This window comes from Streptomyces sp. NPDC014734 (assembly GCF_043083325.1).
In the GTDB taxonomy this organism is placed as follows: domain Bacteria; phylum Actinomycetota; class Actinomycetes; order Streptomycetales; family Streptomycetaceae; genus Streptomyces.
The window spans coordinates 155433-211712 of sequence record NZ_JBIBYN010000012.1 but is presented as its reverse complement, the minus strand read 5'-3'; the positions used below and the strand labels follow the sequence as shown (position 1 = coordinate 211712).

General features: G+C 71.3%; 52 protein-coding genes and 1 pseudogene (1 of these 53 cut by a window edge). 26 read left to right on the top strand and 27 right to left on the bottom strand.

Going from position 1 to position 56280, the window contains the following annotated elements:
• The 3 genes from ACF1CT_RS20940 to ACF1CT_RS20930 form a co-directional block, all read left to right on the top strand.
• On the top strand, nt 1-241 hold the 3' portion of the coding sequence (locus tag ACF1CT_RS20940; protein ID WP_391785386.1) for a cysteine dioxygenase. 296 nt of this gene lie to the left of the window's left edge; the window shows 241 of its 537 coding nt (coding positions 297-537); its start codon lies beyond the left edge, outside the window; it ends in the stop codon at nt 239-241.
• A 174-nt stretch (nt 242-415) separates the two neighbouring features.
• Nucleotides 416-1372, top strand: coding sequence for a 2-phospho-L-lactate transferase (cofD, locus tag ACF1CT_RS20935; RefSeq protein WP_391785385.1), 957 nt, complete (start codon nt 416-418; stop codon nt 1370-1372).
• Nucleotides 1369-2691: a coenzyme F420-0:L-glutamate ligase gene (locus tag ACF1CT_RS20930; RefSeq protein WP_391785384.1), complete on the top strand. Its 1323-nt coding sequence runs from the start codon at nt 1369-1371 to the stop codon at nt 2689-2691. Before cofD ends, ACF1CT_RS20930 begins: the two co-directional genes overlap by 4 nt.
• A 43-nt stretch (nt 2692-2734) precedes the next feature.
• Here the strand turns inward: ACF1CT_RS20930 and ACF1CT_RS20925 are convergent, their stop codons facing one another.
• The 3 genes from ACF1CT_RS20925 to ACF1CT_RS20915 all read right to left on the bottom strand — a co-directional run bounded on the left by ACF1CT_RS20925 (nt 2735) and on the right by ACF1CT_RS20915 (nt 6971).
• Nucleotides 2735-3817, bottom strand: a complete 1083-nt coding sequence (locus ACF1CT_RS20925; RefSeq protein WP_391785383.1) for a DNA-3-methyladenine glycosylase family protein — start codon at nt 3815-3817, stop codon at nt 2735-2737.
• Nucleotides 3818-3995: 178 nt separating this feature from the next.
• Nucleotides 3996-5087: a sugar phosphate nucleotidyltransferase gene (locus tag ACF1CT_RS20920; RefSeq protein WP_391785382.1), complete on the bottom strand. Its 1092-nt coding sequence runs from the start codon at nt 5085-5087 to the stop codon at nt 3996-3998.
• A gap of 138 nt (nt 5088-5225) precedes the next feature.
• Nucleotides 5226-6971: an N-acetylmuramoyl-L-alanine amidase gene (locus ACF1CT_RS20915; RefSeq protein ID WP_391785381.1), complete on the bottom strand. Its 1746-nt coding sequence runs from the start codon at nt 6969-6971 to the stop codon at nt 5226-5228.
• Between the two features lie 137 nt (nt 6972-7108).
• Between ACF1CT_RS20915 and ACF1CT_RS20910 the strand changes: the two genes are divergently transcribed.
• The 4 genes from ACF1CT_RS20910 (at nt 7109) to ACF1CT_RS20895 (ending at nt 13080) form a co-directional block, all read left to right on the top strand.
• The gene (locus ACF1CT_RS20910; RefSeq protein ID WP_391785380.1) at nt 7109-7861 is read left to right on the top strand and encodes a TIGR03089 family protein; all 753 of its coding nucleotides are present in this window, start codon (nt 7109-7111) and stop codon (nt 7859-7861) included.
• Between the two features lie 169 nt (nt 7862-8030).
• Nucleotides 8031-9332 carry an LCP family protein gene (locus tag ACF1CT_RS20905; RefSeq protein ID WP_391785379.1) on the top strand — a complete coding sequence of 434 codons (1302 nt, stop codon included), beginning with the start codon at nt 8031-8033 and terminating at the stop codon, nt 9330-9332.
• Between the two features lie 224 nt (nt 9333-9556).
• On the top strand, nt 9557-11359 hold the full coding sequence (locus tag ACF1CT_RS20900; protein ID WP_391785378.1) for an LCP family protein: 1803 nt from the start codon (nt 9557-9559) through the stop codon (nt 11357-11359).
• A 50-nt stretch (nt 11360-11409) separates the two neighbouring features.
• Entirely contained in the window at nt 11410-13080 is a 1671-nt protein-coding gene (locus ACF1CT_RS20895) for an LCP family protein (RefSeq protein WP_391785377.1), read from the top strand.
• A 133-nt stretch (nt 13081-13213) separates the two neighbouring features.
• Here the strand turns inward: ACF1CT_RS20895 and ACF1CT_RS20890 are convergent, their stop codons facing one another.
• The gene (locus ACF1CT_RS20890; protein ID WP_391785376.1) at nt 13214-14227 is read right to left on the bottom strand and encodes a glycosyltransferase family 2 protein; all 1014 of its coding nucleotides are present in this window, start codon (nt 14225-14227) and stop codon (nt 13214-13216) included.
• Between the two features lie 274 nt (nt 14228-14501).
• Between ACF1CT_RS20890 and ACF1CT_RS20885 the strand changes: the two genes are divergently transcribed.
• Complete coding sequence (locus ACF1CT_RS20885) at nt 14502-15872, top strand: LCP family protein (protein WP_391785411.1); 1371 nt, start codon at nt 14502-14504, stop codon at nt 15870-15872.
• 69 nt (nt 15873-15941) lie between these two features.
• Here the strand turns inward: ACF1CT_RS20885 and ACF1CT_RS20880 are convergent, their stop codons facing one another.
• The gene (locus ACF1CT_RS20880; protein ID WP_391785375.1) at nt 15942-16490 is read right to left on the bottom strand and encodes an acyl-CoA thioesterase; all 549 of its coding nucleotides are present in this window, start codon (nt 16488-16490) and stop codon (nt 15942-15944) included.
• A 119-nt stretch (nt 16491-16609) separates the two neighbouring features.
• On the opposite strand from ACF1CT_RS20880, the gene ACF1CT_RS20875 reads away from it, so the two are divergent.
• A complete protein-coding gene (locus tag ACF1CT_RS20875) occupies nt 16610-17917 on the top strand; it encodes an LCP family protein (RefSeq protein WP_391785374.1) in 1308 nt (435 codons plus the stop codon).
• 194 nt (nt 17918-18111) lie between these two features.
• Here ACF1CT_RS20875 and ACF1CT_RS20870 read toward each other — a convergent pair whose 3' ends face one another.
• Together ACF1CT_RS20870 and ACF1CT_RS20865 are read right to left on the bottom strand one after the other, a co-directional pair.
• Nucleotides 18112-18321 (bottom strand): DUF397 domain-containing protein, encoded by a 210-nt coding sequence (locus ACF1CT_RS20870; RefSeq protein ID WP_391785373.1) that lies wholly within the window; start codon nt 18319-18321, stop codon nt 18112-18114.
• A complete protein-coding gene (locus ACF1CT_RS20865) occupies nt 18318-19196 on the bottom strand; it encodes a helix-turn-helix domain-containing protein (RefSeq protein ID WP_391785410.1) in 879 nt (292 codons plus the stop codon). Before ACF1CT_RS20865 ends, ACF1CT_RS20870 begins: the two co-directional genes overlap by 4 nt.
• Before the next feature lie 229 nt (nt 19197-19425).
• Here ACF1CT_RS20865 and ACF1CT_RS20860 point away from each other — a divergent pair.
• The 9 genes and pseudogenes from ACF1CT_RS20860 to ACF1CT_RS20820 all read left to right on the top strand — a co-directional run.
• Nucleotides 19426-19608, top strand: a pseudogene (locus ACF1CT_RS20860) (hypothetical protein); the annotation flags it as partial.
• A 217-nt stretch (nt 19609-19825) separates the two neighbouring features.
• Nucleotides 19826-20806: a helix-turn-helix domain-containing protein gene (locus ACF1CT_RS20855; protein ID WP_391785372.1), complete on the top strand. Its 981-nt coding sequence runs from the start codon at nt 19826-19828 to the stop codon at nt 20804-20806.
• Nucleotides 20807-20871: 65 nt separating this feature from the next.
• Nucleotides 20872-21138: a hypothetical protein gene (locus ACF1CT_RS20850; RefSeq protein ID WP_391785371.1), complete on the top strand. Its 267-nt coding sequence runs from the start codon at nt 20872-20874 to the stop codon at nt 21136-21138.
• A 221-nt stretch (nt 21139-21359) separates the two neighbouring features.
• The gene (locus ACF1CT_RS20845; protein WP_391785370.1) at nt 21360-21569 is read left to right on the top strand and encodes a hypothetical protein; all 210 of its coding nucleotides are present in this window, start codon (nt 21360-21362) and stop codon (nt 21567-21569) included.
• Nucleotides 21550-22071 carry a DUF6879 family protein gene (locus ACF1CT_RS20840; protein WP_391785369.1) on the top strand — a complete coding sequence of 174 codons (522 nt, stop codon included), beginning with the start codon at nt 21550-21552 and terminating at the stop codon, nt 22069-22071. The genes ACF1CT_RS20845 and ACF1CT_RS20840 overlap by 20 nt, the downstream gene beginning before the upstream one ends.
• Nucleotides 22044-22898 (top strand): helix-turn-helix domain-containing protein, encoded by an 855-nt coding sequence (locus ACF1CT_RS20835; RefSeq protein ID WP_391785368.1) that lies wholly within the window; start codon nt 22044-22046, stop codon nt 22896-22898. Before ACF1CT_RS20840 ends, ACF1CT_RS20835 begins: the two co-directional genes overlap by 28 nt.
• 65 nt (nt 22899-22963) lie before the next feature.
• Nucleotides 22964-23233 carry a hypothetical protein gene (locus ACF1CT_RS20830; RefSeq protein WP_391785367.1) on the top strand — a complete coding sequence of 90 codons (270 nt, stop codon included), beginning with the start codon at nt 22964-22966 and terminating at the stop codon, nt 23231-23233.
• Between the two features lie 134 nt (nt 23234-23367).
• Entirely contained in the window at nt 23368-23808 is a 441-nt protein-coding gene (locus tag ACF1CT_RS20825; RefSeq protein ID WP_391785366.1) for a glycine-rich domain-containing protein, read from the top strand.
• 138 nt (nt 23809-23946) lie between these two features.
• Nucleotides 23947-24339 carry a hypothetical protein gene (locus tag ACF1CT_RS20820; protein WP_391785365.1) on the top strand — a complete coding sequence of 131 codons (393 nt, stop codon included), beginning with the start codon at nt 23947-23949 and terminating at the stop codon, nt 24337-24339.
• Between the two features lie 199 nt (nt 24340-24538).
• Here the strand turns inward: ACF1CT_RS20820 and ACF1CT_RS20815 are convergent, their stop codons facing one another.
• Nucleotides 24539-25699 carry an acyl-CoA dehydrogenase gene (locus ACF1CT_RS20815; RefSeq protein WP_391785364.1) on the bottom strand — a complete coding sequence of 387 codons (1161 nt, stop codon included), beginning with the start codon at nt 25697-25699 and terminating at the stop codon, nt 24539-24541.
• 199 nt (nt 25700-25898) lie between these two features.
• On the opposite strand from ACF1CT_RS20815, the gene ACF1CT_RS20810 reads away from it, so the two are divergent.
• Entirely contained in the window at nt 25899-27242 is a 1344-nt protein-coding gene (locus tag ACF1CT_RS20810; protein WP_391785363.1) for a UDP-glucose dehydrogenase family protein, read from the top strand.
• Nucleotides 27243-27317: 75 nt separating this feature from the next.
• On the opposite strand, the gene ACF1CT_RS20805 is transcribed toward ACF1CT_RS20810, so the two are convergent.
• Nucleotides 27318-27830 carry a CGNR zinc finger domain-containing protein gene (locus ACF1CT_RS20805; protein WP_391785362.1) on the bottom strand — a complete coding sequence of 171 codons (513 nt, stop codon included), beginning with the start codon at nt 27828-27830 and terminating at the stop codon, nt 27318-27320.
• A 121-nt stretch (nt 27831-27951) separates the two neighbouring features.
• Between ACF1CT_RS20805 and ACF1CT_RS20800 the strand changes: the two genes are divergently transcribed.
• Complete coding sequence (locus ACF1CT_RS20800; protein ID WP_391785361.1) at nt 27952-28308, top strand: VOC family protein; 357 nt, start codon at nt 27952-27954, stop codon at nt 28306-28308.
• Between the two features lie 101 nt (nt 28309-28409).
• Here the strand turns inward: ACF1CT_RS20800 and ACF1CT_RS20795 are convergent, their stop codons facing one another.
• From ACF1CT_RS20795 to ACF1CT_RS20785, 3 genes are read right to left on the bottom strand one after another with little or no spacing between them, the layout of a single operon-like run.
• Complete coding sequence (locus tag ACF1CT_RS20795) at nt 28410-29603, bottom strand: dipeptidase (protein WP_391785360.1); 1194 nt, start codon at nt 29601-29603, stop codon at nt 28410-28412.
• A gap of 6 nt (nt 29604-29609) precedes the next feature.
• Entirely contained in the window at nt 29610-30149 is a 540-nt protein-coding gene (gene purE / locus ACF1CT_RS20790) for a 5-(carboxyamino)imidazole ribonucleotide mutase (RefSeq protein ID WP_391785359.1), read from the bottom strand.
• Complete coding sequence (locus tag ACF1CT_RS20785; protein ID WP_391785358.1) at nt 30146-31285, bottom strand: 5-(carboxyamino)imidazole ribonucleotide synthase; 1140 nt, start codon at nt 31283-31285, stop codon at nt 30146-30148. The genes purE and ACF1CT_RS20785 overlap by 4 nt, the downstream gene beginning before the upstream one ends.
• 207 nt (nt 31286-31492) lie before the next feature.
• Here ACF1CT_RS20785 and ACF1CT_RS20780 point away from each other — a divergent pair, with 207 nt between their 5' ends.
• A complete protein-coding gene (locus tag ACF1CT_RS20780) occupies nt 31493-32026 on the top strand; it encodes a GtrA family protein (protein ID WP_391785357.1) in 534 nt (177 codons plus the stop codon).
• A gap of 7 nt (nt 32027-32033) precedes the next feature.
• Here the strand turns inward: ACF1CT_RS20780 and ACF1CT_RS20775 are convergent, their stop codons facing one another.
• Together ACF1CT_RS20775 and ACF1CT_RS20770 are read right to left on the bottom strand one after the other, a co-directional pair.
• Nucleotides 32034-33299 carry an ATP-binding protein gene (locus ACF1CT_RS20775; protein ID WP_391785356.1) on the bottom strand — a complete coding sequence of 422 codons (1266 nt, stop codon included), beginning with the start codon at nt 33297-33299 and terminating at the stop codon, nt 32034-32036.
• A 14-nt stretch (nt 33300-33313) separates the two neighbouring features.
• Complete coding sequence (locus ACF1CT_RS20770; RefSeq protein WP_391785355.1) at nt 33314-33991, bottom strand: response regulator transcription factor; 678 nt, start codon at nt 33989-33991, stop codon at nt 33314-33316.
• A gap of 492 nt (nt 33992-34483) precedes the next feature.
• Here ACF1CT_RS20770 and ACF1CT_RS20765 point away from each other — a divergent pair, with 492 nt between their 5' ends.
• Entirely contained in the window at nt 34484-36019 is a 1536-nt protein-coding gene (locus ACF1CT_RS20765; protein WP_391785354.1) for a peptide MFS transporter, read from the top strand.
• 73 nt (nt 36020-36092) lie between these two features.
• On the opposite strand, the gene ACF1CT_RS20760 is transcribed toward ACF1CT_RS20765, so the two are convergent.
• The 6 genes from ACF1CT_RS20760 to ACF1CT_RS20735 all read right to left on the bottom strand — a co-directional run bounded on the left by ACF1CT_RS20760 (nt 36093) and on the right by ACF1CT_RS20735 (nt 41918).
• Nucleotides 36093-37490, bottom strand: coding sequence for a hypothetical protein (locus ACF1CT_RS20760; RefSeq protein ID WP_391785409.1), 1398 nt, complete (start codon nt 37488-37490; stop codon nt 36093-36095).
• Between the two features lie 38 nt (nt 37491-37528).
• On the bottom strand, nt 37529-38677 hold the full coding sequence (locus tag ACF1CT_RS20755; RefSeq protein WP_391785353.1) for a hypothetical protein: 1149 nt from the start codon (nt 38675-38677) through the stop codon (nt 37529-37531).
• Nucleotides 38678-38778: 101 nt separating this feature from the next.
• Entirely contained in the window at nt 38779-39801 is a 1023-nt protein-coding gene (locus ACF1CT_RS20750; RefSeq protein WP_391785352.1) for a hypothetical protein, read from the bottom strand.
• Between the two features lie 66 nt (nt 39802-39867).
• Nucleotides 39868-40536 carry a peptidase gene (locus ACF1CT_RS20745; RefSeq protein WP_391785351.1) on the bottom strand — a complete coding sequence of 223 codons (669 nt, stop codon included), beginning with the start codon at nt 40534-40536 and terminating at the stop codon, nt 39868-39870.
• Nucleotides 40537-40717: 181 nt separating this feature from the next.
• Nucleotides 40718-41233, bottom strand: coding sequence for an ATP-binding protein (locus ACF1CT_RS20740; RefSeq protein ID WP_391785350.1), 516 nt, complete (start codon nt 41231-41233; stop codon nt 40718-40720).
• Nucleotides 41234-41549: 316 nt separating this feature from the next.
• Nucleotides 41550-41918, bottom strand: coding sequence for an STAS domain-containing protein (locus tag ACF1CT_RS20735; protein ID WP_391785349.1), 369 nt, complete (start codon nt 41916-41918; stop codon nt 41550-41552).
• A 296-nt stretch (nt 41919-42214) separates the two neighbouring features.
• Here ACF1CT_RS20735 and ACF1CT_RS20730 point away from each other — a divergent pair, with 296 nt between their 5' ends.
• Nucleotides 42215-43234 carry an RNA polymerase sigma factor SigF gene (locus tag ACF1CT_RS20730; protein ID WP_391785408.1) on the top strand — a complete coding sequence of 340 codons (1020 nt, stop codon included), beginning with the start codon at nt 42215-42217 and terminating at the stop codon, nt 43232-43234.
• A gap of 133 nt (nt 43235-43367) precedes the next feature.
• Here the strand turns inward: ACF1CT_RS20730 and hutI are convergent, their stop codons facing one another.
• The 6 genes from hutI to ACF1CT_RS20700 form a co-directional block, all read right to left on the bottom strand.
• The gene (hutI, locus tag ACF1CT_RS20725; protein WP_391785348.1) at nt 43368-44540 is read right to left on the bottom strand and encodes an imidazolonepropionase; all 1173 of its coding nucleotides are present in this window, start codon (nt 44538-44540) and stop codon (nt 43368-43370) included.
• Nucleotides 44541-44614: 74 nt separating this feature from the next.
• Nucleotides 44615-46003, bottom strand: a complete 1389-nt coding sequence (locus ACF1CT_RS20720; RefSeq protein WP_391785347.1) for a formimidoylglutamate deiminase — start codon at nt 46001-46003, stop codon at nt 44615-44617.
• On the bottom strand, nt 45994-47202 hold the full coding sequence (locus ACF1CT_RS20715) for an allantoate amidohydrolase (protein WP_391785407.1): 1209 nt from the start codon (nt 47200-47202) through the stop codon (nt 45994-45996). Before ACF1CT_RS20715 ends, ACF1CT_RS20720 begins: the two co-directional genes overlap by 10 nt.
• A 110-nt stretch (nt 47203-47312) precedes the next feature.
• Complete coding sequence (gene hutU / locus ACF1CT_RS20710; protein WP_391785346.1) at nt 47313-48974, bottom strand: urocanate hydratase; 1662 nt, start codon at nt 48972-48974, stop codon at nt 47313-47315.
• A gap of 170 nt (nt 48975-49144) precedes the next feature.
• Nucleotides 49145-49681: a hypothetical protein gene (locus ACF1CT_RS20705; protein WP_391785345.1), complete on the bottom strand. Its 537-nt coding sequence runs from the start codon at nt 49679-49681 to the stop codon at nt 49145-49147.
• A 340-nt stretch (nt 49682-50021) separates the two neighbouring features.
• Complete coding sequence (locus ACF1CT_RS20700) at nt 50022-50867, bottom strand: MurR/RpiR family transcriptional regulator (RefSeq protein WP_391785344.1); 846 nt, start codon at nt 50865-50867, stop codon at nt 50022-50024.
• Between the two features lie 229 nt (nt 50868-51096).
• On the opposite strand from ACF1CT_RS20700, the gene ACF1CT_RS20695 reads away from it, so the two are divergent.
• Nucleotides 51097-51516 carry a hypothetical protein gene (locus tag ACF1CT_RS20695; protein WP_391785343.1) on the top strand — a complete coding sequence of 140 codons (420 nt, stop codon included), beginning with the start codon at nt 51097-51099 and terminating at the stop codon, nt 51514-51516.
• Nucleotides 51517-52089: 573 nt separating this feature from the next.
• Here the strand turns inward: ACF1CT_RS20695 and ACF1CT_RS20690 are convergent.
• Nucleotides 52090-53496: a cystathionine beta-synthase gene (locus ACF1CT_RS20690; protein WP_391785342.1), complete on the bottom strand. Its 1407-nt coding sequence runs from the start codon at nt 53494-53496 to the stop codon at nt 52090-52092.
• Between the two features lie 154 nt (nt 53497-53650).
• On the opposite strand from ACF1CT_RS20690, the gene ACF1CT_RS20685 reads away from it, so the two are divergent.
• Both ACF1CT_RS20685 and ACF1CT_RS20680 read left to right on the top strand, forming a co-directional pair.
• Nucleotides 53651-54784: an SGNH/GDSL hydrolase family protein gene (locus ACF1CT_RS20685; protein WP_391785406.1), complete on the top strand. Its 1134-nt coding sequence runs from the start codon at nt 53651-53653 to the stop codon at nt 54782-54784.
• A 184-nt stretch (nt 54785-54968) separates the two neighbouring features.
• Nucleotides 54969-56189, top strand: a complete 1221-nt coding sequence (locus ACF1CT_RS20680) for an acetyl-CoA C-acetyltransferase (protein ID WP_391785341.1) — start codon at nt 54969-54971, stop codon at nt 56187-56189.
• Nucleotides 56190-56280 lie beyond the last annotated feature (91 nt).

The following is a 56280-nucleotide window of genomic DNA, read 5'->3' as shown; positions in this document are numbered from 1 at the left end:
CGACCACGGCCCGTCCTCCGGGCTGCTGACCGTCCTGGACGGCCGGCTGACCGAGCACTCCGCACGCGGCACGCGGATACTGGCCCCCGGAGCGCAGCGCGTGTTCGCGCCCGGCTACACGCACGAAGTGGTCAACGACTCCCTCGAACCGGCCGTCAGCCTGCACATCTACTACCCGGGCCTGACCGAGATGCCGATGCACCCGGCACAGTGCGCCGCCCTGGACGGCGTACCCGCCTGACCTCCCGCCCGTCGCTCGCCACCACCCCGTACCAAGGACCAGGCTCCGCCTGACAGTCCCGCCCGTCGCCCACCACCACCCCGTACCAAGGACCAGGCTCCGCCTGACAGTCCCCCCCGTCGCCCACCACCACCCCGTACTAAGGACCAGGCTCCGCCTGACAGACTGTTGGGCATGCGCATTGTGGTTCTGGCCGGTGGTATCGGTGGTGCTCGTTTTCTGCGTGGCCTCAAACGGGCCGCACCGGACGCGGACATCACGGTGATCGGCAACACCGGTGACGACATCCATCTGTTCGGGCTGAAGGTCTGCCCCGACCTCGACACCGTGATGTACACCCTCGGCGGTGGCATCAACGAGGAGCAGGGCTGGGGACGTACGGACGAGAGCTTCCACGTCAAGGAGGAACTCGCCGCGTACGGCGTGGGGCCCGAGTGGTTCGGGCTCGGCGACCGCGACTTCGCGACGCACATCGTCCGCACCCAGATGCTGGCCGCCGGCTATCCGCTGAGCGCCGTCACCGAGGCGCTCTGCGCGCGGTGGCAGCCGGGCGTGCGGCTGCTGCCGATGTCCGACGACCGGGTCGAGACGCATGTCGCGGTCGATCTGGACGGCGAGCGCAGGGCGATCCACTTCCAGGAGTACTGGGTGAAGCTGCGCGCCTCGGTCGAGGCGCAGGCGATCGTGCCGGTCGGCGCCGAACAGGCCGAACCGGCACCGGGCGTACTGGAGGCCCTCGGCGAGGCCGACGTCATCCTCTTCCCGCCGTCCAACCCCGTCGTGTCGGTGGGGACGATCCTCGCCGTCCCCGGCATCCGGGAAGCGATCGCCGAGGCCGGGGTACCGGTCGTCGGCCTCTCCCCCATCGTCGGGGACGCGCCCGTACGCGGCATGGCGGACAAGGTGCTCGCCGCGGTGGGCGTCGAGTCGACGGCGTCGGCCGTGGCCCGGCACTACGGCTCCGGGCTGCTCGACGGGTGGCTCGTCGACACGGTGGACGCCGGGGCGGTCGACGAGGTCGAGGCGGCGGGCATCCGCTGCCGTTCCGTGCCGCTGATGATGACCGACGTCGACGCGACGGCGGAGATGGCCCGGCAGGCCCTGACGCTGGCCGAGGAGGTACGGGCATGAGCGGCGAGCCCACCGGGCTTCCCCCCTCCTACCGGGTCTGGGCACTGCCCGGTATGCCCGAGGTGCGGGCCGGGGACGACCTGGCGAAGCTGATCGCCGCCGCCGAGCCGGGACTCGTCGACGGCGATGTCCTGCTGGTGACGTCGAAGATCGTCTCCAAGGCGGAGGGCCGGATCATGGAGGCCACCGACCGGGAGGCCGCGATCGACGCCGAGACGGTACGGGTGGTGGCCCGGCGCGGCACCCTGCGGATCGTCGAGAACCGGCAGGGACTCGTCATGGCCGCGGCCGGTGTCGACGCCTCGAACACCCCGGCCGGAACGGTGCTGCTGCTGCCCGAGGACCCGGACGGCTCGGCGCGCGCGATCCGGGACGGGCTGCGGGACGCACTGGGCGTCGAGATCGGCGTCGTCGTCACGGACACCTTCGGCCGTCCCTGGCGCAGTGGGCTGACCGACGTCGCCATCGGGGCGGCCGGGGTCCGGGTGCTGGACGACCTGCGCGGCGGAACGGACGCGTACGGAAATCCGCTGAGCGCGACCGTGGTCGCCACCGCCGACGAGCTGGCCTCGGCCGGTGACCTGGTCAAGGGCAAGGCCGCGGGGCTGCCGGTCGCGGTGGTGCGGGGCCTCGGCCACGTCGTGGACCCGGCGGACTCCGCCGGTGGAGCCCGGGCGATGGTGCGGGGCGCGGCCGACGACATGTTCCGGCTGGGCACGTCCGAGGCGGTGCGGGAGGCGGTGACCCAGCGGCGCACGGTGCGCGAGTTCACCGACGACCCGGTGGACCCGGGAGCGGTGCGCCGGGCCGTGGCCGCCGCGGTGACGGCGCCCGCGCCGCATCACACGACGCCGTGGCGGTTCGTCCTGCTGGAGTCCGAGGAATCGCGCACCCGGCTGCTCGACGCGATGCGCGAGGCGTGGATCGCCGACCTGCGCCGGGACGGGAGGAGCGAGGAGTCGATCGCGAAGCGGGTACGGCGGGGCGAAGTACTGCGCCGGGCCCCGTACCTGGTGGTGCCGTGCATGGTGATGGACGGCTCCCACACGTACGGGGACGAGCGTCGGGACACCGCGGAGCGCGAGATGTTCGTCGTCGCGGCCGGGGCCGGGATCCAGAACTTCCTGGTGGCACTGGCGGGCGAACGGCTCGGCTCGGCCTGGGTGTCCTCGACGATGTTCTGCCGCGACGTGGTGCGCGAAGTGCTGGAACTGCCGGAGTCGTGGGATCCGCTGGGCGCGGTCGCGGTCGGGCGTCCGGCGGTGCCGCCCGCGGCGCGGGGTGCGCGGGACGCGGAGGCGTTCGTCACGGTGCGGTGAGGCGCGGTGCGGTGAGGTGTGCGTCCCGTGTGCCGGGCGCGGCTCACAGACGGGCGATGTCGCCGCGGGTCATACGCGGAGCCCGACGTTCCGGGATTCGGCCCGAGAGCAGGATGAGGCGGGTGGCCCGGTGGCGCTGCCCCTCGTAGGGGGCGAGGAGGGTCAGCATCTCCGCGTCGTCGGCGTGCCGGTTGTCCGCCAGGGCGTGGCCGACGATCCCGGGGAGGTGGAAGTCGCCGACCGTGACCGCGTCCGGCGCGCCGTTCGACCGCTGGAGCGTCTCGGCCGAGGTCCAGGGGCCGATGCCGGGGACGAGTTGCAGGCGGGCCATGGCGTCCGGGAGATTCATGGCGGCGGCCTCCTCCAGACGGCGCGCCACCCGCACCGCCCGCAGGATCGTGGCCGAGCGTTTCGCGTCGACGCCCGCGCGGTGCCACTCCCAGGACGGGATCAGCGACCAGGTACGGGCATCTGGCATGACGGACAGGCCGAGGGCGGTGAACGCGGCGTCCCCCTCGGGGCCGGGTGCCGCGGTGCCGTGCGCCCGGACGAGATACCGCCAGGCCCGGTACGCCTCGTCCGTGGTGACCTTCTGTTCGAGGATCGACGGGATCAGGGACTCCATGACCAGGCCGGTGCGCAGCAGGCGCAGACCGGGGAGCCGGTGCCGGGTCAGGGCGAGCAGCCGGTGGCGGGGGCGGAAGGCCTCCGGCTCGTCCTCGGCGCCGAGCAGTACGGGGAGCCGGTCCAGCAGCCAGGGCGCGCCCGGACCCCAGGCCGTCGCCCCGATCCGGTCGCCGCGTGCCACCAGGCGCAGCGTGCCGGGGCCGGCCGGTGTGCGGCTGGTGCGCCAGACCGTGCCGTCCCGGGTGATCCGGAAGGTGGGGTCCGCGGGGCCGCGCCGCAACGGGCCGAGGACGAGGCGCAGGTCGAGCGGGCCGGACGGGGTCCAGTCACGGGTCGGGGCGTCCCCTGCCGCCTGTGCCCGTGCCCCCGCCCGGTGCGGAACGGCCGCGTGCGGAACGGCCGCGTGCGGAACGGCCGCGTGCGGAACGGCCGCGTGCGGAACGGCCGCGTGCGGAACGGCCGCGTGCGGGGTGCTGCGGGGGGCGAATCGTCCTGCCACGGGTGATGTCCTCGGTCGTCGGGCCCCCGTTCGGCGGGGTGCCTGTCGAGGGTAGACGTAGCGGCGGGAACGTGGCGGTCGGGCAGTCGCCCGGTGGTTCGCCGAGGTGCCCCGCCCCGGGCTCACCACCGGGGCGTGCGCCGGGCTCGCCGGGCTGCTCTCCGGGGCGTGCGCCGGGCTACTCGCCGGAGGAGAAGCGGACGGACGCGTCCGGCAGGACCGCTCCGCACCAGACACGGATGCCGCCCAGCAGCTCGTTGTCGGCGCCGACCCGCGCCCCGTCCCCGATGACCGCGTCCTCCACCACCGTACGCGGGCCGATCCTGGCACCGGCTCCGACCAGCGAGTCCGTGATCACGGCTCCGGGCTCGACGACCGCGCCGGCCAGCACGGCGGAGCCGGCTATCCGGGCCCCCGCCCCGATCAGCGCACCCTCGCCGACGACCGTGCCGCCGGTGAGCTTGGCGTCGGCGGCGACGGAGGCCGTCGGCAGGACGAGTCGCTCGCCGCACCGGCCGGGGACGGCCGGGGACGGGGCGCGGCCCAGCACCAGATCGGCGGAGCCGCGTACGAAGGCGCGCGGGGTGCCGAGGTCCAGCCAGTACGTGGAGTCGACCATGCCCTGGAGGTGGGCTCCGGAGCCGAGCAGTCCGGGGAAGGTCTCGCGCTCGACGGAGACCGGCCGGCCTGCCGGGATGGTGTCGATGACCGAGCGGCGGAAGATGTACGCCCCCGCGTTGATCTGGTCGGTGACGATCTCCTCGGGCGTCTCGGGCTTCTCCAGGAACGCGGTGACCCGCCCGCTGTCGTCCGTCGGCACGAGACCGAAGGCCCGTGGGTCCTCGACGCGGGTGAGGTGGAGGGAGACGTCCGCCCCGGAGGTGGTGTGCGTGGCGACCAGGGCCCGGATGTCCAGGCCGGTGAGGATGTCGCCGTTGAAGACGAGCACCGGTTCGTCGGGTCCCGAGTCGAGCCGGGACGCGACGTTCCGTATCGCGCCGCCGGTGCCCAGCGGGTCGTGCTCGGTGACGTACTCGATGTGCAGGCCGAGCCCGGAACCGTCCCCGAAGTACGGTTCGAAGACCTCCGCCAGGTACGACGTCGCGAGCACGATGTGCTCGACACCCGCGGCCCGGGCCCGCGCCAACTGGTGTGTGAGGAAGGGGACGCCCGCCGCCGGGACCATGGGCTTGGGGGTGTGCACCGTGAGCGGACGCAGCCGGGTGCCCTTGCCGCCCACCAGAAGGATCGCTTCTTTTGCCTCTGTCACAGCGCTGACTCTGCTTCCTGGTGGGGCCCTGCTCGTTTCGGCTGGCCAGTTTATGCAGACCGGTTCGGTCGTCACCGGTCGGTGGCCCGCCGCGGTCCGCAGCGCCCCGCGGCAGTGGTTCGCGCCGTTTCGTTCCCTTCAGCGCCCCTGCAGCCGGGCGGAGCTGGTGCGGGCCGGGCCGAGCTTCTTGTAAAGACGCGTTCCGGGGCATTCGGTTGCGAAGCCGTCCCGATGACCCGAGATGACGTTGAGGCTGACCTTCGCGCCCTTCTTGAACTTGTTGCCGCCGCCCGAGACGAGCGTGGTCTTCCCCCGCGGGTCGGCTCCGAACAGGCCGAGCTTCCAGGCGGTGAGCTTCGCGACGGCGTTCACCGCGGCTTCGGACGGCTCCGCGTTGCTGAAGGTGCCGAGCACCGCGATGCCCATGCTGTCGGTGTTGAAGCCGAGCGTGTGCGCCCCCAGGACGGGCTTCGTCACCCCGCCCGCACGCCCTTCGTAGATGTTGCCGCACTTGTCGACCGCGAAGTTGTAACCGAAGTCGCGCCAGCCGCTGCTCTTCACGTGGTACCGGTAGATGCCGCGCAGGACCGAGGGTGCCTGGGCACATGTGTAGTTGTTGCCCGTGGCGCTGTGGTGGATGAACGCTGCCTTGACGGTCTTGGTGTACACGAAGGCACGCTCCCTGAGCTTCTCGTCGGCGCCCCAGCCCTTGCGGGTGATGATGCGCGGTCGGGGCCCGATGTACGGCTGGGCGCCGGGCGCGAGTCCGGCCTCCACCTCGCTGCGTGCCTCGGTCCCCGCCTTGGTGAGGGCGGGGAGCACGCTCGCGTCGAGCGAGGCGGTGTCACGCGATGCGGTGTCCGGTGCCGATGTATCGGGGGGCGCGGTGTCGGGGGCCGCGGTATCGGGGGCCGCGGTGCCGGAGGCCGCGGTGCCGGAGGGCGGCTTGTCGGAGGGCGGCTTGTCGGGGGTCGCCGTGACGCCTTCTCCGTGACCCCACTTGTCCCACATGTCCCGGACGGCCTCGACAGCCGCGGCGGACGCGTCCGACACGGCGGATGCGACGGCGTCCGCGGCGGCATCCGTGGCGGCTGCGGTCCCTGCGGTACCCGTGGCTCCTGTGACACCCGCGTTCCCGGAGGTTCCGGAGGTTCCGGAGGTTCCGGAAGTCTCGGAGGTCCCGGTGCCACCGTGAGCCCCGGAGCTCACGGCCCCCTCGGCCCCGTCGGCCCCGTCGGCTTCCCCGGCCTCTCCGGTGGGCAGTTGCCGCGGGTCCGTGCCGGGATCGACGAGTTCGAGGCGCAGGCCGGCGGGCAGCGGGGCGGCGGCCGTCCGGCCCTCGCGATCGGTGGCCCCCGGGGCGACGGCCTCGGGACCGGACCCCTCGGGGCGTACGCGTGCCGCGACACCGTCCGAGTCGCCGACCCACAGCGGGGCGGTGGAGCCGCGGACCCCGCCGGACTCGCGCTCGGTGCTCCCCGGGTCGGCGGCGTGCTCGGTGTTGTGCGCCTCCAGGTCCTGCCAGTCCGACCAACGACCGGAGCCCACGGCGCGGGTACGGACCTGGACGGTCCCGCGGAGTTCGGCGTCCGGGTCGTCCCAGACGACACCGACCAGGGAGAACGGGCGGACCTCGCGCTCGGTCAGCCCCTGCTCGACGGCACCGGCGGTCCTGGAGGGGTCGCCGGTGGCCGGACCGGACGGCTCCGCGAGGGGTGCCATCGGCAGGGACTGCGTCGAGCCCGGCACGGCGGGCGGCCCGGCGGCCCGGGCGGAGGAGGTGACCGTGGCGGTGCCGGAGGCGGCGGAGGCGGGCACTGCCGAAGGCAGCGCGAGAACCGCCGCGCAGGTGACACCGATCGAGGATGCAAGGAAGGCGCGCATGCACATCATCGTTGACATACTCGGGTGAGTCCGGCTACACGGACTTTCCGGCGCAATTGACGGCCCGTCTGCCGAACCGGTGTACCCACCGCCCGCGGCCGGCCTCCGGCACGGCGTCGCCGCGTACTCTTGCGCGGATGAACGCCACCGACCGTACCCCCGCCGACCTGCTGCGTTCCGCGCTCGCCACGGACCCGGCCCGCCCCTTGGTCACTTTCTACGACGACGCCACCGGAGAACGCGTGGAACTGTCGGTGGCCACCTTCGCCAATTGGGTGGCCAAGACCGCCAACCTGCTCCAGGGCGACCTCGCCGCCGAGCCCGGCGACCGGCTCGCCCTGCTGCTGCCCGCGCACTGGCAGTCCGCGGTGTGGCTGCTCGCCTGTTCCTCGGTCGGCGTACTCGTCGACGTGCAGGGCGACCCGGCCGGCGCCGACCTCGTCGTCAGCGGTCCGGACACGCTGGAGGCCGCACGCGGCTGCTCCGGCGAGCGGGTCGCCCTGGCGCTGCGCCCGCTGGGCGGCAGGTTCCCCGAGGCACCGGCGGGGTTCGCGGACTACGCGGTCGAGGTGCCGGGCCAGGGCGACCGGTTCGCCCCGTTCGCCCCGGTGGACCCGGACGCCCCCGCGCTGGCGGTGGGCGGCGTCGAGCTGACGGCGTCGCACCTGGTGGCGCGGGCTCGTGAGGACGCGGCCGGACTCGGCCTGAGCGCCGGGTCGCGGCTGTTGACCGGGCGCGCGTACGACAGCTGGGAGGGCCTGAGCGCGGGGCTGTTCGCGCCGCTGGCCGCCGGGGGGTCCGTGGTTCTCTGCCGCCACCTGGACCGGCTGGACGAGGACGCCCTGGCGAAGCGCCTGGAGAGCGAACGGGTCACCAGCACCGTTGTATGACAAGCGCTCTGAGGGCCACTCATCCGGCCCATACCGGGCCGAGTCCTCAGGACTGGACGTCGGCTCCGGTACATGATCGGCGGTACGGACCCCCCGGAACACAACCAAGCGTGAGGTTCAGCCGTCTACTTCTGCGACCGGCGGCCCAGCGCGCCGCCGAACGTGAAGGATGGACGCAGACGTGAGCGAAAGCGCCGGCCCTCCGGGCGACTCCGACGACTCGGCCCCGGACGCGGCTGCGTCGCGGACCGGGGGCGACTCCGACACCGGTCCGGCCCCCCACGAGGGCCGGAACCGCCACTGGATGCGCTGGACGGCGCTCGGCGCCTCGTTCCTCGTACTGGTTGCCGCGGGCGTCGGCGCCTGGCTGTACCGCAAGCTCGACGGCAACATCAGGACGGACACCTCCGCCGCCGCCGAACTCCGCGTGTACGAGCGGGAGCGACCCGCCACCGTGGTGCGCGACGCGGAGAACATCCTGCTCATCGGCTCGGACAGCCGGGCCGGTGACAACCGCGCGTACGGCCGCGACGACGGCGGCAGCCAGCGCTCGGACACCACGATCCTGCTGCACCTCGCCGCGGACCGGAAGAGCGCCACGGCGATGTCCCTGCCGCGCGACCTGATGGTGGAGATCCCCTCCTGCCACAAAGCGGACGGGACGGTCACGAAGAAACAATTCGCCCAGTTCAACTGGGCCTTCGAGTTCGGCGGGACCGCCTGCACGATCCGCACGGTCGAGAAGCTGACCGGCATCCGGATCGACCACCAGATGGTCGTCGACTTCAACGGCTTCAAGGACATGGTCGACGCCGTCGGCGGCGTCGACGTCTGCCTCAAGAAGCCGGTCGACGACCCCGACGCCCACCTGAAGCTCCCGTCCGGGCGCCAGAAGCTCGACGGCGAACAGGCGCTGGGGTACGTACGGGCCCGCAAGTCCATCGGCAACGGCAGCGACACGGAACGGATGGACCGCCAGCAACAGTTCCTGGGCGCCCTGGTGAACAAGGTGCAGAGCAACGGCGTCCTGCTCAATCCGACGCGGCTGTACCCGGTGCTGGACGCGGCCACCAAGTCGCTGACCACGGACCCGGGCCTGGACAGCCTCAAGGACCTGTACGACCTGGTGCGCGGGCTGCGCGACGTGCCGACCGACCGGGTGCAGTTCCTGACCGTGCCCCGGAAGCCGTACACCGCCGACCCGAACCGGGACGAACTCGTCCAACCCGATGCGAAGAAGCTCTTCGAGCGACTGCGCGCGGACGCGCCGGTCGCGGTGGTCCCGGCGGACCGCAACAAGGGCGACGACGGGAAGAACAGCGGGCAGGCCGAGGGGGCGGACGCGGGAACGAACACGGGGGCGGACGCGGGGGAAAACAACGCCTCCACCGACACTCCGGACGCCGCCGGCCCGAACCCGACACCCACCTATTCGGGCAACAACGCGGCAGCCGATCCGTGCACGCAGTAAAGCAATTCTCAAACAGGAGCCGGTGATCGGCGTGTAATGACCAGAATGACCAGTTGTAAGGACCGTGGAATTTGTCACGCTCGTCGCTCGATAGCGAACTGGGCCGATAGTGTGACGCGATCCGGTGCTTCCGGCCGTCAGGCCGTGCACTTCTGGAGCGAAAGAACAGGCGCCTGACCGGGGGGAGGCGCCTCGCGTGGCACCGACGGAGGACTCAAACAACCGTGGATGCGCAAAGCCGTGGGCGTGCGGATGAATTCGATCCCGCAGACCAGTGGGTCCTCAACCCGGACACCGGCGATTACGAACTGCGACTGAACAATTCCGGAGGGGATTCGGCGGGCACTCGGCAGGTGCCGGAACCGCGCGTCCCCCGTCGCAGAGAAGCCACGCACGACGGCGAGCGCGAAGGCGCGGCCCGGAAGGGCGGCGACGAGCGGAGGAGCGCGGCCGACGGCGGGCACGTACGCGAGTCCGAGCGCCGCGAGGTGCCCGGACAGCGCGGTCGCCGTTCGGCCAACGGCTCGCGCGGCAAGGAGGGTTCCGGCCCGGACGGGACGGCCGGCAGGCGCAGCCGCAAGGCTCCCAAGGCGCGCCGCAAGAAGGTGCTGCTGTGGACGGGCGGCACGATGGCCTTCGTCCTGGTCGCCCTGGCGGCGGGCGGGTACGCGCTGTACCAGCACTTCAACGGGAACCTGAACACGGTCGACGTCGGCACCGCCGGCAACAAGAACGTCTTCGACTCCGGCGCCCCGATCAACATATTGATCATCGGGACGGACAAGCGCACCGGCAAGGGCAACGAGGGGTACGGCGACAAGGGCAGCGAGGGCCACGCCGACACCAACATCCTCTTCCACGTCTCCGCGGACCGCACCAACGCGACGGCGCTCAGCATCCCGCGCGACCTGATCACCGACATCCCGGACTGCAACACCAAGCAGCCGGACGGCTCGGAGAAGGTCGTCCCGGGGACGCAGAACATCCGCTTCAACGTCAGCCTCGGCCAGGACGGCCGCGACCCGGGCTGCACCATGCGCACGGTCGAGCAGATCACCGGACTGAAGACCGACCACTTCATGATGGTCGACTTCAACGCGGTGAAGGAGCTGTCGACCGCCGTCGGCGGCGTCAAGATCTGCCTGGCCAAGCCGGTCAAGGACCCGAAGTCGCACCTGGATCTTTCGGAGGGCGAGCACCGCATCCAGGGCGAGGACGCCCTGGCGTTCGTCCGGACCCGGCACAGCTTCGGCAACGAGAGCGACCTGGACCGGATCAAGGTCCAGCAGCAGTTCATCGGCTCGATGATCCGGCAGATGAAGTCGGACGACACGCTGACCAGCCCGACCAAGCTGTACGGCCTCGCCGACGCGGCGACCAAGGCGCTCACCGTCGACAGCGGCATCGGGTCCGTGAAGAAGCTGACCGCGCTGGCCCAGGAGCTCGGCAAGGTCGACACCAAGAACATCACCTTCGTGACGGTGCCGGTGCTGGACAACCCGGCCGAGAAGGTCAAGGCCACCGTCGTGCTGAACGAGGCCCAGGCCGACCCGCTGTTCGCCATGATGCGCGAGGACACCTCGCTGACCGAGGTGAACGCGCAGAAGAAGAAGGCGAAGGGCAAGCAGGACGCCCTCCTCAAGGGGCCCAAGGCCGCCGCGGCCGACGTACGGGTCGACGTCTACAACGGCGGCGAGATCCCCGGGGCCGCGCAGTCCACCGTCGCCTGGCTCCAGAACGACAAGGGCGTGCTCAAGTCCACCAACAAGGCCAACGCGGCGAAGATCGACAAGACGACCCTGGAGTTCGCGCCGAACCAGGCGGACCAGGCCCGCGCCCTCGCCGACATGATGGGCCTGCCCGCATCCGCCCTGAAGCAGGGGACCACGGACGCCGAGGGGCTCCAGGCGATGGTCCTCACCCTGGGCCGTGACTTCAAGGGGGCGGGTATTCCCGTCGCCGCACCGGCAAAGGCGCCGAAGGACGTTCCGTTGGCGAACGCCGCCAAGGCAGAGTGCGCCAAGTGACACCCGGTCACCGCGCCACATCACGCGATTTAGACAGCAGGGGGGTCCCGGTGGGACGGAGAAGCACATCCGGCGAGGGGACACGACCACACGTCCGCGATCCCGGCCAGCTCGGCTGGGACGACGCGCTCTACGAGGACGAGCCGCCGAAGGGCAAGGACTCCGGCGCGGACGCCCCGCCGCCCGCCCCCGAGAACGGCGGCCACCGGCGGGGCGGGTCGAAGCGGCGTGGTGGGAAGAGCAGGCGCCGGGTGCTGCGCTGGAGCGCCTCGGTGCTCGCGCTGCTCATAATCGGCGGCGCGGGGGCCGGATACCTCTACTACGAGCACCTCAACGCGAACCTCAAAAAAGAGGATCTGATGCTCGGCGACAAGAAGATGGCCGACCACAAGGCCAACTCCGCCGGTCAGACCCCGATGAACATCCTGCTCATCGGCTCGGACGCGCGGGACTCCAAGGAGAACCAGAAGCTCGGCGGGGCCAAGGACACCTTCGGCGCGCCGCCGCTCGCGGACGTGCAGATGCTGGTGCACCTCTCCGCGGACCGCAGCAACATGTCGGTGATCAGCATGCCGCGCGACACGCTGCTGAAGATCCCGAAGTGCACCGACCCGAAGACCAAGCACGTCTACCCCGCCACCACGAAGCTGACGATGACCAACGAGACGCTCAGCCGGGGCGGTCCGGGATGCACCGTGGCCGCCTGGTACGAACTCACCGGCATCACCATCGACCACTTCATGATGATCGACTTCGCCGGTGTGGTGTCGATGGCCGACGCGATCGGCGGCGTGCCGGTCTGCGTCAAGGGCAACGTCTACTCCCGCAACAGCAAGGGCCAGGGTTCCGGGCTGAAGCTGAAGAAGGGCACCACCAAGATCAAGGGGGAGCAGGCCCTCCAGTGGCTGCGGACCCGCTACGGCTTCGAGGACGGCACCGACCTCGGCCGCACCCACGCCCAGCACATGTACATGAACTCGATGGTCCGCGAGCTGCGCAACGGAACCAAGCTCACCGACCCGGGCAAGCTGATGGACCTCGCCGATTCGGCGGTGAACGCGCTGACGGTCGACAAGGGCCTCGAAACGGTCAAGAAGCTGTACGACCTCGCGGAGGAGTTCAAGAAGGCTCCCACCGAACGCATCACCATGACGACGATGCCGAACGTCTACGGCACCGGGGTGAACAAGGAACGGGTGCTCCCCAAGCCCGGCGAGGCCGACCAGCTGTTCCAGATGGTCCGCGACGACATTCCGCTGGACGGCAAGGCGTCCAAGCGCAAGCCCGCGGCGGCCAAGGAGCCCACGGCGCCCATCGGCGAGATCCCGGTCACCGTCCGCAACGGGTCCGGCACCGACACCCAGGCCCCGGCCAAGGGCCGCGCCTCGGCCGTCAAGGAACTGCTGGCCGGCAAGGGCTTCACCGGGACGGAGATCGACACGCAGAACCCCGGTCCCACGGCCCGGACCGGGCTGCTCTTCCCCAGCGTGGACATGCAGGGCAACGCCCAGGCCGTCGCCAAGGCGCTCGGCATCCCGCTGACGGCGGTGAAGAGGTCGACCGACGTCACGGGCATCACCCTGACCGTGGGGGCCGACTGGCGCGAGGACGGGGACTACGCCCCGCCGGCCGCCGAGGAGAAGACCCCGGAGAGCGCCCGCGCCCTGAAGGGCGACGACGAGGGGGCCTGCATGGACATCCAGCCGGGCTTCGGCTGGTAGTGCTGTGACTGGGAAGGTTCACCGGCCCGCGAACCTTCCCCATCACAGCACCAGCAGTCTCTGACGTGCGAGGGGCCCTCCGGCTTCGGCCGGAGGGCCCCTCGGCGTTCCCGTCGGGCCGGGGCGGCGCCCCCTACGCGGTGGCGGCCGGGCGGCGGGCGGCGATGACCTTCCTCGCCAGCGAACGCGGGCTGGTCAGGAAGCCGTACCCCCAGGACATGTGCATGGTCGCGAGCGCCACCGGGATCCGGGCCCGCGCCTTCAGGGACAGGCCCTTGCCCGCGGGGACGGACCCGGCGACGATCGCCGCGACGTACCCGCCGGGGACGACGAACGCCCACGGGGTGACGGCCGCGCCGGCCACCAGGCCCGCCGCGATCGCCAGGACGGCGGTGGGCGGCGCCAGGTAACGCAGGTTGATCGAGCCGGAGTGGTAGCGGGCGACGACGTGCCGCCAGCGGCCGTAGTCCTTGTACTGCTTGGCGAGCGCCCGGACCGAGGGCCGCGGCCGGTACTGCACCCTCAGCTCGGGCGAGAACCAGATCAGACCGCCCGCCTCGCGGATGCGGAAGTTCAGCTCCCAGTCCTGGGCGCGGATGAACTCCACGTTGTAGCCGTCGGCCTTCTCCAGGGCCTCGCGGCGGAAGACACCGAGGTACACGGTCTCCGCCGGGCCGGCCTGGCCGCCGGTGTGGAAGGCCGCGTTCCCGACCCCGATCCTCGACGTCATGGCCGCGGCCACGGCGTCCTCCCAGGCGTTCTCGCCCTCGGCGTGCATGATGCCGCCGACGTTCTGCGCGCCGGTCTCCTCCAGCAGACGGACGGCCGTCGCTATGTAGTCCGGCGAGAGCATTCCGTGGCCGTCGACCCGCACGACTATCGGGTGGCGGGACGCCTCGATCGCGGCGTTGAGGGCGGCCGGGGTGCGGCCGGTCGGGTTCGGGACGGTGTGGACCCGGGGGTCCTCGCGCACCAGTTCCGCGGCGATCTCGTCGGTACGGTCGGTGGAGGGGCCCAGCGCGATCACCACCTCCATCTCGCCCGCGTACTCCTGTTCCAGGATGTGCCGGACGGAGTTCCTGAGATGGCGTTCCTCATTGAGCACCGGCATGATCACGGAGACGGCGGGGTGCTGCGCGGCAGACATGGTGGTCCTCGGATGGTCCTCGGGAGCGCGGGGGTTCGTACCCACCGGGCGGCGGTATTCGGCCGCCACGTTACCGCTAATGGGGGACACGGACGCGCGCCACCGGGTGGCTTCGCGGGCCGCAGATCATATGGACCTACTGTGCGAACGGTCCCCTCGCACCGCGGAGGTTCCCCCCGTGCCCACGACGCGTCCCTCCCCCCGTTCGCCGCAGTACCACGCGGTGCCGCCGCCCCCCAGGTCCAGGAAGCAGGACGAACGGCCGCGCTGGGGCATGCGCGTGGTCACCGGCCTCTCCGTGCTCGTTCTCGGCGCCGGCGGGATCGGCCACGCGGTGGTGACCGGCCTGGAGACCGGCATCGACCGGGTCGACCCGTTCAAGGACATGAAGAACCGGCCCCGGGCCGGGCACGGCATGAACCTGCTGCTCGTCGGCACCGACGGCAGGGACCGGATCACCCCGGAGGAAAAGGAGAAGTACCGGCTGGGCGGTGCGCCCTGCAACTGCACCGACACCCTGATGCTGGTCCATCTGTCGGCGGACAAGGAACGGGCGAGCGTCGTCTCGCTCCCCCGCGACAGCTACGCCGAGGTCCCCGAGCACAAGGACCTGACCACCGGCCGGACGCACTCGGCGCACCCGGTGAAGCTGAACGCCGCCTACGCCGAGGGCGGCCCGGGCCTGACCGTGCGGACCGTCGAGCACATGACGGGCGTCAAGATCGACCACTATCTGGAGGTGGACTTCACCAGCTTCATGCGGACGGTGGACACGCTGGGCGGGGTGGAGATCTGCACCGCCCAGCCGCTGAAGGACTCCTACACCGGCCTCGATCTCGCCGCGGGCAGCCACGAGCTGAACGGCGGGCAGGCGCTCCAGTTCGTGCGTTCCCGGCATGTCGACGGGGCCTCCGACCTGGGCCGGATGCAGCGCCAGCAGAAGTTCCTCGCCTCGTTGATCAAGCAGGTGACCAGCAGCGGCGTGCTGCTGAATCCGGTGCGGTTCCGGGACGTCGCCTCGACGATGCTGGGCTCGGTCCGGGCCGACAAGGGATTCGGCACGGAACAGATGCTGGAGCTGGGGCGGGCCATGCGCGGCTTCACCCCTGCCTCGTCCGAGTTCGCCTCGGTGCCGCTGCAGGACGTCGCCCACCCCGTCAAGGGCATCGGCTCCACGGTGAAGTGGGACGAGAGGAAGGCGGAGAAGCTCTTCCGGGCCCTGCGCGACGACGAACCGCTGGCCCCGCGGCGACCTGCCGCGCAGCATCCGGAGGCCGTACCGGTCGCGGTAGCGCCGCAGCGGATCCGGGTGCAGGTCTACAACGGGACCTCGAAGGAAGGGCTCGGCAGGAGGGTCGACGACGCGCTGCACGCCACCGGTTTCGACACCACACGCACCCCGCTGAACGGCGAGCCGGGCGAGCGGGGACGCACCCTGATCAGCTACGACCCGCGCTGGGACCGGTCCGCGAAGTCCCTGGCCGAGGCGCTGTCCGGGGCCGAGCTGCGGGCGGTGACCGGGCAGGGGGCCACGATGCGGGTGACGGTCGGCACGGATTTCGGGAAGGTGCGCCCGGTGCGGGCCGAGGACACGGCACAGGGCGAGTTCGGCACCGTCACCGGCGACCAGGTCACCTGTCGTTGACCGTGCGTGACACCCGACGCCCACGGCCGTGCCCGACGCGGGTGGCCCTCGCCGTCACCCGGCAGGCTCTCAGTCCTCGATGCCGTCCGCCGCGCGCTTCTCGCGCAGCTCCTTGATGGCGCGGCGCCTGGCCAGCCGGTGGGTCCGCCGGATCTGTGCCTCCTGGTAGCGCCGCTTGTCCCGCCCGGTCTCCGGGATCACCGGCGGTACGGGGCGCGGTCTGCCGTCCGCGTCCACGGCGGCGAACACCAGATACGCGCTGCCGACCTGCTGGGCGGGGGTGGATTCGTTCCACCGCTCGGCCATGACCCGCACGCCGACCTCCATCGAGGAGCGGCCGGTCCAGTTCACCTGGGCCCGGACGTGCACGAGGTCGCCCACGCGGACCGGCTCCAGGAAGACCATCTCGTCCATCGACGCCGTCACCGCGGGCCCGCCGGAGTGCCGCCCGGCCACGGCCCCCGCCGCGTCGTCGACGAGTTTCATGATCACGCCACCGTGCACCGTGCCCAGCAGGTTGGTGTCGCTGCCGGTCATGATGTGGCTGAGGGTGGTCCGGGACGCCGCGGTCGGCTTGCCCGGAATGTCACCCTCCGGGCGTGTGGCCTGATCTGTCATACCGTCCACCTTATGCGGGGCGGCCCGCCCGACGGCAATGCATCAGCTTCGCAACAGGCCCGGTGCGATTTCGCCCGCCCTCTGTAAGAGCGAGGCACCCGGCCTGCACACTGGTCCACATGAACGATGGGCCCGAGGGCTGGAGCGACGACAACCGCAGCGGCGACCGCTACGGGCGGGGCGGCAGAAACGACCAGCCCGAGGGTGCCCGGGTGATGCGGCACGTCCAGCGGCCCGGCACACCGCCGCAGCAGCGCCCCGCACCGCCCCGGCCGCGGCGCCCGGCGGGCCCCCCGCAGAACGCCGCGGGCCACGGCGCCGATGCCGGATACGACAGCGGCTACAACACGGGCCAGGTCTACGGTGGCGGCGGCCGGGGCCAGGGCGGCGACGGCGGCCGGGGGGACGGCGGATACGTCCGGGGGAACCCGGCGCAGGGAGGCCCGGCGCCGGACTGGGGCCGCCGAATAAAGATCGGCGCGCTGTCCCTGGTCGTCGTGGTGCTCGTGGTCTCCATCGGCACGTACTTCTGGGCCGACTCCAAGCTCAAGCGCGAGGTGGACCTCTCCAAGGTCATCGAGCGGCCGAAGGAGGGCGACGGCACCAACTACCTGATCGTCGGTTCCGACAGCCGTGAGGGCATGACCGACGAGGACAAGAAGAAGCTGCACACCGGTTCCGCCGAGGGCAAGCGGACCGACTCGATGATGATCCTGCACGACGGGTCGAACGGGCCGACGCTGATCTCCCTCCCCCGCGACTCGAACGTCGAGATCCCCTCGTTCAAGGGCTCCGACTCCGGCAAGCTCTACCCGGGCCGCGGCCGCTCCACCAAGCTGAACGCCGCGTACGCCATGGACGGCCCCGAACTCCTCGTCCGCACGATCGAGTTCAACACCGGACTGCGCATCGACCACTACGTCGAGATCGGCTTCGGCGGCTTCGCCCAGATCGTGGACGCGATCGGCGGCGTGGAGCTGGACATCCCCAAGGCGTTCAAGGACAAGAAGTCCGGCGCCGACTTCCAGGCCGGCAAGCAGACGCTGAACGGCGAACAGTCGCTGGCCTTCGTCCGCACCCGGTACGCGTTCGCCGAGGCGGACCTGGCCCGGACCAAGAACCAGCAGAAGTTCCTCGCCGCGCTGGCGAGCCAGACGGCGACGCCGTCCACCATCCTCAACCCGTTCAAGCTGTACCCGACGATGGGCGCCGGCCTGGACACCCTGATCGTGGACGAGGACATGTCGCTCTGGGACCTGGGGCAGATGTTCTTCGCCATGAAGGGCGTCACGGGCGGCGACGGCACGTCGATGAACATGCCGATGTCGGGCTTCTCGGGCGGCAATGTGGTCTGGGACAAGGCCAAGGTCAAGCAGCTGGTGGAGCAGCTCAACAAGGACGAGAAGATCACCGTCTCCGAGAACTGACGACGCCCGACCACGGGGCCCGGACGGTTCGCCGTCCGGGCTCTTCCGTTCGCCCGCCACTCGGGCACCGGGTCGTCCCGGCGCCGCGCATTGATGGCGAGGTGGCCCGGCGGCACCCGTCGGCGATCGCTCACGCGCCCAGTGCTCCGAGCCCGCGAACGGACGGTACGGGAGGGCGCCCGGAACGTGCGGGATCAGCGCTCGACGGCGTAGGAGACGAAGCCCGCCCAGGCGTCGGGGCCGAAGGCCAGGCGAGGCCCTTCGGCGTTCTTGGAGTCCCGGACGTGCACCGCGCCGGGGGAGGCGGCGATCTCGACGCAGGAGTCTCCTTCACTGCCGCTGCTGTAGCTGCTCTTGAACCACTCCGGTTCGGAAGCGTCCCCGGCAGAGGTCTTGCGGATCATGTCTCCCCCAGCAGTTTTTCGATGAAAGCCAATGACTCCCGTGGCGTGAGAGCCTGGGCCCGGATCATCCCATAGCGCAGCTCAAGGATCCTGAGCTGCTTCGGATCGTAGACCGGCCGCCCGGCGAAGGCTCCGCCCGACCGCCCCACCGCGGTACCGTCCCCGAACTTCAGCACCTCAATTCCGCCGTCCATCCCCGCGTGATCCTCGCGATCGGTCGGCATCACCTGAATCTCGACGTTCCGCAACTGACCGATCTCCAGTAGCCGTTCGAGCTGTCGACGCAGCACCATTGTGCCCCCGATGGGGCGGCACAGCGTCACCTCTTCCTGTACGAAGCTGAGCGCAGGCGCGGGTGACTTCTCGAAGACCGTCTGCCTGGCCATACGCGCGGCCAGCACTCGCTCCACTTCGTCCTGCGAGTACGCGGGCCGCCTCATCTCGAACAGCGCCCGCGCATACTCCGGCGTCTGTAGCAGGCCATGGATGCTGTGGTTGCTGTACAACCCCATCTCGACCGCCCGCTTCTCCATCTTCTTCAGATCCCGGATCTTCTTCGGGTACCGGACCTCCGCCACGTCCTGCTTCATAGCGGTGATCTTCCCGCCCGCACCCAGTACCTCGTCCGCCTTGTCCAGGAACTCGGGCCGGGGGATGCGACGGCCGCCCTCCACCTTGTAGACCTGATCCTCCCCGTACCCGATCGCGGCCCCGAACTCGCCGGCCCGCATCCCCGCGGCCTCCCGCCACGCCTTGATCTGACGGCCCACCGTCGCGACCACGGCCGCTCCCGACTCGTCGTCCGGGTCGATGTCCCAGCCCGGCTCGTCCGCCCCGGAGTCGCCGCGTTCCGCACCCGCTTCATCCACGCTCATCCGTGCCCCACTTCCGACGCGCTTGCCGTACTCGCTCAACCTCCGTGTCCCCCGCACGTCACGCCGGACAGCCAGGACAGCACCGGACAAGCGCGGGACAACGACCGTACGCAGAGGCCTTGTTGCGGTTCACGGTACGCGGGCACGGCCACGCTGGGCGGCGTGAAGCAACACATCACCCGAACCGAACATTCCGCCCCCAACCGGCAGTTCACCGTGCTGTTCTCCCCCAGCGGAATCCGGACGCGGCCTGCTCATCGTCGAGGCACTCGCCGACCGTTGGGGCACCGTCGTCGGCCCCGTCCCCCGCAAGACGATCTGGGCCGAGATCGACCTCGTACCGCGACCGCTCCACCGGGTCGCGGAAAGCCGCGACCCGGTGAGCCGCGACCCCGCGCCCCACGACGCATAAAGCTTTGAAGAACCCGGGGAAATCACCCTCCCCAACCCAACCCGGCCCCCGTCCCGCACACGTCACTCACTCGGGTGACATGGGGCAACCGGGCTGGATTTCGGGTGGGTTGACCGGCCTATGCTCGCCGCGACAACTCCAGACATGCGACGGCCCCCGACGAGATGTCAGAGTCTCAACCGGGGGCCTGACCACCGAGGAAGTAAAGGGCTTCCCGATGGATACCCCGCAGATTAGCGTGCCCTCGCGCGCCTCGTCCCCCGTATCGGGAGACACCACACCGTCGCCCGGCATCATCCACGTCAACTTCCGGCATGCCGCGGGCTTCACCGTCATCGGCAACCACCTCGCCCAGCACCGCGGCCTCTCCCTCACCGCGATCGGGCTCGCCGCCCACATCCAGTCGCTCCCCGCCGGAGCCAGGATCGGCATCAAACGCCTCGCCGAACGCTTCCCCGAGAGCGAGACCCGCATCGCCGCCGCCCTCCGCGAACTCGCAGCCCACGGCTACCTCCACCGCAGCCGCGTACGCCTCACCAACGGCCGCATCGTCACCCGCACCATCTCGTACAACCAACCCGGCGCCACCACCCACCCCGTCACAACACCCCCTCGGACACGTACCACTGCCCCCAAGCCGGCCTCGCCGCCCGCATCATCACCACTGCCGTCATCACCACCCGCGACCGCTCCCGGACCGCGCCCCGTCCCGGTCGCCGCACCACCCCCGACGCCCGCACCGCAGCCGCAACCGACCCCCACCACACGCACGGCACCACCACCGCCCCCGCTCCCCCAGCCGCAACAACTCACCCCGGAGCTCCTGCGCACGGCCACCGCACTCCTCGCCGACCTGCGCCGCCACGCACCCCAACTCGCCCTCTCCGAGCACGACATCCACACCCTCACCCCCGGCCTCGCCACCTGGCTCGAACGCGGCACCCACCCCGACACCATCCGCCACACCCTCACCACCAACCTCCCCAGCCCCCTCAAACACCCGGCCGGACTCCTGCGCCACCGGATCACCACCCTCCTGCCACCACCCCTGCCAGGAACCCACGACGTCACACCCACCCGCCACCCCGATGCCACCGTCCCCCCGCTCCAGAACTGCGACCACTGCGACCGCGCCTTCCGCTCCCACCACCCCGGCCACTGCCGCACCTGCCGCACCGAACAGCTCACGGCCGCCTGACGGGAAGCACCACACAGCACCCGGGCAACTGCCCGGTCATACGACAACAGAGGAACCCTGCAGCCATGAGCCTCTCCTTCCACAAGCCCTCCGTGCCGGAAGAAATCCGGAACAAAAGCCGAGCCGAGGTCCTCTCCGAAGCTCTCCTCGTCGTCCTCGAAGCACGCGGAATCGCCATCGCCGACGAGGTCCGCGAGCAAATTGACACCTGCTACGACCTCCCCCTCCTGCGCCAGTGGCTCATCCGTGCCGCCACCGCCACCACCGCCGAGAAAGTCTTCACCACTGGCCGGTGCCCCACCTGTGGAGCGGTCGGTCAAGTCGCCTTCTGACGTGGCTCGCCCTCACGGGCAAGGAGTGTTTCCGCGGCAGCGCAGTCTCGCAAAGAGCGTCAGGCCGTAGCCCCAGGACCGGAGGCAGGCGTCGGCTACCGACGCGATTCGGCCGACTGCCCTGGTTTCCTGTTCTCTCAACTGTGGTGCCTTGACCCTGCTGTTACAGAGCCAGGAGCATCGAACAAGACACAACCGAAGACCTCACAGCAGGGGGCGGCATGGCAGTGACACGGCTGGTCGGGGAGTGCGAGAAAGGGACGTGCGCCACGCTGTACCGCGTAGCGGAAACCGGGGACCTCCTTGTGCAGGGCTACGACGTAGAGGATGCGGAGGCCATGGTCGGCGTCGAGATCCCTGCCGGTGAGTCCGTGGTCCGTATCCCCGCTGGAATCATCGAGAGGTACGCGCATGAGCATCTCGCCCGCTGAGTTCGAGAAGCTTTTCTCCAACTTCCACCGGGAAGCTTTCCGGCTTGAGGCCCTGGACGACTACAGCGGATCATCTGACCCGGAAATGATCCGCGCATTCCTGGCTGGTGAGCCTCAGCCGGACGACTACAACCAGGAATGGGCCGAGGAGGTACGCGGGAACGTTGAGAATGGAAGGCGCATGTACCGCGTTCACATCCTCTCACGCCCCATGACGGACTACCTCCGATTCGAACTCGGCTGGGGCTACCGCAAGAACGCGAAATCTGGAGAAGAGTTCTTCATCCTGGACATCACAGCTCAGCCGAACCCGCTGGAAGGGGTTCCAGATTTCTGGATGTTTGACGAATCCTCCACAGTCTCGATGAACTACGGAGAAGGCGGAAAATTCCTGGGGGCCGAGCTCCATTCGGACCCTGCGGAATGGATGAACCACCGCGATCTGGCCCTGAGCCGCTCCGTACCATTCGCTGAATGGTGGGAGCAGTACGGGGAAACGTGAACAGAACCGACCTGGGCAAAGCGCTGCGGGAATTGCGAGTGGCCAGCGGGAAGCAGGCGAAAGCAGTTGCCCGCAGCGCAGCCATGTCTCCAAGCAAACTGAGCAAGATTGAGAACGGGTCACTACCCCCTTCCGTTCTTGATGTCGAGCGCGTCCTGGAGGCTCTGGACGTTCCCGCCGAGATAAAAGGGGATCTGACCGAGGCGGCCCGCAGGGTAGCCACAGAGGCTACGGCGTGGCGCATATACCGACGCACCGGCCTGTACAAGCACCAGAGAGAGATCCAGGCCATCGAGGCTCGAACAACCCTGCTCAGGGTGTTCCAACCCTCCTGCATTCCCGGGCTTCTCCAGACTCCCGAATACATCCGGGGAGTTCAGCGGAGTTCAGAGCTGACCAACGATGCCCTGGAGAAAATGATCGGCGCACGCCTACGCCGTCAAGAAATCCTCTACGCCAGAGCCCGGGAATTTCGTTTTCTAATCCTTGAACCGGTACTCAGGTGGCAACTGATTCCGAAACTCATGATGGCTGCACAACTCGACAAGCTCATCGCCATGTCACGGATGCCGAACGTCAAAATTGACATCGTTCCATTGAGTGCACCCGCACCCGCTCCACCCACATCCTCGTTTGTACTCTTCGACAGTCGGCTCGCAATCATCGAAATCCCTCACGCTGAAATCACGACCGGCGAAATACGGGACATCGAGCTGTACGAAGACAAGTTTGACACCTTCGGCAGAGTCGCCCTTTCGGGCGACAACATGCGGAACCTCGTCGCAGGTATCCGGGATGACTTCTTGAGGGAACAGGAAATCGACTAGAACCACGCACCGCACCTGTCCATCATTGGCTGTCGATCCCCGAAAACAGCTGTGAAGGGTGCGCGATGTCGACCAGGACGGGCGAATTCGAGCACGCCGCCCACACGCAGAGGTGTGAGACGTGCCGCGCATGCCTGAAACGCATCCGGTCCGATCTGCCCGCCCTGCGAGGAACGCTCGGGCGCCGGGACGGGAACCCGATCGTTGCCCACTGGCACGCCGGCTACGTGGCCGAGGTGGACCGTCGGTGCATGGCCCACACCGGACTGACCGGGCACGACATATTTGCCCGGAGATTCACGGACGTGGCACTCGTCCTGCGGGTGGCCGAGTGAGCGGCGACAGCGCGCAGCAAGGTATGCCGCAGCCGAAGAAGACGGACCTCCACGACAAGTCCGGTGGTACTGGCGGGTACCGCTTCCCACTCCGTCCACTGCCTGATCTCCCCAACCACAGAAGGAGTCACACGATGACGACCATGCTGGAAACGCCTGTCGCCTTGCGGCACGGGCGGGACCTTGTCAGTCCCGAACTATTCGAGCGCCTGACTGCGTTCTGTGCAGACGAGTACGGCCTTGAGCCGGTTGTGGCCGATCGCGTGATGGACCAGGCCATCGCGTTCGTGTATGTCCTGGGCAGCCAGAAGGCGTACGACATGGCACCCAGTCAGCGGGTGGACCCCGGCTGGCACACGTTCATGCTCCACACGCAGGAGTACGCCGACTGGTGCCACGAGCAGTTCGGCTTCTTCGTCCACCACGCCCCGAAATCCAAGGTGCGGACGTGCGGACTGATGGTGTCCGTGGCCGACCGGATCAAGCTCGCCGGGTTCGACGTCGACGCCCGGCTGTGGGGCACTGCGGCCGAGTGCAACCAGCCCGCGTGCTGCGGCGACGGCCCGTGCTGCTGAGCCGCTGACAGGCACGGGGATCGCGGCGTGATCCCCTCGTACGAAGCAGGACCCGGGCACGTCAAAGGTACCCGGGTCCTGCCCCGAGCAAAGGTACCGCCCATGGCATCCGACGAGGACCTGTCAGGGAGTAGCAGGGTGACCGTATTCGCCATGTTCGGCGTGGTCTTCGGGTATGCCACGCACCATCTTGACGAGCGGCGTATCGGGGACGTGGCCGTCGTCGGCCCGCTGACCCCGGGAGTCGAGTGGGGGCGTCTATGGCAGATGGCCCGCAACTGCGGACGGCCCACGGCCGGAGAGAAGGAACTGGCCCAGTGGGTGCTCACGCAGGCGACCCGGGCATTCGTGTGTGGCAGCGACCGCGTAGCGCAGTTCCAGAAGCAGAAGTGGAAGCTGAAGCCGGGCGGCAAGCGCGTCCGGTTCGATGCGACCTACGCCAACCGCGACCAGCTCTGGACGGGCAACCTGACCGTGGAAGGACTCACCTCCGACCAGGTGGCGCAGCGCCCCACGATCTACACCGCCTGACCACCGCCCAGGATCCCGCCGAACGGAACATGGCCCCGGCACGCCGGGGCCATGTCGTTCATGCAGGTCAGCGGCACTTCCTAGCCCGGTCTCCGCCCAGGATCTCCTCAGCACGGTACCCAAGGCCGACCTGGAAGCAGGACCGGAAACCGATCACAGCCCGGGAGCCATCGAAAATAGCCGCCGACCTGCGAAAACCCTACTTCGGCAGGTTCCTCGCCATCACGATGCGCTGGACCTGGTTCGTGCCTTCATAGATCTGGGTGATCTTCGCGTCGCGCATCATCCGCTCCACCGGGTAGTCCCGCGTGTAGCCGTAGCCGCCGAGGAGCTGGACCGCGTCCGTGGTGACCTCCATCGCGACGTCGGAGGCGAAGCACTTGGCCGCGGCGCCGAAGAAGGTCAGGTCGCCGTCGACGCGCTCGGACTTCGCGGCGGCCGAGTACGTGAGCTGGCGGGCCGCCTCCAGCTTCATGGCCATGTCGGCGAGCATGAACTGGATGCCCTGGAAGTCGGCGATCGGCTTGCCGAACTGCTTGCGCTCCTGGACGTAGCCCTTGGCGTAGTCGAGGGCGCCCTGGGCGATGCCGAGGGCCTGGGCCGCGATGGTGATGCGGGTGTGGTCCAGGGTCTTCATCGCGGTGGCGAAGCCGGTGCCCTCCTCGCCGATCATGCGGTCGGCGGGGATGCGGACGTTGTCGAAGTAGACCTCGCGGGTCGGCGAGCCCTTGATGCCGAGCTTCTTCTCCGGGGCGCCGAAGGAGACGCCCTCGTCCGACTTCTCGACGACGAAGGCCGAGATGCCCTTGGAGCGCTTGGTCGGGTCGGTGACGGCCATGACCGTGTAGTACTCGGAGACGCCCGCGTTGGTGATCCAGCGCTTCACGCCGTTCAGCACCCAGAAGTCGCCGTCGCGCACGGCGCGGGTCTTCATGCCCGCGGCGTCGGAACCGGCGTCGGGCTCGGAGAGGCAGTACGAGAACATGCCGTCGCCCTTGGCGAGCGGGCCCAGGTACTTCTTCTTCAGGGCCTCGGAGCCGGAGAGGATCACCGGGAGCGAACCCAGCTTGTTCACGGCCGGGATGAGGGAGGAGGAGGCGCAGACCCGGGCCACCTCCTCGATCACGATGACCGTGGCGAGGGCGTCGGCGCCCGCGCCGCCGTACTCCTCGGGCACGTGCACGGCGTGCAGGTCGGCGGCGGTCAGGGCGTCGAGCGCCTCCTGCGGGAAGCGCGCCTCCTCGTCGACCGCGGCCGCGTGGGGGGCGATCTTCGCCTCGGCGAGCGCACGCACCGTCTCACGGAGCAGGTCGTGCTCCTCCGCCGGACGGTACAGGTCGAAATCGGTCGAACCCGCCAAGACGCTCACTCCCCAATAAAGCTAACTACCGTTAAGTAACCCAATTTTAGAGCGAGCCTCCCGCGTTGTCCTATGCCACGCGCGCGTGAGCTTCGCGACAGGGGTGTCACAAGCCGTGCAGGCGGCCGGAAACCGGGCCTTCGGGGGCAGGACTATGCTCGTTCACCGCACGTCTGTCCGCATCTTCCAGGAGCACTGCATGGCCCTCAGGATCACTGTGATCGGCACCGGCTACCTCGGCGCCACCCACGCCGCGGCCATGGCGGAACTGGGCTTCGAGGTGCTCGGCCTCGACGTGGTGCCCGAGAAGATCGAGATGCTGGGCGCCGGCCGGGTCCCGATGTACGAGCCGGGGCTGGAGGAGCTGCTGCGCAAGCACGTGGCGGGCATCGAGGGGTCCTCGGGGCGGTTGCGGTTCACCACCTCCTGGGAGGACGTGGCGGCCTTCGGCGATGTGCACTTCGTGTGTGTGAACACGCCGCAGAAGCACGGCGAGTACGCCTGCGACATGAGCTACGTGGACAGCGCGTTCGAGTCGCTGGCACCGCATCTGACCCGGCCCGCCCTGGTCGTCGGCAAGTCGACCGTGCCGGTGGGGTCGGCGGCCCGGCTCGCGGCCCGGCTCGCGGAGCTGGCCCCGGCGGGCGCGGACGCCGAACTCGCCTGGAACCCCGAGTTCCTGCGCGAGGGCTTCGCCGTCGAGGACACCCTGCACCCGGACCGCGTCGTCGTCGGCGTGGCGAGCGAGCGGGCCGAGAAACTGCTGCGCGAGGTGTACGCGGTGCCGCTCGCCGAGGGCTCGCCGTTCGTGGTGACGGACTTCCCGACCGCCGAACTGGTGAAGACCGCGGCCAACTCCTTCCTGGCCACCAAGATCTCGTTCATCAACGCCATGGCGGAGGTCTGCGAGGCCGCCGACGGCGACGTGAAGAAGCTGGCCGAGGCGATCGGGCACGACGAGCGGATCGGGTCGAAGTTCCTGCGGGCCGGAATCGGCTTCGGCGGCGGCTGCCTGCCCAAGGACATCCGGGCCTTCATGGCGCGCGCCGGTGAGCTGGGCGCCGACCAGGCGCTGACCTTCCTGCGCGAGGTCGACTCGATCAACATGCGGCGCCGGGGACACATGGTGGAACTGGCCCGCGAGGCGGTGGGCGGGGACTCGTTCCTCGGCAGGCGGGTGGCGGTGCTGGGCGCGGCGTTCAAGCCCGACTCGGACGACGTGCGGGACTCGCCGGCGCTGAACGTGGCCGGGCAGATCCATCTCCAGGGCGGCCAGGTCACCGTCTTCGACCCGAAGGGGATGGAGAACGCCCGGCGGATCTTCCCCACCCTCGGCTACGCGGACTCGGCGCTGGACGCGGTGCGCGGCGCGGACGTGGTGCTGCACCTGACGGAGTGGCGCGAGTTCCGCGAGCTGGACCCGGCGGCGCTCGGCGCGGTCGTGTCCCGCCGGATCGTCCTGGACGGCCGCAACGCGCTCGACGGCGCACTGTGGCGCGACGCCGGCTGGACGTACCGCGCGATGGGACGCCCCACGGCCTGACCCGCCCGGCCGACTCCCGACGGCCCCCGTGCCCACCGGCCCCGCCGGTGGGCACGGGGGCCGTCGCGTGCGCCGTCAGCCGCGCTTCGCGCGATAGGTGCGCATCTTGGCCCGGGCCCCGCAGACCGCCATGGAGCACCAGCGGCGGCGCCCCGCCGGGCTGCGGTCGTAGTACACCCACCGGCAGTCCTCCGCCTCGCACGCCTTGAGCCGGGCCCAGGTGCCGTCGGCCACCGCCGCGGCGATGGCCACCGCGACCCGGGCGGTCAGGCCGGCCGGTTCCGTGACGGGCCGCAGCGAGGCGGCGCCCGCCGCGTCCACGGTGACCCGCAGCGGCGCCCCGGCGAGGAGCCGGTCCAGCGGGGAGGGCGCGGCATCGTCCGCCGGGCGGTGGCCGGCGTGGGCGAGGCAGGCGGCGCGGAGCGCCTCGCGCAGCGCACGGGCGTCCGGCAGATCGGTTTCGGCGAGCCCGAAGGCCGCGCGTCCGTCCGCCGTGTCGAGGGTGTCCGCGCCGGTCTCGATGTCCAGGGTGTTGACCAGGGACTCGATCAGCGCGAGTGCGCCGGGCGCGGAATCCTTCTCGCTCATGGTCGCGACGTTACTCCCTTGCGGTGCCACCCCCCGTGGGGCAGCATGCAGTAGCGGTTACCTGTTGAGGAGCTCAAGCGGTAACCGTTGCCGATGAAGGATCTCCGGAGGAGGAAGTGTCATGGCTGTCGCCACACTGGGTGCTGTCGTCCTGGACTGCCCCGACCCCGTCGCGCTCGCCGGTTTCTACGCCGGGCTGCTCGGCGGAGAGGTGAAGGGGGAGGACGGCTGGGTGGAGCTGACCGGGGGTGCGGCCACGCTCGCCTTCCAGGAGGCGCCCGGGTACGTGCCCCCGACATGGCCGCGCTCGGACGGGTCGCAGCAGTTCCACCTGGATCTGGTCGTCGCGGACCTGGACGCGGCGGAGCGCGAGACGCTCGCGCTGGGCGCGACGGTGCTGGACGCGGAGGACCGGAAGCGGACGTTCCGGGTCTACGCCGATCCGGCGGGGCACCCGTTCTGTCTGTGCGCGAGCTGAGAACCGTTCCCGGGCAGTCGCCCGCACGGCCCGGAGAACGGCAGGGGCGCCCCTTCGTGAAGGGGCGCCCCTGCCTTCGGCGCGTGTTCGGGCGTCCGGCGTCAGCCGGTCGGGCCGTCCAGTTGCTCGATGGTGGCGTGCGACGGGCCCCGGCGGGCACCGAGGTCGCGGGCGACGGCCTCCGCGTCGCCCAGCACCCGTACGGCGTTGCGCCAGGTGAGCTTCGCCAGGTCGTCGGCGGACCAGCCGCGGCCGAGCAGTTCGGCGACCAGGTTCGGGTAGCCGGAGACGTCCTGGAGGCCGTCGGGGAGGAAGGCGGTGCCGTCGTAGTCGCCGCCGATGCCGATGTGGTCGATCCCTGCGACCTCGCGCATGTGGTCGAGGTGGTCGGCGATGGTGGCCGCGGTGGCCTTCGGACGCGGGTGGGCCGCCTCGAAGTCGGCGTGGATCCGCATGGCCCGCTCGGTGGTGTCGAGGTGGTGCAGGCCGTGGGCGCGCATGTTCTCGTCCGCGGCCCGGGTCCAGGCGACGGCGGCCGGGAGGACGAACTTCGGCACGAAGGTGGCCATGGCGATGCCGCCGTTGGCCGGGAGGCGGCCGAGGACGTCGTCGGGGATGTTGCGCGGGTGGTCGCAGATCGCGCGCGAGGAGGAGTGCGAGAAGATCACCGGCGCGACCGAGGTGTCGAGCGCGTCGCGCATCGTGGTGGCCGCCACGTGCGACAGGTCGACGAGCATGCCGGTGCGGTTCATCTCGCGCACGACCTCGTGGCCGAACGGGGAGAGGCCGCCGACGCCCGGCTCGTCGGTCGCCGAGTCCGCCCACGCGATGTTGTCGTTGTGGGTGAGCGTCATGTACCGGACACCGAGCGCGTGCAGGGCGCGCAGGGTGCCCAGCGAGTTGTTGATGGAGTGGCCGCCCTCGGCGCCCATCAGGGAGGCGATGCGGCCCTCGGCGCGGGCCGCCTCCATGTCGTCGGCGGTCAGCGCGCGGCGCAGGTCGGCGGGGTACCGGGCCAGCAGCTCGGTGACGACGTCGATCTGTTCGAGGGTGGCGCTGACGGCCTCGTCGCCCGCCATGTCGGACCGCACGTAGACGGACCAGAACTGCGCGCCGACGCCCCCGGCGCGCAGCCGGGGGATGTCCGTGTGCAGGTGGGCGGATTGATCGGCGGCGATGTCGCGGGCGTCCAGGTCGTAGCCGACCTGCTCGCGCAGCGCCCACGGCAGGTCGTTGTGCCCGTCGACGACGGGATGCTCGGCGAGGAGCTGCCTCGCCCGCTCCAGCTGCTCCACGGCCGCCTACTTCCCGAAGCCGAAGGAGTCGGCGCCCTGGACCTTGGCGCGCAGCCGTCGGCCCTTCTCCGTCGCCTGGTCGTTCAGCTCCTGCTGGAACTCGCGCATGCGGGCCAGCAGCTCCTCGTCGTGGGCGGCCAGCATCCGGGCGGCCAGCAGGCCCGCGTTGCGCGCGCCGCCGACCGAGACGGTCGCGACCGGCACCCCGGCGGGCATCTGGACGATGGAGAGCAGGCTGTCCATGCCGTCGAGGTACTTCAGCGGGACCGGGACGCCGATGACCGGCAGCGGGGTCACGGAGGCCAGCATGCCGGGCAGGTGGGCGGCGCCGCCCGCGCCCGCGATGATCGCCCTGAGACCGCGTCCGGCCGCCCGCTCGCCGTACGTGATCATCTCGTGCGGCATGCGGTGGGCGGAGACGACGTCGACCTCGTAACGGATCTCGAACTCGTCGAGGGCCTTGGCGGCGGCCTCCATGACGGGCCAGTCGGAGTCCGAGCCCATGACGATGCCGACGACCGGTGCGGCGGTGGCGGTGGAGGTCATTCGGTGATCGTTCCTCGCAGGTAGTCGGCCGCGTGCCGGGCGCGCTCGCGCACGTCCGCCAGGTCGTCGCCGTAGGTGTTGACGTGTCCGACCTTGCGGCCGGGCTTCACGTCCTTGCCGTACATGTGGATCTTGAGCTGCGGGTCACGGGCCATGCAGTGCAGGTAACCCTGGTACATGTCCGGGTAGTCGCCACCGAGGACGTTGCACATGACCGTCCAGGGGGCGCGCGGGCGCGGGTCGCCGAGCGGGAGGTCCAGGACGGCCCGGACGTGGTTGGCGAACTGCGAGGTGATCGCGCCGTCCTGGGTCCAGTGCCCGGAGTTGTGCGGGCGCATCGCGAGCTCGTTGACCAGGACGAGTCCGTCACGCGTCTCGAAGAGCTCGACGGCGAGGTGGCCGACGACGCCGAGTTCGGCGGCGATCCGGAGGGCGAGCTGCTGGGCCTCGCCGGCCAGGCGTTCGTCCAGCTCCGGCGCGGGTGCGATGACCGTGTCGCAGACCCCGTCGACCTGGATCGACTCGACGACCGGGTAGGCGACGGCCTGGCCGTGCGGCGAGCGGACGATGTTGGCCGCCAGCTCCCGTACGAAGTCGACCTTCTCCTCGGCGAGGACCGGGACGCCGGCCCGGAAGGGCTCGGCGGCGTCGGCCGCGGAGCGGACCACCCAGACGCCCTTGCCGTCGTAGCCGCCGCGGACCGTCTTCAGGATGACGGGGAAGCCCCCGACCTCCTCGGCGAAAGCCGCGGCGTCCGCCGGGTCCGCCACGATGCGGTGGCGGGGGCAGGGCGCGCCGATCTCGGTGAGCCTGGCGCGCATCACCCCCTTGTCCTGGGCGTGCACCAGCGCGTCGGGTCCCGGGCGCACGGGGATGCCGTCCGCCTCCAGGGCCCGCAGGTGTTCGGTGGGTACGTGCTCGTGATCGAAGGTGATCACGTCGCAGCCGCGCGCGAAGGCGCGCAGGGTGTCCAGGTCGCGATAGTCGCCGACGACGACTTCGTTCACCACCTGGGCCGCCGAGTCCTGGGGGGTGTCACTGAGGAGCTTGAACTTGATGCCGAGGGGGATGCCCGCCTCGTGGGTCATACGGGCGAGCTGACCGCCGCCGACCATGCCGACTACCGGGAACGTCACCCGTCCAGGGTATCGGTCGCCCCGGCGGTCGTCCGACGACGGCCGTCCGCCGCCCGCCCCGGACATCCCGGGAAGCCCGCCGCGCCTGCCCGGTCGCCCCTCCGCGTCGGCCCGTCCGACGCCGTCCCGGCATCGTCGGGCACCCCGTGGGAGGGGTCGATAGCATTGCCGGGTTGACGTAACCGACAGACGGGCTGAGCCATCACCATGAGCGAACGGGGCGGATTGCGAGCCCGGCTGGATCGGCTGGCCCGGGAGGTCGCCAAGTTCGGGGCGGTCGGCGCGCTGGGGCTGGTGGTCAACATCGCGGTGTCCAACCTGCTCTGGCGCACCACGGACCTCCAGGTGGTGCGGGCGGGCCTGCTGGCCACCTTCGTCGCCATCCTCTTCAACTACGTCGGATTCCGCTACTGGACGTACCGGGACCGCGACAAGAGCGGCCGGACCCGGGAGCTGACGCTGTTCCTGCTGTTCAGCGCGGCGGGCGCGGTCATCGAGACCGGTGTGCTGTACGCGGCGACGTACGGGTTCGGCTGGAACACCCCGGTCCAGAGCAACGTCTTCAAGATCCTCGGCATCGGGATAGCGACGCTGTTCCGTTTCTGGTCCTACCGGACGTGGGTCTTCAAGGCGCTGCCCGCCGAGGAGGCCGAACCCGGCCCCGAGGCGCTGGACGGGCTGCTGAGGCAGGGACGTACGGAGCAGGCCCCGCGGATCGAGGCGGACCCGGTTCGCCGTTGAGAGCCCGTCACCTCACCGGGCGTTCCGGTTCCTGCCTGGTGCGGGCCACCCGGCTGAGGAAGAGGGCGAAGACCGGCGGCTGCTGCTGGAGCAGTTCGAGCCTGCCGCCGTCCGCCTCCGCGAGGTCCCGCGCGACCGCGAGGCCGATCCCGGTCGAATTGCGGCCGCTGATCGTCCGCTCGAAGATCCGGGCACCGAGGTCGGGGCGCACGCCCGGGCCCTCGTCCGTGACCTCGACGACCACCTGGTTCCCGGTGACCCGGGTGCGCAGCGCGACCGTGCCGCCACCGTGCATGAGCGAGTTCTCGATAAGCGCGGCCAGCACCTGGGCGACCGCGCCGGGCGTGCCGACGGCCCGCAGCCCCTGCTTCCCGGAGCAGACGATGGCGCGGCCCTCGCCCCGGTAGGCCGGGCGCCACTCCTCGATCTGCTGCTTGACGACCTCGTCGAGGTCGAAGACGACGGCGGAGCCGGTACGCGGGTCGCGGGCGTTGGTCAGCAGCCGCTCCACCACGTCGGTGAGCCGCTCGACCTGGGTGAGGGCGATGTTCGCCTCCTCCTTCACCGTGTCCGGGTCGTCGGTGACGGAGATCTCCTCGATCCGCATGGAGAGCGCGGTCAGTGGTGTGCGGAGCTGGTGCGAGGCGTCCGCCGCGAGCCGGCGTTCCGCGGTCAGCATCCGGGCGATCCGCTCGGCGGAGGAGTCCAGGACGTCGGCGACCCGGTCCAGCTCGGGCACCCCGTACCGCTTGTGGCGGGGGCGCGGGTCGCCGGAGCCCAGGCGCTCGGCGGTCTCGGCGAGATCGGTGAGCGGCGAGGCCAGCCTGTTGGCCTGGCGCACGGCGAGGAGCACGGCCGACACGATGGCCAGCAGCGCCACCGCCCCGATGATCACCAGGGTGCGGCCGACCTCGCGGGTGACGGCGGAACTGGACTCCTCGACGGTGACCCGCTCGCCCTGCGCCCCCTCGGCCGTACTGCTGATCACACTGCCGGTGGGGCGGCTGCCGACTTCGAGCGGTTCCCGCCCCGGGATCTCGACCAGCGCGTAGCGCTTGCCCGAGATCTGCTGGGAGAGGAGCGAGGGGTTGATCCGCTCGGCCCCCAGCATCCGGCTCTCGACAACGCTGATCAGCCGCAGCGCCTCGGAGTCGACGCTCTCCTGCGCGCTGTTGCTGATGGTGCGGCTCTCGACGATGACGAGGGAGACGCCGAAGACGGCGATCACCACGAGCACCACGGCGAGCGTGGAGTTGATCAGTCTTCGGCGCATGGGGCTTCTGTACGTCAGCTCTTCTCGAAGCGGAAACCGACGCCCCGCACGGTCGCGATGTAGCGGGGATTGGCCGCGTCGTCGCCGAGCTTCTTGCGGAGCCAGGAGATGTGCATGTCGAGGGTCTTGGTCGACGACCACCAGGTGGTGTCCCAGACCTCGCGCATCAGCTGGTCACGGGTGACGACCCGGCCGGCGTCCCGGACCAGGACCCGCAGCAGGTCGAACTCCTTGGCGGTGAGCTGGAGTTCCTCGTCGCCCATCCAGGCCCGGTGCGACTCGACGTCGATCCGGACGCCGTGGGTGGCGGGCTGCGGGGCGGGCTCGGCCGCGCCGCGGCGCAGCAGGGCACGGACGCGGGCGAGGAGTTCGGCGAGGCGGAAGGGCTTGGTCACGTAGTCGTCGGCGCCGGCGTCCAGGCCGACGACGGTGTCGACCTCGTCGGCGCGGGCGGTCAGCACCAGGATCGGCACGGCGTGGCCCTCGGCACGGAGCCTGCGGGCGACTTCGAGGCCGTCCATCCCGGGCAGGCCCAGGTCGAGTACGACCAGGTCGATTCCGCCCTGGAGGCCGGCGTCGAGTGCGGTCGGACCGTCTTCGCGGACCTCGACCTCGTAACCCTCCCGACGCAGGGCGCGGGCCAGCGGCTCCGAGATGGACGCGTCGTCCTCGGCGAGCAGTACACGGGTCATGCAGTGATGGTAGTCCGCGCGGGCCAGGTGTCGTCAGGTGATCGAAAGGACCTGCGGGTCCGTCAGAAAAACAGGCACGAACCTTCGAATAGGTGGGTTCGATACCACATCTACCTGTGATCCATCTCTCAAGTCCATGTATATGGGACTCTGTCGTGTCGTATGGTTACTCGACGCCTGTTGCAGTACTCAAGGACCCTTGGGCCGCTCTTAGCGCCGAGGGTCTCCTTCGTTCTGCCGGCTGGTACCCGCCAGTCGTGAATTCAGTGAATGACCTGTGGGCCGGGCCCGGAGCGCGAGGATGCGCGCCGGGCGTGGATCCCGATGCGGTCGGTCCCCGTCCCCGTCAGTCGGCTCCTCGCGAGTCCGGCGGTCGGGACGCATCCCCGTCAGGCGTGGGGTGGGACTCCCGACCGGGTCGGTGCCGGCCTCCCCCCACCGGGCGCACCACGCTCACGAGGCGTCGCGTCCCGAGCACGCAAGGATCGACCCATGGCGTCCAGCCTGACGAAGGACCCGTCCAGCACCCCTGGATCCGTGTCCGAGAAGACGATCTTCGGCCACCCCAGCGGTCTGGCCGTCCTCTTCATGACCGAGATGTGGGAGCGCTTCAGCTTCTACGGCATGCGGGCCCTGCTCGTCGTCTACCTGCTCTCCGGCGGACCCGACGCCAAGGAAGGCGGTCTGGGCGGCGGGCTGGGGATGGACCTGGCCACGACCACGGCCATCTACTCCGTCTACATGTCCATGGTCTACCTGCTGGCGATGCCGGGCGGGTGGCTCGGCGACCGGCTCTGGGGGCCCCGCAGGACGGTCACCGTCGCGGCGGTGACGATCATGGCCGGCCACCTGGTGCTGGCCCTGCCCGGTCAGGCGACGTTCTTCGTCGGCCTCGGACTGGTGGCGCTCGGCTCGGGTCTGCTGAAGGCCAACATCTCGACGATGGTGGGCCACCTCTACGACGGTCCGAACGACCCGCGGCGCGACGGCGGCTTCACGATCTTCTACATGGGCATCAACATCGGTGCCTTCCTGGCCCCGCTGATCATCGGCACCGTCGGGCAGACGGTGAACTGGCACCTCGGCTTCGCGCTCGCGGCGGTCGGCATGGCTCTCGGCCTCGTCGTCTTCCTGCTGGGCAGCCGCAACCTCAGCGCGCAGAGCAGCGTGGTCCCCAAGCCGCTCTCGGCCGAGGAGCGGTCCTCGTGGCTGCGCAAGGGGCTCGGCTGGCTGGCCGTGGCGGTGGTCTTCTACGGCATCGTCGGCGCCACCGGCCACTTCACCCTGAACTGGGCGATGATCCCGCTCACCGTGATCGGCCTGATCATTCCGGCGGGCGTGCTGATCCGCATCAAGCGGGACAAGGACCTGTCGACGGACGAGCAGTCGAAGATGACCGGCTACATCTGGTTCTTCGTGGCCGCGGCCGTGTTCTGGATGATCTACGACCAGGGCGGCTCCACGGTCCAGGCGTTCGGCGAGACGAAGGCGACCGGCTCGCTGCTCGGCTTCGAGTTCCCGTCGTCCTGGTACCAGTCGCTGAACCCGGTCTTCGTCATGGCGCTGGCCCCCGTCTTCGCCTGGATATGGATCTGGCTGAACCGCAGGGGCAGCGAGCCGTCCACGGTCGCCAAGTTCGCCGCCGGTCTGTTCATCGTCGGTGTCTCGTTCTTCTTCTTCCTGCTGCCGCTCGGCATGGCCTCGGACGGTACGAAGGTCAGCCCGATGTGGCTCGTCGGGATCTATCTGATCCAGACGGTGGGCGAGCTGTGCATCTCCCCGGTCGGCCTGTCGGTCACCACGAAGATGGCTCCGGCGAAGTACGCCTCGCAGATGATGGGCGTGTGGTTCCTCGCGGTCACCGCCGGCGACTCCATCACCGGCCTGCTCTCGAACCCCGCCGTCTTCGGTGTCGACCTCAACGGGTCGGGGGCCGTCGCGCTCCAGGCGGCCCTGGCCGCGCTCGCGGGGGTGGCGGTCTTCATGTACCGCAAGAAGGTCAAGGAGCACATGGGCGAGATCCGCTGACGCCCGCCCGCCTCGGCCGGGAGGGGAGGGGCGCCGCACCCGGCTGGTGCGGCGCCCCTCCCCTCCCTGCGGTTCAGTTCAGGCCGCGCAGCCTGCGCCACGGGGTGAAGGTGAAGACGGCGCCGCCCAGCAGAACCGCCGTCCCCGCGACCAGGCCGAGGGCGCGCAGGGTCCCGTGGTCCTCGGCTCCGGTGGCGGCCAGTCCGCCGCCTGAGCCCCCGGAGCCGGCCGTCGTGCCGGTGGAGCCCGCGGCCCCCGAGGAGCCCGCTCCGGTGGATCCGGAGACGCCGCCCTCCTGGGCGGTGGTGTCGAGTTGCAGCGACGGGGTCACCGTTCCCTTGGTCGTGCACGGGATGCTGATCTTCGAGGTGCCCAGGGTGACGTCGATGGTCAGGGTGCCGGGGGCGAGCGTGGCCCTGCCCGAGGCGCCCGGCTTGTACGTCCCGGTCATATCGGCGAGGTCGACCGGTTTGCCCTGCTCCAGCGGTTCGGTGTTGGCGGGCCCGGTGACCTTCACCGATCCCTTGTCGGCGCCGCCGACGACGACGTCCATGGACGGCTTGAGCGCGCCCGCGGGCAGCGCGGCCGGACTGTCCATCACGCCCTTGGCCGTCTTGACCGTGAGCGCGTAGCTCCCGCCGTTCTTCCTGGCGTCGATGGTCACCTCGGAGGAGATGGCGGCGGGCCCGGGAGAGGTGCAGGCGAACTGGACGGCGACCTTCTTGCCGGGGAAGTCGGTCTGTCCGCCGCCGCCCCCGGAGCCCGAGGTGGTTCCGCCGCCGTCGGCACCGCCCGTACCGGTGGACCCGGCGGATCCACCGGTTGCCGTACCGCCCGCCGCGGCGGAACCGCCGGAGGTGCCGCTGGTGGAGCCGCTGGACGTACCACTCGACGTACCACTCGACGTGCCGCTGGACGTGCCGCTGGACGTGCCGCTGGACGTGCCACCGGTGGTGGTGCCCGAGCCGGCTTCCGTGACCTTGATGGTCGCGCCCGGTCGCACCGTCTCCTCGGGGGTGCACTTGGTGTCCGTGGGGAGTGGCTTGGAGACGTTGATGTTGTATCCGTCCGGTGTCAGCGTGATCTCACCGGCCTTCTCCAGCTTCAGCGTGCCCTTCATGTCGGGCAGCACCATGTCGCTGCCCTTCGGGATCGGCGGGTTCTGCCGCGGCCCCTCCATCGTCAGGGTGCCGGTGGCGGCGCCGCCCACCTTGATCGTGCCGGTCGGCTTCACCGTGTCCTTGTCCAGATCGAGGATGTCGGGGTTCTTGGAGGCGCCCTGGACCGTCTTCCACACCACCTCGACGGTGTCCCCGACCTCGGCCTCGGCGGGCGCCGTCAGTTGCACCACGGTGGTGCCCTGCACGGGCGGCAGTCCGGAGATGGCCGGGGGTATGCACTTCGTCTGGTACGAGATGTCGGCGGCCCGGGCCGGGCCCGCGGCCAGCAGCATGCCCGCGCCGCCGAGCATCATCGCGACTCCCGCCGCGACCGTTCTCCGTTGCGTACTCACGAATGTCCCTTCGTCGTCGGCCTGTTCTCTGACGGTGCGGAATGCGGTACGGAATCCGGTGCGGAATCCGGTGCGGAATCCGGTGTGAACCACGGCAGCGCGGCCGGGGTCGCCGGTGCTGTCGACGGGTCCCGGTCGGCCGTCGGCGCGCGGCGCGGCGCGCGCGGGACGGCGTGCGGCCGTCCCCGGCGGCGGCGCCGGGCGCGGGCCGGGGCGTGCGAGGTGCGCGGGCGCACCTTGTCGACGACGGCCATGCCGATCCGGAACACGGCGGCCGGCACGACGAGGCACAGCAGGATCCAGAAGAGGGTGACGCCCCAGGGACGGCCGACCCCCCACGGCTGCTCGGCCAGCACCTTGCCGCCGTACTTCAGCGAGACCTGGTGGTCGCCGTGGGCGCCCGCCGCCAGTTCGACCGGCAGCTCGACCCGTGCCTTGCCGCCGGGGCCGATGGTGCCGCGCCACTGCCGTTCCTCCCATTGCGGGGCGAACACCCCGTGCGCGGTGCCGACCTGGAAGACCGGGTTCTCGACCGGGGACGTACCGAGGTTGCCGACGGTGACGACAAGGCGCCGGGCGGGCGGTGCGCCGAACCATGTGAGGATTCCGCTCTCGCCCTCCAGCCGGGCGGCGGCCAGCACCGCGAGCCTGCCGCCGCCCGTGTTCTGCGGCAGCGCGGCGACCGGGTGTCCGGCCACGACGAACACGGCGTCGGCGGCGGCCTGTTCCCCGGTCACGGTGGCGACGTGCACCACGCAGGGGCAGGGCACGGGCGGCTCCGCGACCGGCAGCTTCTTGGCGAAGCCCCCGTCGGTCCCGGTGGTGACGGCGCGACCGTCGGCGTTGGCGCACGAGTTGGTGCCGCCGATCACCCCGCGGTCCGGGCTGGACCTGCCGCAGATCAGCATCATCAGCAGCGTGCCGGGGCGCCATCCGGTGCCCTTGACGGTGATCGTGCCGCCCTTGCCCGCCTGCCGCGCGGAGACGGTGACCGCGGGTTTCGCGTCCGCGGTGCTCGCCCCGGCCGCCTGTCCGGCGGCGGTGTCCGCGCTGCCCGGTCCGGTGACGGCGGCGTGGGCGGTCGCGGCCCCGACGGTCGTCAGGGAGCACATCAGCAGAACGGACAGCAGTGCCCGCAGCGGCACGGCGCCCCACCCCCGTCGGCCGCTCCCGCGCCGCCCGCCGCCGCGACAGCCGCCGTCGCGGCGAACCTCCCGCCCGGGTGTCCCCGATCCGGCCCGTCCCGTCACGATTCCCCTCCCGCCTTCACCAAGTGCCGTGTGTCGGAGCGTTGTCGGCCTCCGGAGGCCCGACCGGGCACCCCGTCGACGTGTGCCGACGGCCCGTTCCCACCGGTCGGCCGGGCGCGTGCGCGCCTGCGCCGGTGTCCGAACGCCCCCGCGACCGCGGTGGCCAGGAGCAGCAGCGCCCCGCCGGTCACCGGAACCCACGGGACGAAGACCGCGTGGGCCGTCGCCTCGCCGTGCGCGCCGCCCGCCGCCGTGACGCGCAGCCGTACCGTCACCGAGTCGAGGGCCGGGACGTCCCGCCACGGTTCGGTGAGCCCGACGCGCTGTCCGGGCCGCAGTTCGACCGGCAGGGTCCGGGCCTTCCGGCGCAGCAGTGACCCGAACGCGCCGTCGGCGCCGACGGTGATCCGCGGGGTCAGGGCGGTGTTGCCGCGGTTGACCAGCGTGTAGTGGATGGTCCGCCCGGACACGGTGACGTCCTCGACGGTGAGCGCCGCCAGCGTCGGCCCGCCGACCCGCAGCCGTACCCGTACGTCGACCGAGCGGTCGCCGCTCCGCACGACGATCGCGCCGGAACGGTCACCGGGCGGCGCGCCCACCGGCACCGTGACGGAGAACGGCACGTCGGCGCGGGTGCGGGGCGGCACGGTCAGCTCCGTTACCGCGGTCCGCAGCCAGGCCCCGGTCCCGCCGTCCTTCGTGCCGGGCGCGTCGGCGCCGCTCAGCCGTACGGTGACCGGGGCCGTACCGGGGTTGGTGACGGAGAGCCGGTCCTGCAGGACGGTGCCGGGCGGCCCCTCCAGGTAGAAGGACGGCCTGCCCGCGTCCTTCCCGGTGCCGCCCGCGTCCTTCCCGGTACCGCCCGCGGCGGGCCGTGCCGTCCAGGTGCCGGGGCTCCGGGGCGTCGTCGGCGCGGGCTTCGGCGCCCGGTCGGCGGCAGCGGCCACCGGGGTCATGGCGAAGGCCAACAGCAGCACGACGAGGGCGAGTCGGGCCGGGCGGCCGGTCGGCGACTGCATGGGCGGCTCCCTGGTACGTGACGACGGCTGGCCAACGGGGCCCCTCTCCGGACCGGGGCGTTCGCCCTACTCGCCGACGGCCTCCTGCCCGCGCCTGGTCAGCCAGAGCACCCCCGCCGCGCCGGTCAGCAGCACCGTGCCGCCGAGCATGCCGAGCGCCACGGCCGAATCGAGCGGTCCGGTCTTCGGCAGCTGTCCGCCGGTGTCCGGGGTGCTCCGCGTGCCGCCCGCCGTCACCACGTCGAGTCGGAGCGAGGGCCCCGGCTTGTTGGACGGGGTGCAGGTCGTGGTCGTGCCGAGCGCCTTGATGGTGAGGACACCGGCGGTGAAGTCGACCGCGCCGCTCTTCCTCGGGGTGTACGTGCCCGTCAGGTCCCCGATCCTGATGGGGGTGTTGGCGGGGATCGCGGCGGCGTTCGGCGGGCCGGACACCTGGACCTTTCCCTGGTCCGCGCCGCCCACCTCGATCACGGCGCTGGGGTTCATCGCCCCCTTGCCGAGTTCGACGGGGCTGGACGAGACCCCCTTCTGGAAGGACATCGTGAGCTTGTAGCCGCCGCCGCTCTTCACGCCCTTGATGTCGATGGGTGACACGGCGCCCTTGTCACCGATCGGGGTCTTGCACTGGTAGTCGACGTCCACGACCGCGGCGTGGGCGGCGGGCGCGGCCATCAGCACCGCCGTGCCCGCCAGCGCGGACGCCAGCGCGAGAGCTGTTCGCTTCCGGTAGGACACCTTGGTTCCCCCTCATGACGGGAGTCGCCGCACACCGTCGTCTCGCACCCGACGCACGTTACTGACGACACATCAGATCGGCGCTCAAGGTACGCCCGGGGCCCTGTGGAGGGAAGACAAAGAGCGCGCCGATCCGGCGCGCTCCACGGGTGTGCGTGCGGGGGGCTCCGCCCCGGGGTCCCTACGCGGGGGCCGCCAGCTCCGCCCAGACGGTTTTGCCGGGACGGCCCGGCGTCCGCAGGACGCCCCAGTCCAGACAGAGCCGCTGCACGATGAACATGCCGTGCCCGCCGGGCCGTCCGGCCCGGTGCGGCGTGCGCGGCGCGGGCTGGCCCGCGCCCGCGTCGACGACCTCCACCCGCAGCACCTTCGCCGCGCAGGAGATGCGCAGTTCCTCCGGGCCGTTCGCGTGCAGGCAGGCGTTGGTGACCAGTTCGGAGACGACCAGCAGGACGTCCTCGGCGGCGGCCCGCCCGTCCGCGCTCGACGCGGGGAGCCAGCCCCAGGCGTGGAGCGCCTGGCGGGCGAAGTCCCGGGCCGTCGGCACGACACCGGCGACACCCCGCAGCGACAACGTGCGCCACTGCCGCTCGGCCGGTTGGCAGGAGGCCGCACCGGCGTCCGCGTCCGCGTCCACACCGGCACCCTCCGGCTCACGGCCGCGGTCGCCCGGCGGATGCTGCCGGGTGGTGCTCATCAGCGCTTCACCTCACCGATTCACCATGTCGCCATCGAACAGTTACAAGTACAGACCACGTACGGATACAGCACACACGAACAAGGCCCTCCGGCCCTGCGGTGACGGAGGTCGCGCAGCGTCCCGCCGGATGTCTTCTGCCCGGCCGAATCGCGACAACACCCACTTCGTCCAAGCGGTCCGCGTGACGAGAGCAACACCTGAGAGCCCGTCGGGCGGTCCTCGGCCGGAAAGCGTGCGTGCCAGGACGTGGCCGCCCGGCCAGGGGGCACCCGGCCGGCCCTGAGACCGGCGAGGCCGCGCGGAACCCCCACGATCACGTCTCCAGGGCGGCGTCCAGGGAGTCGTGGACGGTGAAGACCGCCTCGGCCCCGGTGATTTCGAAGACCCGAGCCACCGTCGGCAGCATCCCCGCCAAATGGACCCCTCCCCCGGCCGCCTCCGCCTTGAGGCGGGCACCGAGCAGCACATTGAGCCCGGTGGAATCGCAGAATTCGAGTCGGGAGCAGTCGACCACCAGGCGCGCCCGCCCCTGCTCGACCGCGCTCTCCAGGGGTTCCCGCAACAGATCGGCCGTGTGGTGGTCCAGCTCACCCACCGGCGTCACGACCTCGCTGCGCCCCTCGGTACGGGTCTCGACCTGAAGTCGACCCCGGCCCGCACTGCCGACCGTCCCGCGGTCCATGCCCGTCCCTCTTCACCGCTCGTCGCTGCCCGCGTCACTGCCCGCGTCCCCGCGTGCACGGATTCGTCGTAGTCGTCGCTGACGTCCTGGAAACAGTACGCGTTCCGTAGGCCACGTGGTAGCCGAAGACCTCAACAAACCGGACATACCGCAACAATTGGCGCTTGTAACTCTCCATCCGAACCGGGTAAGGGTAGAGGGACACCCAAAACCACGGCCGGCTTCGGAGGCGCCGCTTCACCGCAGGAACACGTATGGGCATCGGCAGCCATATGCCGAGAACGATGGAGGAGACCATGTCACCCCGGCTCGACGGAACGCGTACCCCCGACGCGACGTCAGCACGTCCTGAGGGACTGACCCACTCAGACTCCCCTGCCGCGGACGCCGCGAACGGCACCCGCAGCAGCAACAGCAGCACCGGCACCATCACCCTGGTGGACGCCGTCGACGGCAACGGCGCCGACCGCGCGGACCACGCGTCCGCCACCTCCCACCGCGTCCCCGAGGGGCTCGAAGGACTTCCCGAGATCCCGCCCTTCGACGAGGTGGAGCCGCTGGACGCCAGGGCCCTGTCGAAGACGCTCTTCGCGCGACTCGAATCCCTTGAGGAGGGCACCCACGAGTACGCGTACGTCCGCAACACCCTCGTCGAACTGAACCTGGCCCTTGTCAAGTTCGCCGCCTCCCGGTTCCGCTCCCGCAGCGAGCCGATGGAGGACATCGTCCAGGTCGGCACCATCGGCCTGATCAAGGCGATCGACCGCTTCGAGCTCAGCCGGGGCGTGGAGTTCCCGACGTTCGCGATGCCGACCATCGTCGGCGAGATCAAGCGCTTCTTCCGCGACACCAGTTGGTCCGTGCGCGTCCCGCGCCGGCTTCAGGAACTGCGGCTCGACCTGGCCAAGGCGGGCGACGAGCTCGCCCAGCAGCTGGATCGTTCACCCACCGTGGGCGAGCTCGCCGACCGCCTCGGCCTCACCCGTGACGAGGTCGTCGAGGGCATGGCCGCGAGCAACGCGTACACCGCGAGCTCGCTGGACGCCAAGCCCGAGGAGGACGAGCACGAGGGCGCCCTGTCGGACCGCATCGGCTACGAGGACCACGGGCTGGAGGGCATCGAGTACGTCGAGTCCCTGAAGCCGCTGATCGCCTCGCTGCCCCGTCGCGACCGCACGATCCTCTCGCTCCGGTTCGTCGCCAACATGACGCAGTCGGAGATCGGTGAGGAACTGGGCATCTCCCAGATGCACGTGTCACGGCTGCTCTCGCGCACGCTGGTCAAACTCCGCAGGGGCCTGATGCTGGAGGAATGAGCGGACGCCGCACGCGCGGCGCGCCACGAGCACGACGCGGAAGAACCCGCCCCGGGGGCGGGTCCTTCCGCGTGCCCGGTACGGGCCGCGGCCCGGCGGCCCGGGGCGCGCCCAGAGGTCACCCGGCGGGCTCTCAGACGACGCGTGTGCCGCGCCGCCAGACGGCGTGGGTCAGCGGGACTCCCGGCCGGTAGGCGAGGTGGACGTGGCTGGGGGCGTCGAGGAGGACCAGGTCGGCCCGGGCGCCGGGGGCGATCCGGCCGATGTCCGTACGCCGCAGCGCCGCGGCGCCGCCCGCGGTGGCGGACCACACCGCCTCGTCCGGGGTCATGCCCATGTCCCGCACGGCGAGGGCGATGCAGAAGGGCAGGGAGGACGTGAACGACGAGCCCGGGTTGCAGTCGGTGGACAGGGCGACGGTGGCGCCCGCGTCGAGGAGGCGGCGGGCGTCGGGCCAGGCGGCGCGGGTGGAGAACTCGGCGCCGGGGAGCAGGGTGGCGACGGTGTTCCCCTGGGCCAGGGCGTCCACGTCGGCGTCGGTGAGGTGGGTGCAGTGGTCGGCGGAGGCGGCGTCGAGTTCGACGGCGAGCAGGACGCCGGGCCCGTGGCCGAGCTGGTTGGCGTGGACCCGCGGGTGCAGGCCCCTGGCACGGCCCGCGGTGAGGACGGCGCGGGCCTGGTCGCCGTCGAAGGCGCCCCGTTCGCAGAAGACGTCCACCCAACGGGCGTACGGGGCACAGGCGTCGAGCATCGGCCCGGTGACCAGGTCGACGTAGCCGGCCGGGTCGTCGGCGTACTCCGGGGGGACGATGTGGGCGCCGAGGTAGGTGATCTCCTCGGTGTGCCGGGCGGCGACGCGCAGGGCGCGGGCCTCGTCCTCGACGGTGAGGCCGTAGCCGGACTTGGTCTCGAAGGTGGTGGTGCCCTGGCGCAGCGCCTCGGCGAGGTAGCGGGCGACGTTGGCGGAGAGTGCGTCGTCGGTGGCGGCGCGGGTGGCGGCGACCGTGGTCCTGATGCCGCCCGCGCTGTAGGAGCGGCCCGACATCCGGGCGTTGAACTCCTCGGTGCGGTCGCCCGCGAACACGAGGTGCGAGTGGGAGTCGACGAAGCCGGGGATCGCGGCCCGGCCGCCCGCGTCGACGGCGTTGTCGGTGGCGGGTGCTTTGCCTGAATCACCGGTCCAGACGATCCGGTCGTCCTCGATGACGACGGCCGCGTCCCGGATCAGGCCCAGGGGTGAATCCGTGCCGAGGGAGGGGTCGTTGGTGACCAGGCCGGCGATGTTGGTGATGGCGGTCGTCGTCATCGGGGGACTGCTCTCCTTCGGTGGGGGCTTGCGGAGTGGGCCGACGGCGGTGCGGGACGCCGTGCGACAGGCTCTCAGCGGTGCAGCGCGGAGATGGCCCGGGCCAGCGCTCCGGGGACGTCCTCGACCAGCGTGTGCCGGCCGTCCCGGACGATGTGCCGCCCCGCCACGACCGTGTGCCGCACATCCGCCGCGGAGGCGGCGAAGACGACGGTCTCGGCGGCCAGCCGAGGTACCGGTCCCGCCGTTCTGACGGAGTCCAGGGCGACGGTCGTCAGATCGGCGGGGGCACCGGGTTCGAGGACGCCCGCCCCGGGGCGGCCGAGCGCGGCGTGCCCGTCGGCGGTCGCGGCGCGCAGCAGGGCGGCGGCCGTCCAGTGGCCGCGGGTCCTGGTGCGCAGCCGTTCGTCGAGTTCCATCGCCCGTGCCTCCTCGAAGAGGTCGATCACGGCGTGGCTGTCGCTGCCGAGGGAGAGCGGCGAGCCGGCCCGCTGGAGGGCGAGCGCCGGGCCGATTCCGTCGGCGAGGTCGCGTTCGGTGGTGGGGCACATGCAGGTGCCGGTCCCCGAGGAGCCGAGCAGGGCGATGTCCTCGCCGGTGAGGTGGGTGTTGTGGATGCCGGTGGTGCGGGGGCCGAGCACCCCGTGATCGGCGAGGAGCCGGGCGGGGGTGCGGCCGTGGACGGCGAGGCACGCCTCGTTCTCGGCGGGCTGCTCGGAGAGGTGGACGTGGAGCGGGGCCTGCCGCTCGCGGGCCCAGGCGGCCACGGTGGCGAGCTGTTCGGCGGGCACCGCGCGCACGGAGTGGACGGCCGCGCCGATCAGGGCGTGGTCGCCGCCCTTGAGGAGGGAGGCGCGTTCGGCCCAGGCGTCCGCGGTGACGTCGAAGAAGCGCCGCTGGTGGCGGTCGGGTTCCCGGTATTGCCCGGGTCGGGTGCCGAATCCGGCGGCGAGGTAGGCGGTGTCGAGCAGTGTGATCCGGATTCCGGCCTCGGCCGCCGCCGCGATCAGTGCCTCGCCCATCGCGTTGGGGTCGGCGTACGGCGTGCCGCCCGGCGCGTGGTGCAGGTAGTGGAATTCGCCGACGGCGGTGATACCGGCAAGGGCCATTTCGGCGTACACCGCGCGGGCGAGGTCGTGGTAGGAGTCCGGGGTGAGCCGGGAGGCGACCTGGTACATGGTCTCGCGCCAGGTCCAGAAGGTGCCGGAGCCGACCTGGACGGTGGAGCGGAGTGCGCGGTGGAAGGCGTGCGAATGGGTGTTGGCGAGTCCGGGGAGGGTGAGCCCGCGCAGCACGGTGGCGCCCGGCGGCGGGGTGGCGACCCCGGTGCGGACGCCCGCGATGTTCCCGCCGGACACGTCGAGGGCGACGCCCGGCTCGACATGGGTGCCGAGCCAGGCGTGGGACAGCCAGTACGTCGTGGTGGGGGGCCGGTGGCCTTCCGGCTCCGTCGTCAGCGGCACGCGAGACCCTCCAGTACGTCGGCGAGTGCGATCACCCCGGCCGCGCAGTCGTCCTCGGCGGCGTGTTCGGCCGGCGAGTGCGAGATCCCGGTGGGGTTCCGTACGAACAGCATGGCGGTGGGGACCGAGGCGGACAAAATACCCGCGTCGTGTCCGGCGCCGGTCCCGAGGACGGGCACGGCGCGCCGGCCGTCGCCCCGGTCCGCGAGGATCGTGCCGAGTTCGTCGCGCAGGGCGTGCTCGAACTCCACGACGGGGGTGAAGGACTCCCGTACGACGTCGAGGTCGATCCCGGCCCGTTCGGCGTGTTCCCGGGCGGCCCGCTCGACGCCGGCGACCACGGCGTCCAGGCGGTCCTGGTCGGCGGCGCGGGAATCGAGCCAGCCGCGGACGAGGGAGGGGATGGCGTTGACGCCGTTGGGCTCGACGGCGACCTTGCCGAAGGTGGCGAGGGCGCCGACGAGTTCGGCCTCGCGGCGGGCGGCGAGCACGGTCTCGGCGTAGGTGAGCATCGGGTCGCGCCGGTCGGCGAGCCGGGTGGTGCCGGCGTGGTTGGCCTCTCCGCGGAAGTCGAACCTCCAGCGTCCGTGCGGCCAGATCGCGGAGGCGATGCCGACGGGGTCGCCGGTGAGGTCGAGGGCCCGTCCCTGCTCGACGTGGAGTTCGACGAACGCGCCGATCCGGGCGAGCCGTTCGGGGTCGGGGCCGATCGCGTCCGGGTCGTGTCCGGCGGCCTCCATGGCCTGCGGGAGGGTGATGCCGTCGCCGTCGCGGAGGCGGTGTGCCGCCTCGACGGTGAGCTGCCCGGCGGCGAGCCGGGAGCCCACGCAGGCGAGCCCGAAGCGGGCCCCCTCCTCGTCGCCGAAGTTCGTGATGGCCAGCGGCCGGGTGAACTCGACTTCTCTGCGCAGGAGTTCGTCGAGGGCGGCGAAGGAGGAGATGACGCCGAGCGGCCCGTCGAAGGCTCCGCCGTCCGGTACGGAGTCCAGGTGTGATCCGGTGACGACGGCGTTTCCGGCCAGCGGGTCGCCGAGCCAGGCCCACTGGTTGCCGTTCCGGTCGGTCTCGTAGGTGAGGCCGCGCGCCTCGGCCTGGGTCCGGAACCAGGCACGGCAGTCGGCGTCGGCGCCGGTCCAGGCATAGCGGCGGTAGCCGCCGCTGTCCGGGTGCCGGCCGACCGGGAGCAGCTCGCGCCACATGCCGTGGAACGACGGCGCGACGCCCCGGGCCCCGCCGGTCGCCCGCGCGCCGGTATCCGCCGGGACTCCCCCGGTCGTGCCCGTCGGCGGGACGGCGCCGGGACGCGCGCTCACTGGTCGCCCTCCGTCATCGGCACGCGCACGCCCTTGTCCGCCGCGACCGACTCGGCGATGTCGTACCCGGCGTCGACGTGCCGGATGACGCCCATGCCGGGGTCGTTGGTGAGCACCCGGCGGATCTTCTCGCCCGCCAGCGGCGTGCCGTCGGCGACGGTCACCTGTCCGGCGTGGATGGAGCGGCCCATACCGACACCGCCGCCGTGGTGGAGGGAGACCCAGGACGCGCCGGACGCGACGTTGACCATGGCGTTCAGCAGCGGCCAGTCGGCGATGGCGTCGGAGCCGTCGCGCATGGCCTCGGTCTCCCGGTACGGGGAGGCCACCGAGCCGCAGTCGAGGTGGTCGCGGCCGATCGCCAGCGGGGCGGCGAGTTCGCCGGAGGCGACCATGTCGTTGAACCGCTCCCCCGCCCTGTCACGCTCGCCGTAGCCGAGCCAGCAGATCCGGGCGGGCAGCCCCTGGAAGTGGACGCGTTCACCGGCCATGGTGATCCAGCGGCGCAGCGACTCGTTCTCCGGGAAGAGGTCGAGGATCGCCTTGTCGGTCTTGTGGATGTCGGACGCCTCGCCGGACAGCGCGGCCCAGCGGAAGGGGCCCCGGCCTTCGCAGAAGAGCGGGCGGATATAGGCGGGGACGAAGCCGGGGAAGGCGAACGCCCGCCCATATCCGGCGAGTTGCGCCTCGCCGCGGATCGAGTTGCCGTAGTCGAAGACCTCGGCACCGGCGTCCATGAAGCCGACCATCGCCTCGACGTGCCGGGCCATCGACTCCCGCGCCCGGGTGGTGAACCCCGCCGGGTCCTTGGCGGCGCGGGCGGCCATGTCGTCGAAGTCGACACCGATCGGGAGGTACGCGAGCGGATCGTGCGCACTTGTCTGGTCGGTGACGATGTCGATCGGCGCGCCCTCGGCGAGCATCCGCGGCAGCACCTCCGCCGCGTTGCCGAGCAGGCCGATGGAGAGCGGCCTGCGGGCGTCCCGGGCCTCGGTGGCGAGCTGGAGCGCGTGTTCCGGGGAGTCGGCGCGCACGTCCAGGTAGCGGTGCTCGATCCGGCGCTCGATGGCGCGCGGGTCGCAGTCGACGCAGATCGCGACGCCGTCGTTCATGGTCACGGCGAGCGGCTGGGCACCGCCCATACCGCCGAGTCCCGCGGTGAGGGTGATGGTGCCGGCCAGCGTCCCGCCGAACTTCTTCGCGGCGACGGCGGCGAAGGTCTCGTAGGTGCCCTGGAGGATGCCCTGGGTGCCGATGTAGATCCAGGAGCCGGCGGTCATCTGGCCGTACATGGTGAGTCCGAGCGCCTCCAGGCGGCGGAACTCCTCCCAGTTCGCCCAGTCGCCGACCAGGTTGGAGTTGGCGATCAGGACCCGCGGCGCCCACTCGTGCGTCTGCATGACGCCCACCGGGCGCCCGGACTGGACGAGCATCGTCTCGTCCTGCTTGAGCGTCCGCAGGGTGCGCACCATCGCGTCGAACGAGCGCCAGTCCCGGGCCGCCTTCCCGGTGCCGCCGTAGACGACGAGCTTGTCGGGGTGTTCGGCGACCTCGGGGTCCAGGTTGTTCTGCAGCATGCGCAGGGCGGCCTCCTGCTGCCATCCCAGGGTGCTCAGTTCCGTACCGCGCGGTGCCCGTACGGGGCGGGGTCCTGACATGGCGGTGTCTCCTCGCTGCTGACGTCTCCTATTCACATCCTGAGGTTCTGAATACTCGTAGTCAACAGCCCCTCGCCGGCACCGGCGGGAACGCGCCGCGGGCGGTACCGGGAGGGGGCCGGCCTCGGAGCCCGTCGGGCGGCCTCGGACCGAGGTGGACGGGCGGGCCCTCAGCCCCGGCGCCGGGCCCCGCCCGGTGCGGCGTCCCCCGCCATCGGGCCGGTCGTCCGGTACTCCGTCACCTGTTTGCCCACGGGCCGCCCGCGCTCGGCCCGGTCGGCCCGCACCCAGTACAGAACGTCGTCGCGCCGCTCGCGCTGCCCGATCACGACGGACTTGGCCCAGAGCCCGGCCCCGGCCCCGGCGAGCACCAGCCCGCCGGCCCCGGGCAGCAGCGGGGCGCTCGCCACCGCCACCAGGAACGCCCCGAGCAGCCACCACCGGTGCGCGCGCCGCCAGTCGCGCACGGTCACGGCCCGGTCCTGGAGGAAGTCGGAGCGTCCGGCGCGGGTGGCGGCCCCGGCCAGTGCCGCGTACCGGCGGCGGCGTGCCGACGCCACCGCGACGGCGGTGATCAGGAAGAGCGCCGCACCGGCGAGCAGCCCGATCCGGCGCCCGGTGAGCCCCGGCACCAGTGCGCCGGTCCCCGCCGCGAGCAGGCCGGGCCACCACAGGGGTGCGGCCCCGGCCCGTACGATCACGGCCACCCTCGCCAACGACTGTGTTCCGCGCCCGCGCCCCACGTCCGTACCCCTCTCTCTCCACGGCTCCCACCGCGGCCCTCCGGCGTACCGATGACCCGGCGTTCCGGTGTTCCGGGCCCGGAGGCTAGTGGTCGCAGATGAGCGGCGCCTGAGAATCACGGAGAACGGTGCGGGACGGCTCCGGCCGGGCACGGGCCTCCTCGGGGCCCGTCCCGAACCGGACCGGAGCGTCCCGGCCCCACCCGGCAGCTCCGCACCCGTCCCCGGCAGCGGTTCCGGCACCGCGCCGTTGTCCGGGACCCGGTACGCGCCCCGACCGGCGGACGGTCCGGCGCCGAGGACCTCAGTCGACGAACAGGCCGCGCGCCGCCGCTCGGGCGTCGAACTCCTCCAGCCTCGCCTGCGCGTCGGGCAGGTGGTCGCACATCGCCTCCAGCAGCACCCGGCCCAGCAGCATGGGCGCGCACGCGGTGTCGAAGGCGAGCCCGGTGCCGACCGCGGCCGGGATCAGCAGATCGCTGTGCTTGGCCACGGGCGCGAACGCGGAGTCCGCGACCGAGACGACGCTCATCCCCTGCTCCCGCGCGTACGCGAGCGCGTCGACGACCTCCTTCGGGTGCCGGGGCAGCGCGAAACAGATCAGCGCCGTGGCGCCCGCCCGGCGTGCGGCGTCGATCCGGTCGTGCAGCATGCTGCCGCCCTCGTCGAGCACCCGGACGTCGGGGTGGACCTTGGCCGCGAAGTATCCGAAGCCGCGCGCCTGCGAGGAGGCGGCCCGCAGCCCGAGGACCGGCAGTGGCCGCGAGGCCGCCAGCAGCCTGCCCGCACGCTCGACCGGCGCGGGGTCGGCGAGCAGTTCGGCGAGGTGCCGCAGGTTCTCGATCTCTCCGAGCACGGCCTGCTGGTACTCGTTGCGCGCGTCGTCCCCGCCGTCCGGTGCGGCCCCGGCGGGGGCCACCTCGCGCAGGTGCCTGCGCAGCGCCGGGTAGCCGTCGAAGCCGAGCGCCACGGCGAACCGGGTGACGGACGGCTGGCTCACCCCCGCGAGTTCGGCAAGTTCCACGCTCGACAGGAACGGGGCGTCCCCGGCCCTGCGCACCATCCAGTGGGCGATACGCCGCTGGGTGGGTGTGAGCCGACGCCCCTCGAAGAGCTGCTGCAACCGCGCGGCCGGGCTGCTCCCGCTCATGCTGTCCCCTCGGTAGATCCGTCGCACCACGCTCCGGCGCCGACAGATCCATTCAGCCAGCACGATGTCTGCATGTCCATATGCAATGTCGACGGCGGGGACCACGCCGTGCGGTGTCGACGACGGGGCCCGCACCCCGCCGGCGGGTTCCTCCGGGAGGCGGCCCCCCGGGGAAAGGAGGGGGATAGCCCCACTGCACACGAGGCCGTCGATTCGTAGCGTGGAGGGTATGAAAGCCGGAGACCCGGAGCTCAAGAGCGAGCTCGATGCCACCCTGCACGCCCGCAACGAGCTGGGTTCGGATTACGAGTCCGCGCTCGTCGAGTCGTTTCTGGAGAAGGTCGAGCAGCGGCTCGACACCACGCTCGACCGACGCGTCAGGCGCCACCTCGCCGAGCAGCAGGTGAACGTCGCCAGGGGCGCGCGTCAGCCGCAGCCCCTGGGAGGCTTCGGGGAACGCTACGGCTTCGGGATCATCTCGCTGATCCTGGCGATCCCGCTGTCGGCGATCGCCACCGCGACCGCCCACACCGAGGGCCTGGTCATCGTCTGGCTGAGCATTCTCGGCATCAACGCCGTGTACGCGGCCCGCGACTGGCCCTGGTTCCAGCGCCGCCCCGGGTCCCCGAAGTCCGACTGGGACGACTGAGACACGGCAGGGGCGGTTGCGGCAGCAGAGACAGTTGACACAGCCATGGTGGCCGAGACGGCCGGGGCGGTCAGGGCGGTCACGTGCCCGGCCGGGCGGCCCGGGACGGCGGGAGGACGTCAGGCCGCAGGAAGGCCGGGCGGCCCGGGACGGCGCGCGGACGACAGGACGACGGGATGACGGGATGACGGCGCGACGGGGTGAGGAAAGCGGCGCGGGGACCGCCGCACCCCCGGTCTCCCGGGGGGCGGGACGACGGCGGTCCCCGCGAGGACGCGGTCCGGGTCAGGGCCGGTCACCGCGTCCGGGCGACGAGGGAGGTCCGGGAGCCGCTCCGTAGTCCGTGTCGCCGTATCGGGTGTCGGCGGGTTTCCCGGCCGACACCCCTCAATGTGCCGGACCCGTGTTAAGCCGGTGCTGCGCGCATGTGTCGCGCTCGTACCGTTTTCGCGAAGCCGGAGGGCCCGTCGGCCCGCCCCGCACGGCCCCGCACGACCCACGCGGCCTCGCCCGGGCCCGGGCCCGGCGCGTGCACGACGCGGGCCCGGGAACGCCCGGACCCGCGTACGGGCGTTACGCCTTGCCGGCCGCCGCGTCCTTCGCCAGGAACGCCAGCAGGTCCTGCCTGCTGACCACGCCCTTCGGCTTGCCCTCCACCAGCACGATCGCCGCGTCCGCCGCGTTCGTCCCGCCGAGCACCGCCATCAGGTCCTCGACCGGTTCGCCGGAACCGACCTGGGGCAGCGGCGGCGACATGTGCTTCTCCAGCGGGTCGGAGAGCGAGGCCCGCTGGCCGAACAGCGCGTTCAGCAGCTCCCGCTCCACCACCGAGCCGACGACCTCGGCGGCCATCACGTCCGGGTGGCCCGCGCCCGGCTTCACGATCGGCATCTGCGAGACGCCGTACTCGCGCAGCACCTCGATCGCCTCGCCGACGGTCTCCTCGGGGTGCATGTGGACGAGGGTCGGGATCGGGCCGTCCTTGTCGTCGAGCACGTCCCCGACCCGGGCCGACGGGCCGGCGTCCTCCAGGAAGCCGTAGTCGGCCATCCACTCGTCGTTGAAGATCTTGCTGAGGTAGCCGCGCCCGCTGTCCGGCAGCAGGACCACGACGACGTCGTCCGGGCCCAGCCGCTTCGCGACCTCCAGGGCGGCGACGACCGCCATCCCGCAGGAGCCGCCGACCAGCAGGCCCTCCTCCTTCGCGAGACGGCGGGTCATCTGGAAGGAGTCCTTGTCGGACACGGGGACGATCTCGTCGGTGACCGTCCGGTCGTAGGCGGTCGGCCAGAAGTCCTCGCCGACGCCCTCGACGAGGTACGGGCGCCCGGACCCGCCGGAGTAGACGGATCCCTCCGGGTCCGCGCCGACGATCTTCACCGCGCCGTCGCTGATCTCCTTCAGATAGCGGCCGGTGCCGCTGATCGTGCCGCCGGTGCCGACCCCCGCCACGAAGTGGGTGATCTTCCCGTCGGTCTGCTCCCACAGCTCCGGACCGGTGGTCTCGTAGTGCGAGCGCGGGTTGTTCGGGTTGGAGTACTGGTCGGGCTTCCAGGCTCCCGGCGTCTCACGGACCAGCCGGTCGGAGACGTTGTAGTACGAGTCGGGGTGTTCGGGGTCGACGGCCGTCGGGCAGACGACGACCTCGGCACCGTAGGCGCGCAGCACATTGATCTTGTCCGTGGACACCTTGTCCGGGCAGACGAAAATGCACTTGTAACCCTTCTGCTGGGCGACGATCGCCAGGCCGACGCCCGTGTTGCCGCTGGTCGGCTCGACGATCGTGCCGCCGGGCCGGAGCTCGCCGCTCTGCTCGGCGGCCTCGATCATGCGCAGGGCGATGCGGTCCTTGACCGATCCACCGGGGTTGAAGTACTCGACCTTGGCCAGGACCGTCGCCTGGATACCGGCCGTGACACTGCGCAGCCTCACCAGCGGGGTATTGCCTACGAGACTGATCATCGAATCGTGGAATTGCACCGTGTACTCCGGGGTCTCCGTAATGGTGCGGCAAGCGTATGCGTACGGGCGGGAGATCGGGCGAAGCGATTGAGCAGCGGTCCGCGCGGGGCAGTTAGCTGTATGTACGGCGGGACGGCGACGAGAGGTGGACCGGACTGTGTCGAGGGCGAGAGTGGCACGGCGGATCGCGGCGGGAGCGGCCTACGGCGGCGGCGGCATCGGACTGATCGGTGCGGCGACGGTGGGCGTACTGCTGACGGAGGTCCACCTGGCGAAACGGCACGTGGGCGGCGGGATCGCACCGGTCCCGCCGAGCGCGGACGGACGGTACGGGGTGGCGTTCGCCGGTCCCGCCGAGCCGCTGCGACTAGGGCTGCTGGGAGACTCGACGGCCGCCGGGCAGGGCGTGCGCCGGGCCGGACAGACGCCGGGGGCGCTGCTCGCCTCGGGGCTCGCGGCGGTGTCCGAGCGGCCGGTGGACCTGCGCATCGTGGCACGGCCCGGGGCCCGCTCGGACGATCTGGAGCGGCAGGTGTCGCTGTTGCTCGCCGACCCGTCCGCCGCACCCGACGTCTGCGTGATCATGATCGGGGCGAACGATGTGACGCACCGGATCCCCGCGACCCATTCGGTCCGCTGCCTGACCACCGCGGTACGCAGGCTGCGCACCGCGGGCTCGGAGGTGGTGGTCGGCACGTGCCCGGATCTCGGCACGATCGAGCCGGTCTACCAACCGCTGCGCTGGCTGGCCCGCCGGGTGAGCCGGCAGTTGGCCGCGGCGCAGACGATCGGGGCGGTGGAGCAGGGCGGGCGCACGGTGTCGCTGAGCGACCTGCTGGGGCCGGAGTTCGAGGCGAACCCGCGGGAGCTGTTCGGACCTGACAACTACCACCCTTCGGCGGAGGGGTACGCCACGGCGGCGATGGCGGTGCTGCCGACGCTCTGTGCGGTGCTGGGGCTCTGGCCGGAGTCCGACCACCTGGACGGTGCCCGGCGCGAGGACATGCTGCCGGTGGCCCAGGCGGCCTCCCAGGCGGCCGACGAGGCCGGTACGGAGGTCACGGGGGCCCGGGCGCCCTGGGCCCTCCTCAAGCACCGCAGGCGGCGGCGCCTGCCCGCGAGCACGGAGCCCCAACCACACCCGGAGACGGGTCCGGAGACGGGTCCGGAGACGGACGGCGGCACGGACGGAGAGGCTCGGGGATCGGCGGAGCGGGGGGCGGCCCCCGGTGGACCCCCCGTCCCACCGCACACGGAGCCGCGGGACGAACCCCGGAGCACCTCCCAGGACCTCTCGGCCAACTGACGGCGGCCGACCGGACCGCCGACCGGGCGCCGACTGAGCGGGCGTTCAGAAAAGCCGACTGAGCGGGCGCTTAGAAAAGAGGTCGGCGTCACATGCGCAGCCCGGTGACCCGGCACCTACGTACAGGTAACTTCCAAGTCAGCACCTGCCCGAACCCGCCTTCCAGCCCTCATGGAGCCGCGTGATGCCCGAAGCCGTGATCGTCTCTGCCGCCCGTTCCCCCATCGGCCGGGCCTTCAAGGGTTCGCTGAAGGAACTGCGCGCGGACGACCTGACCGCCACGATCATCCGGACCGCGCTGGCGAAGGTGCCCGAGCTCGACCCGAAGGACATCGACGACCTGATGCTCGGCTGCGGCCTCCCCGGCGGCGAGCAGGGCAACAACCTGGGCCGCATCATCGCCGTGCGGATGGGCATGGACCACCTTCCCGGCTGTACGGTCACCCGTTACTGCTCGTCGTCGCTGCAGACGAGCCGGATGGCGCTGCACGCGATCAAGGCGGGCGAGGGCGACGTCTTCATCTCGGCCGGTGTCGAGATGGTGTCCCGCTTCACGAAGGGCAACTCGGACAGCCTGCCGGACACGCACAACCCGCTGTTCGCCGACGCCGAGGCCCGTACGGCGGCCCGCGCGGAGCAGGGCGGCGAGGGCTGGCACGACCCGCGCGAGGACGGCCTGGTCCCGGACGCGTACATCGCGATGGGGCAGACCGCGGAGAACCTTGCCCGGTTGAAGGGCGTCACCCGCCAGGACATGGACGAGTTCGGCGTCCGCTCGCAGAACCTTGCCGAGGAGGCCCTCGGGAAGGGTTTCTGGGAGCGCGAGATCACTCCGGTGACCACTCCGGACGGCACGGTCGTCTCGAAGGACGACGGCCCGCGCGCGGGCGTCACGATGGAGGGCGTGCAGGGCCTGAAGCCGGTCTTCCGCCCCGACGGGCTGGTCACCGCGGGCAACTGCTGCCCGCTGAACGACGGCGCCGCCGCCCTGGTGATCATGTCCGACACCAAGGCGCGGGAGCTCGGCCTGACCCCGCTGGCCCGAATCGTCTCGACCGGCGTCTCCGCCCTCTCCCCCGAGATCATGGGGTACGGCCCGGTGGAGGCCAGCAAGCAGGCGCTGAAGCGCGCCGGGCTGACGATCGACGACATCGACCTGGCCGAGATCAACGAGGCGTTCGCGGCCCAGGTGATCCCGTCCTACCGTGACCTCGGCCTGCCGCTGGAGAAGGTCAACGTCAACGGTGGTGCCATCGCCGTCGGCCACCCCTTCGGCATGACCGGCGCCCGGATCACCACCACGCTGATCAACAGCCTCCAGTTCCACGACAAGCAGTTCGGCCTGGAGACCATGTGCGTGGGCGGCGGCCAGGGCATGGCGATGGTCATCGAGCGGTTGAGCTGAGGTGCAGCGGAGGGTGGGGGTCGTCCGAGGCACGAGGACGGCACCCGCCCGCAGCGCAACCGAGGCGAAACGCGACAACCCGCACGAGCGG

What these genes read in the sequence shown, in the direction of transcription:
- cofD (WP_391785385.1), top strand. Translation starts at nt 416, where the DNA reads ATGCGCATTGTGGTTCTGGCCGGTGGTATCGGTGGTGCTCGTTTTCTG.
- ACF1CT_RS20930 (WP_391785384.1), top strand. Translation starts at nt 1,369, where the DNA reads ATGAGCGGCGAGCCCACCGGGCTTCCCCCCTCCTACCGGGTCTGGGCA.
- ACF1CT_RS20915 (WP_391785381.1), bottom strand. Translation starts at nt 6,971, where the DNA reads ATGCGCGCCTTCCTTGCATCCTCGATCGGTGTCACCTGCGCGGCGGTT.
- ACF1CT_RS20910 (WP_391785380.1), top strand. Translation starts at nt 7,109, where the DNA reads ATGAACGCCACCGACCGTACCCCCGCCGACCTGCTGCGTTCCGCGCTC.
- ACF1CT_RS20905 (WP_391785379.1), top strand. Translation starts at nt 8,031, where the DNA reads ATGGACGCAGACGTGAGCGAAAGCGCCGGCCCTCCGGGCGACTCCGAC.
- ACF1CT_RS20890 (WP_391785376.1), bottom strand. Translation starts at nt 14,227, where the DNA reads ATGTCTGCCGCGCAGCACCCCGCCGTCTCCGTGATCATGCCGGTGCTC.
- ACF1CT_RS20885 (WP_391785411.1), top strand. Translation starts at nt 14,502, where the DNA reads ATGCGCGTGGTCACCGGCCTCTCCGTGCTCGTTCTCGGCGCCGGCGGG.
- ACF1CT_RS20880 (WP_391785375.1), bottom strand. Translation starts at nt 16,490, where the DNA reads ATGACAGATCAGGCCACACGCCCGGAGGGTGACATTCCGGGCAAGCCG.
- ACF1CT_RS20875 (WP_391785374.1), top strand. Translation starts at nt 16,610, where the DNA reads ATGAACGATGGGCCCGAGGGCTGGAGCGACGACAACCGCAGCGGCGAC.
- ACF1CT_RS20870 (WP_391785373.1), bottom strand. Translation starts at nt 18,321, where the DNA reads ATGATCCGCAAGACCTCTGCCGGGGACGCTTCCGAACCGGAGTGGTTC.
- ACF1CT_RS20865 (WP_391785410.1), bottom strand. Translation starts at nt 19,196, where the DNA reads ATGAGCGTGGATGAAGCGGGTGCGGAACGCGGCGACTCCGGGGCGGAC.
- ACF1CT_RS20855 (WP_391785372.1), top strand. Translation starts at nt 19,826, where the DNA reads ATGGATACCCCGCAGATTAGCGTGCCCTCGCGCGCCTCGTCCCCCGTA.
- ACF1CT_RS20850 (WP_391785371.1), top strand. Translation starts at nt 20,872, where the DNA reads ATGAGCCTCTCCTTCCACAAGCCCTCCGTGCCGGAAGAAATCCGGAAC.
- ACF1CT_RS20845 (WP_391785370.1), top strand. Translation starts at nt 21,360, where the DNA reads ATGGCAGTGACACGGCTGGTCGGGGAGTGCGAGAAAGGGACGTGCGCC.
- ACF1CT_RS20840 (WP_391785369.1), top strand. Translation starts at nt 21,550, where the DNA reads ATGAGCATCTCGCCCGCTGAGTTCGAGAAGCTTTTCTCCAACTTCCAC.
- ACF1CT_RS20835 (WP_391785368.1), top strand. Translation starts at nt 22,044, where the DNA reads ATGGTGGGAGCAGTACGGGGAAACGTGAACAGAACCGACCTGGGCAAA.
- ACF1CT_RS20830 (WP_391785367.1), top strand. Translation starts at nt 22,964, where the DNA reads ATGTCGACCAGGACGGGCGAATTCGAGCACGCCGCCCACACGCAGAGG.
- ACF1CT_RS20825 (WP_391785366.1), top strand. Translation starts at nt 23,368, where the DNA reads ATGACGACCATGCTGGAAACGCCTGTCGCCTTGCGGCACGGGCGGGAC.
- ACF1CT_RS20810 (WP_391785363.1), top strand. Translation starts at nt 25,899, where the DNA reads ATGGCCCTCAGGATCACTGTGATCGGCACCGGCTACCTCGGCGCCACC.
- ACF1CT_RS20805 (WP_391785362.1), bottom strand. Translation starts at nt 27,830, where the DNA reads ATGAGCGAGAAGGATTCCGCGCCCGGCGCACTCGCGCTGATCGAGTCC.
- ACF1CT_RS20800 (WP_391785361.1), top strand. Translation starts at nt 27,952, where the DNA reads ATGGCTGTCGCCACACTGGGTGCTGTCGTCCTGGACTGCCCCGACCCC.
- purE (WP_391785359.1), bottom strand. Translation starts at nt 30,149, where the DNA reads ATGACCTCCACCGCCACCGCCGCACCGGTCGTCGGCATCGTCATGGGC.
- ACF1CT_RS20780 (WP_391785357.1), top strand. Translation starts at nt 31,493, where the DNA reads ATGAGCGAACGGGGCGGATTGCGAGCCCGGCTGGATCGGCTGGCCCGG.
- ACF1CT_RS20775 (WP_391785356.1), bottom strand. Translation starts at nt 33,299, where the DNA reads ATGCGCCGAAGACTGATCAACTCCACGCTCGCCGTGGTGCTCGTGGTG.
- ACF1CT_RS20770 (WP_391785355.1), bottom strand. Translation starts at nt 33,991, where the DNA reads ATGACCCGTGTACTGCTCGCCGAGGACGACGCGTCCATCTCGGAGCCG.
- ACF1CT_RS20765 (WP_391785354.1), top strand. Translation starts at nt 34,484, where the DNA reads ATGGCGTCCAGCCTGACGAAGGACCCGTCCAGCACCCCTGGATCCGTG.
- ACF1CT_RS20760 (WP_391785409.1), bottom strand. Translation starts at nt 37,490, where the DNA reads ATGCTCGGCGGCGCGGGCATGCTGCTGGCCGCGGGCCCGGCCCGGGCC.
- ACF1CT_RS20750 (WP_391785352.1), bottom strand. Translation starts at nt 39,801, where the DNA reads ATGCAGTCGCCGACCGGCCGCCCGGCCCGACTCGCCCTCGTCGTGCTG.
- ACF1CT_RS20740 (WP_391785350.1), bottom strand. Translation starts at nt 41,233, where the DNA reads ATGAGCACCACCCGGCAGCATCCGCCGGGCGACCGCGGCCGTGAGCCG.
- ACF1CT_RS20735 (WP_391785349.1), bottom strand. Translation starts at nt 41,918, where the DNA reads ATGGACCGCGGGACGGTCGGCAGTGCGGGCCGGGGTCGACTTCAGGTC.
- ACF1CT_RS20730 (WP_391785408.1), top strand. Translation starts at nt 42,215, where the DNA reads ATGTCACCCCGGCTCGACGGAACGCGTACCCCCGACGCGACGTCAGCA.
- hutI (WP_391785348.1), bottom strand. Translation starts at nt 44,540, where the DNA reads ATGACGACGACCGCCATCACCAACATCGCCGGCCTGGTCACCAACGAC.
- ACF1CT_RS20715 (WP_391785407.1), bottom strand. Translation starts at nt 47,202, where the DNA reads ATGTGGCGCGAGCTGCTCCCGGTCGGCCGGCACCCGGACAGCGGCGGC.
- hutU (WP_391785346.1), bottom strand. Translation starts at nt 48,974, where the DNA reads ATGTCAGGACCCCGCCCCGTACGGGCACCGCGCGGTACGGAACTGAGC.
- ACF1CT_RS20700 (WP_391785344.1), bottom strand. Translation starts at nt 50,867, where the DNA reads ATGAGCGGGAGCAGCCCGGCCGCGCGGTTGCAGCAGCTCTTCGAGGGG.
- ACF1CT_RS20695 (WP_391785343.1), top strand. Translation starts at nt 51,097, where the DNA reads ATGAAAGCCGGAGACCCGGAGCTCAAGAGCGAGCTCGATGCCACCCTG.
- ACF1CT_RS20680 (WP_391785341.1), top strand. Translation starts at nt 54,969, where the DNA reads ATGCCCGAAGCCGTGATCGTCTCTGCCGCCCGTTCCCCCATCGGCCGG.